Annotated in this window: 37 protein-coding genes and 3 pseudogenes (1 of these 40 running past the window's edge); 10 read left to right on the top strand and 30 right to left on the bottom strand. The window is 60.4% G+C overall.

Translation table 11 applies throughout. The features are described from left to right. Positions 1 to 2344, bottom strand: the 5' portion of a protein-coding gene (locus ABID19_RS32570; RefSeq protein ID WP_263806784.1) for a Ulp1 family isopeptidase. It extends 1799 nt beyond the left edge of the window; the window shows 2344 of its 4143 coding nt (coding positions 1–2344); its start codon is at positions 2342 to 2344; its stop codon lies off the left edge, out of view. 144 nt (positions 2345 to 2488) lie between these two features. On the opposite strand from ABID19_RS32570, the pseudogene ABID19_RS32565 reads away from it, so the two are divergent. Beyond that, positions 2489 to 2680, top strand: a pseudogene (locus tag ABID19_RS32565) (transposase domain-containing protein); the annotation flags it as partial. Between the two features lie 510 nt (positions 2681 to 3190). Here the strand turns inward: ABID19_RS32565 and ABID19_RS32560 are convergent. Together ABID19_RS32560 and ABID19_RS32555 are read right to left on the bottom strand one after the other, a co-directional pair. After that, the gene (locus ABID19_RS32560; RefSeq protein ID WP_263806812.1) at positions 3191 to 4351 is read right to left on the bottom strand and encodes a porin; all 1161 of its coding nucleotides are present in this window, start codon (positions 4349 to 4351) and stop codon (positions 3191 to 3193) included. Between the two features lie 556 nt (positions 4352 to 4907). Then, a complete protein-coding gene (locus tag ABID19_RS32555) occupies positions 4908 to 5804 on the bottom strand; it encodes a transposase (RefSeq protein ID WP_354494700.1) in 897 nt (298 codons plus the stop codon). A 380-nt stretch (positions 5805 to 6184) separates the two neighbouring features. Here ABID19_RS32555 and ABID19_RS32550 point away from each other — a divergent pair. Together ABID19_RS32550 and hemN are read left to right on the top strand one after the other, a co-directional pair. Then, positions 6185 to 6458, top strand: a pseudogene (locus tag ABID19_RS32550) (TauD/TfdA dioxygenase family protein); the annotation flags it as partial. 1633 nt (positions 6459 to 8091) lie between these two features. After that, entirely contained in the window at positions 8092 to 9423 is a 1332-nt protein-coding gene (gene hemN / locus ABID19_RS32545; RefSeq protein WP_065518348.1) for an oxygen-independent coproporphyrinogen III oxidase, read from the top strand. A gap of 487 nt (positions 9424 to 9910) precedes the next feature. Here hemN and ABID19_RS32540 read toward each other — a convergent pair whose 3' ends face one another. Then, entirely contained in the window at positions 9911 to 10189 is a 279-nt protein-coding gene (locus ABID19_RS32540; protein WP_263806786.1) for a hypothetical protein, read from the bottom strand. A 278-nt stretch (positions 10190 to 10467) separates the two neighbouring features. Here ABID19_RS32540 and ABID19_RS32535 point away from each other — a divergent pair. After that, a pseudogene (locus ABID19_RS32535) lies at positions 10468 to 10683 on the top strand (ATP-binding cassette domain-containing protein); the annotation flags it as partial. 200 nt (positions 10684 to 10883) lie between these two features. Continuing rightward, on the top strand, positions 10884 to 12314 hold the full coding sequence (locus ABID19_RS32530; protein ID WP_263806787.1) for a gluzincin family metallopeptidase: 1431 nt from the start codon (positions 10884 to 10886) through the stop codon (positions 12312 to 12314). Between the two features lie 471 nt (positions 12315 to 12785). Here ABID19_RS32530 and ssuD read toward each other — a convergent pair whose 3' ends face one another. From ssuD to ABID19_RS32495, 7 genes are all read right to left on the bottom strand, one after another. Next, positions 12786 to 13937, bottom strand: a complete 1152-nt coding sequence (gene ssuD / locus ABID19_RS32525; RefSeq protein WP_263806788.1) for an FMNH2-dependent alkanesulfonate monooxygenase — start codon at positions 13935 to 13937, stop codon at positions 12786 to 12788. A gap of 44 nt (positions 13938 to 13981) precedes the next feature. Beyond that, positions 13982 to 14830: an ABC transporter permease subunit gene (locus ABID19_RS32520; protein WP_263806789.1), complete on the bottom strand. Its 849-nt coding sequence runs from the start codon at positions 14828 to 14830 to the stop codon at positions 13982 to 13984. Further along, the gene (locus ABID19_RS32515; RefSeq protein ID WP_263806790.1) at positions 14827 to 15621 is read right to left on the bottom strand and encodes a taurine ABC transporter ATP-binding protein; all 795 of its coding nucleotides are present in this window, start codon (positions 15619 to 15621) and stop codon (positions 14827 to 14829) included. The genes ABID19_RS32520 and ABID19_RS32515 overlap by 4 nt, the downstream gene beginning before the upstream one ends. 67 nt (positions 15622 to 15688) lie before the next feature. Continuing rightward, positions 15689 to 16696 carry a taurine ABC transporter substrate-binding protein gene (gene tauA, locus ABID19_RS32510; RefSeq protein ID WP_263806791.1) on the bottom strand — a complete coding sequence of 336 codons (1008 nt, stop codon included), beginning with the start codon at positions 16694 to 16696 and terminating at the stop codon, positions 15689 to 15691. Positions 16697 to 17239: 543 nt separating this feature from the next. Continuing rightward, a complete protein-coding gene (locus ABID19_RS32505) occupies positions 17240 to 19396 on the bottom strand; it encodes a peptidase domain-containing ABC transporter (protein WP_263806792.1) in 2157 nt (718 codons plus the stop codon). 33 nt (positions 19397 to 19429) lie between these two features. Beyond that, positions 19430 to 20515, bottom strand: a complete 1086-nt coding sequence (locus ABID19_RS32500; RefSeq protein ID WP_263806793.1) for an HlyD family secretion protein — start codon at positions 20513 to 20515, stop codon at positions 19430 to 19432. Positions 20516 to 20839: 324 nt separating this feature from the next. Further along, positions 20840 to 21001 (bottom strand): hypothetical protein, encoded by a 162-nt coding sequence (locus ABID19_RS32495; protein ID WP_156788635.1) that lies wholly within the window; start codon positions 20999 to 21001, stop codon positions 20840 to 20842. Between the two features lie 216 nt (positions 21002 to 21217). On the opposite strand from ABID19_RS32495, the gene ABID19_RS32490 reads away from it, so the two are divergent. Continuing rightward, positions 21218 to 21394 carry a hypothetical protein gene (locus tag ABID19_RS32490; RefSeq protein WP_263806794.1) on the top strand — a complete coding sequence of 59 codons (177 nt, stop codon included), beginning with the start codon at positions 21218 to 21220 and terminating at the stop codon, positions 21392 to 21394. A gap of 265 nt (positions 21395 to 21659) precedes the next feature. Here the strand turns inward: ABID19_RS32490 and ABID19_RS32485 are convergent, their stop codons facing one another. The 6 genes from ABID19_RS32485 to ABID19_RS32460 all read right to left on the bottom strand — a co-directional run bounded on the left by ABID19_RS32485 (position 21660) and on the right by ABID19_RS32460 (position 28248). After that, positions 21660 to 22787: an aminotransferase-like domain-containing protein gene (locus ABID19_RS32485; RefSeq protein WP_263806795.1), complete on the bottom strand. Its 1128-nt coding sequence runs from the start codon at positions 22785 to 22787 to the stop codon at positions 21660 to 21662. 19 nt (positions 22788 to 22806) lie between these two features. Continuing rightward, positions 22807 to 24396 (bottom strand): class I tRNA ligase family protein, encoded by a 1590-nt coding sequence (locus ABID19_RS32480; RefSeq protein ID WP_263806796.1) that lies wholly within the window; start codon positions 24394 to 24396, stop codon positions 22807 to 22809. Between the two features lies 1 nt (position 24397). Beyond that, complete coding sequence (locus ABID19_RS32475; protein ID WP_263806797.1) at positions 24398 to 24721, bottom strand: cupin domain-containing protein; 324 nt, start codon at positions 24719 to 24721, stop codon at positions 24398 to 24400. Positions 24722 to 24750: 29 nt separating this feature from the next. Further along, complete coding sequence (locus ABID19_RS32470; protein WP_263806798.1) at positions 24751 to 25530, bottom strand: phytanoyl-CoA dioxygenase family protein; 780 nt, start codon at positions 25528 to 25530, stop codon at positions 24751 to 24753. Positions 25531 to 25593: 63 nt separating this feature from the next. After that, a complete protein-coding gene (locus ABID19_RS32465; protein ID WP_263806799.1) occupies positions 25594 to 26973 on the bottom strand; it encodes a lysine N(6)-hydroxylase/L-ornithine N(5)-oxygenase family protein in 1380 nt (459 codons plus the stop codon). Positions 26974 to 27054: 81 nt separating this feature from the next. After that, on the bottom strand, positions 27055 to 28248 hold the full coding sequence (locus tag ABID19_RS32460; RefSeq protein ID WP_263806800.1) for an MFS transporter: 1194 nt from the start codon (positions 28246 to 28248) through the stop codon (positions 27055 to 27057). Between ABID19_RS32460 and ABID19_RS32455 the strand changes: the two genes are divergently transcribed. After that, on the top strand, positions 28238 to 29746 hold the full coding sequence (locus ABID19_RS32455) for an aminotransferase-like domain-containing protein (protein ID WP_263806801.1): 1509 nt from the start codon (positions 28238 to 28240) through the stop codon (positions 29744 to 29746). The genes ABID19_RS32460 and ABID19_RS32455 overlap by 11 nt on opposite strands. Positions 29747 to 30554: 808 nt before the next feature. Here ABID19_RS32455 and ABID19_RS32450 read toward each other — a convergent pair. Both ABID19_RS32450 and ABID19_RS32445 read right to left on the bottom strand, forming a co-directional pair. After that, on the bottom strand, positions 30555 to 33197 hold the full coding sequence (locus ABID19_RS32450; RefSeq protein ID WP_263806802.1) for an AAA family ATPase: 2643 nt from the start codon (positions 33195 to 33197) through the stop codon (positions 30555 to 30557). 33 nt (positions 33198 to 33230) lie between these two features. Then, positions 33231 to 39212: a DUF3320 domain-containing protein gene (locus ABID19_RS32445; protein ID WP_263806803.1), complete on the bottom strand. Its 5982-nt coding sequence runs from the start codon at positions 39210 to 39212 to the stop codon at positions 33231 to 33233. A gap of 362 nt (positions 39213 to 39574) precedes the next feature. Between ABID19_RS32445 and ABID19_RS32440 the strand changes: the two genes are divergently transcribed. Both ABID19_RS32440 and ABID19_RS32435 read left to right on the top strand, forming a co-directional pair. Continuing rightward, positions 39575 to 40834, top strand: coding sequence for a metallophosphoesterase family protein (locus ABID19_RS32440; protein ID WP_006205502.1), 1260 nt, complete (start codon positions 39575 to 39577; stop codon positions 40832 to 40834). Next, positions 40831 to 44295, top strand: a complete 3465-nt coding sequence (locus tag ABID19_RS32435) for an AAA family ATPase (RefSeq protein WP_006205503.1) — start codon at positions 40831 to 40833, stop codon at positions 44293 to 44295. The genes ABID19_RS32440 and ABID19_RS32435 overlap by 4 nt, the downstream gene beginning before the upstream one ends. Positions 44296 to 44417: 122 nt before the next feature. On the opposite strand, the gene ABID19_RS32430 is transcribed toward ABID19_RS32435, so the two are convergent. The 8 genes from ABID19_RS32430 to ABID19_RS32395 form a co-directional block, all read right to left on the bottom strand. Beyond that, positions 44418 to 45494, bottom strand: coding sequence for an ABC transporter ATP-binding protein (locus ABID19_RS32430; RefSeq protein WP_263806804.1), 1077 nt, complete (start codon positions 45492 to 45494; stop codon positions 44418 to 44420). Beyond that, a complete protein-coding gene (locus tag ABID19_RS32425) occupies positions 45491 to 46291 on the bottom strand; it encodes an ABC transporter permease (RefSeq protein WP_263806805.1) in 801 nt (266 codons plus the stop codon). Before ABID19_RS32425 ends, ABID19_RS32430 begins: the two co-directional genes overlap by 4 nt. 1 nt (position 46292) lies before the next feature. After that, positions 46293 to 47153 carry an ABC transporter permease gene (locus ABID19_RS32420; protein ID WP_263791420.1) on the bottom strand — a complete coding sequence of 287 codons (861 nt, stop codon included), beginning with the start codon at positions 47151 to 47153 and terminating at the stop codon, positions 46293 to 46295. 68 nt (positions 47154 to 47221) lie between these two features. Further along, on the bottom strand, positions 47222 to 48256 hold the full coding sequence (locus tag ABID19_RS32415) for an ABC transporter substrate-binding protein (RefSeq protein WP_263806806.1): 1035 nt from the start codon (positions 48254 to 48256) through the stop codon (positions 47222 to 47224). An 82-nt stretch (positions 48257 to 48338) separates the two neighbouring features. Continuing rightward, positions 48339 to 49817, bottom strand: coding sequence for an aldehyde dehydrogenase (locus ABID19_RS32410; RefSeq protein WP_263806807.1), 1479 nt, complete (start codon positions 49815 to 49817; stop codon positions 48339 to 48341). Continuing rightward, positions 49814 to 50866: an LLM class flavin-dependent oxidoreductase gene (locus ABID19_RS32405; protein ID WP_263806808.1), complete on the bottom strand. Its 1053-nt coding sequence runs from the start codon at positions 50864 to 50866 to the stop codon at positions 49814 to 49816. The genes ABID19_RS32410 and ABID19_RS32405 overlap by 4 nt, the downstream gene beginning before the upstream one ends. 5 nt (positions 50867 to 50871) lie before the next feature. Next, positions 50872 to 52656, bottom strand: a complete 1785-nt coding sequence (locus ABID19_RS32400) for an alpha/beta fold hydrolase (RefSeq protein ID WP_263791414.1) — start codon at positions 52654 to 52656, stop codon at positions 50872 to 50874. After that, complete coding sequence (locus ABID19_RS32395; RefSeq protein WP_263791413.1) at positions 52649 to 53236, bottom strand: amino acid synthesis family protein; 588 nt, start codon at positions 53234 to 53236, stop codon at positions 52649 to 52651. Before ABID19_RS32395 ends, ABID19_RS32400 begins: the two co-directional genes overlap by 8 nt. A 141-nt stretch (positions 53237 to 53377) precedes the next feature. Between ABID19_RS32395 and ABID19_RS32390 the strand changes: the two genes are divergently transcribed. Continuing rightward, entirely contained in the window at positions 53378 to 54055 is a 678-nt protein-coding gene (locus ABID19_RS32390; protein WP_263791411.1) for a GntR family transcriptional regulator, read from the top strand. Between the two features lie 230 nt (positions 54056 to 54285). On the opposite strand, the gene ABID19_RS32385 is transcribed toward ABID19_RS32390, so the two are convergent. From ABID19_RS32385 to ABID19_RS32375, 3 genes are all read right to left on the bottom strand, one after another. After that, on the bottom strand, positions 54286 to 55929 hold the full coding sequence (locus ABID19_RS32385; RefSeq protein ID WP_263806809.1) for an MFS transporter: 1644 nt from the start codon (positions 55927 to 55929) through the stop codon (positions 54286 to 54288). Positions 55930 to 56998: 1069 nt separating this feature from the next. Next, positions 56999 to 57451 (bottom strand): aspartate 1-decarboxylase, encoded by a 453-nt coding sequence (gene panD / locus ABID19_RS32380; RefSeq protein WP_006205530.1) that lies wholly within the window; start codon positions 57449 to 57451, stop codon positions 56999 to 57001. Positions 57452 to 57506: 55 nt separating this feature from the next. Continuing rightward, positions 57507 to 57671: 3-oxoacyl-[acyl-carrier-protein] synthase III C-terminal domain-containing protein (locus tag ABID19_RS32375; RefSeq protein WP_354494717.1), on the bottom strand; the 165-nt coding region annotated here is incomplete at its 5' end.

The following is a 57671-nucleotide window of genomic DNA, read 5'->3' as shown; positions in this document are numbered from 1 at the left end:
TCAACTCGTCTGGCGCGCGCTGGTGGGCGTGGCGCCAGTTCAAGTGACGAACGGCCTCTCCGAAATCCGGGGCCTGGGAATGGCGCGCGGTTGGCGCGAGGGAAGACGGTGGGCCAGCTTCTTCCAGCATCTCCCAAAGTTGATCCTGATCGTAACCTTCCCCGGGGAGGGCCACTGGAGATCCGGCAGCGCGCGGCACGGGGGCAATCTGGCGCTCAGGTTCCAACGCTTCGCTGCGCGGCAGTGACTTGCGAAGGTGAGCCAGTGCGATTCTGGCCCGTTTGTCGGTACTGGGATAGCGATTGACATCTTCATCCAGCGACTTGTCATGAAGCCGAGCAGCAATGCCCGGCATGTTGTTTTGACGCAGGTAGTGACCGAAACTGCTAAGGGCACTTGCGTAGTTCATGGCGGTATATGGACTGAGCCCGCTCGCAGGCGCTGCTGATTTGTACTCTTTGATGAGGGCCGCGTCGTCGGGATAAGGAGTCGGGACAGTACGTCCTATCGTTGGCGCGGGTGCGCCCGCCTGGTATGTCTTCAGATACTTGAGAGCCGGAACGATGGACGACGACCCCCCGTTTCTTTCGAGCTCCTTGACGTCGTCGTCCAGCGACTTGTCGTGAAGCCGAGGAGCAATGCCCTGCTTGTCGTTTTCAACGAGCCAACGACTGAAGTTGAGAAGACAATTCACATGGAGCGTGACGGTGCCGTCCTTGGCCCCACGGGCGATGAGTGCCGCCCTGAGACCCTCCATGAGGGACGCATCTTCGGAATAAAGAGGACGCTTGTCGCCACCTACGCAAACCGTTGTTGAACGATCCGGCTGCAGCGCCGAGGCGCCTAAGATCGCCCCACCACCTCCGGCGTGCGGCGCTGGTATGTAATCTTGCCCGCTCCCCTGCATTATGGGCTGCGCTTCCCTTGACGACGAAGCCAGTTGATGGATGGGGGCCTGCAGCACGCGACCGCCTGAATTGCCGATCGCGCTCAGTTGCCGCTCAATGGCATCCCCTTGGGGATTGCTCAGCGTCCTCTGCCTCTTCGCTGGTCTCAACTGCTCCGGCTGATCCGCCCCTCGCAGAACCTCCTCTGGATTGACAGCCAGCCCCGGCGAGGGGAGGGCTGGGCTTGGCTGATCAACAGCGCCTGCCGGCGAATAGGGAGGTGAGGGCACACCTTGCCAAAAGTTCGCCGTGCCCCAACTGTCGGCTGGCAGCTGACCAGCTTGATCCACCCCCTCCCAAAGCTCCGCTGAATTGAAACTTGACCGCGAGCGGTCGGGTTGATCGTCCAACAGTCGCCGAAGCTCCTCTGGATTGACAGACAGCACTGGCGACTGGACGGCCTGTTCCTCCGCCTGCCGAGAGCCGTCCGCCCCGAAAGGACCCTTCCAGATGCTGCTGCGGCAATCACGAATGATATTCAACCCGGTGGCGGGTGTCGTCTCTGGGCGTCCGCCGACACGAGCCACATCATCGATGAGGCGCCCGCCTTCCATGGAGGGACCATTATGGGGAGGCCTGCGATCAGCTAAAGTACCGGGCTCACGATATTCACGAAGCACCGTCAGCGCGGCTCTCATTGCCTCCTTATCCCGGTCCCCGAATGACTTGACATGTGCGACCAAGGAATTGTGATCGAGTGCAGTAATCGTTTGGCCAGGGCCGAGAGATTTCGCCAATCTGCGAAGAGTCCTATCACACTGCCGGGCCGTGCTCGGTAGCCATCCCCGGCGCGCCGCCGCCGCCTTTACAGCCCCCTCGATGAGGTTCTTGTCTTCCACAGGGGGTTCATTGCGCAGACGTCCGCCAGCAGGAGCGCTGGGATCGCGGTGCTTACGAAGCACCGTCAACGCGGCCACCATTGTCCCGTCATGGGCAAAGAAACTTTTAGCGTAAGCAATCAAGGATTGGTGATCGAGCGCAGAAAGCGTCTTGCCTTGCGACCCGAGATCATCCGCTAATCTGCGAAGGGTCGCTGCATAACTCTTGGCCGTTTGCCCTTTCAGATCCCGGCGCGCAACCCCGGCTTTGACCGCCGCGTCGATGAGGCTCCGGTCTTTATCAGACAGACGAGGATAACAGCGGTCCCGAGGCGCATGGACCCCTGCGACGGGCGCGGCATCGGCTCGGCGCGCCTCGCGCAGCAAGTGCTGCTCAAAGCCATTGTGCCCGGCGTGTGCCGCCTGCTGCCGTTGCATGGCGTCGAACGTCTCCCGCCAAGCCGGATCCGTTGGATTGAAGTTAGGTAGGTCCAAGCTGGTCTCACGTTTATAGGTCACCGGAGGCTCAAAACTACTCGGGCAAGCTGTCGAGAAGCTGACAATCCTCGCCGTCTGCAAAGCGTCTCACGAACGCTCGAAGAGAACAGTCTGCGATCCGGTGTGGGCTGCTCACCCGAGGCCATGGGGATTCTACAACCAGGTTGCCGTTCGGCATCGCGTTGCAGATGCAGGCGCTGTCCATGCTGCTTGATGCGCTCGAACACCCTCATCACCACGGCAGGCCTCAACGACGTCGACCCGAAAGCCTGGCTTGCCGACGTCCTGGCCCGCATAGCCGATCTTCCCGCCTCGCGTCTGCACGAACTACTGCCCTGGGAATGGAAGCGTAGGCTGCCGAACGCGCCTGTCAGTGTGGAACGATGGGCACGATGGGTCACGTCGAGTGCCTTCTGACACCGCTGTCGCGCGATTGCGGAAATGGTCACCGTGATCGACGGTCACCGCGCGACCAAAGCCCGGATCGACGGTTTGAACGCCCATCCCGTCAAGGCGCTCGGCGCCACTTTGTCTGGGCAGTCGCTCATGGCAACCCGGTGCCGATCATCCTGGACGAGTCTCCGAGTTTGAGCACTGCCAGCGAAACGAAATAGGCTAATCGTCCGCGGCATAGGAGTGCGGCTAGATTGGCAACGATGCCGCAGCTTTGCCTGCGTGCAATGTCATTGTCTCTGAGCCGACGGGGACCTTGATGCTTCCTTGCACGACCGAAACAAGCTCACGCGTGCCCTGGCTATGAACGTCCGAGCGATGAATGTGGCCTGCACAATCGTCGAGGACCAGATCTCGAACATGGAGCGGCCTGAGGTCGAGGCTTCCAGTCTCGCCGCGCTTCCATGCGTTGTTCTCTTAGAGTGTTGCGGGATTGGTCCGCTCAATTGCCACCGCGATGCAAGGTCAATCCCGTCAGAATGAGCGTTCGAAACGGAGGATGCCGCCGACGCTGTTCTTTTTGTCGGCGTTAGTCCAGTTCACGTTGGAAGGGTCGACCATCGCAAGGGGGAAGTCGCCGTAGTGGTCAAAGTCGACTTCGGCTGTGATCGTGAAACCTGGAACGACCGTATAGGCGACGTTCGTAGCGAAACCATAGTTCTTGAGTTGGTCGCCCGAGAGCTGAACGTTGAACGAAGTTGTCTCGTTGTATTTGTATTTGGCGCCAGCCCAGAATGCCCAGTTGCCGCCCCAATGTTTGTAGAAGCCGCGACCATGAGCGTCGCTTGCGTTAGTGGAGTCATCGTTGAGCTTGCCATTGGAGCCGTAGCCGAACATTCCGAAAAGCGACAGTTCGTGGGTGACATTGACGTCGACACGGACCTTGCTGGCCACAGAGTCGTAGTTGCTATCGTAAGCGACAACGCCGGTGATCGCGCCCCAGTGTTGTGTGTTTTTCACGCCGCCGACTACGTGCGGAACGTAGCCGTCGATGGTGCCGACCGCGTCCGAGCCTTCTTCGAGGGAAATCACGGCCGAAAAGCCATTGCCCGCGTCAAAATAGTACTGAACCACATTGGTATCGAAGGCGCCGTACGGAACAAGCATCTGATCGAACACGTCGCCCGCGCAGCCAATAAACATGTCGAAGGCCGACCAGTCCTTGCCAACTCGGAGGCCACCGAGCTGAATCCAGGCGTAAGTCAAGGTGATGCCTCCGTTGAAGGCATGATCATGAGGATTGTCCGGACCCGAAGGGTTGTGGTTACCGAAGTTCATGCGGGTTTCGGTATAGGTCTTCAACGTGCCGAGTTCGGTCTCCTGGCCGGTCCAAGTTTGGAATGTGAAGCGCGTGTTGTTTTGCCATGTGCCCTGATCCTCGCCGGCCCCGACGGCCGAGGTTCTTGCGTGGTCATAGGATCCGACATCGCCGAGGCCGATGTCGTAACGGACATAGCCGCCGGTGCGCAGGCAGGTCTCGGTGCCGGGGATGTAGAAGTAGCCCGAGCCGTAGACGTCGCAGATCTTGATGTATTCAGCGACCTCTGGCTCGGCGACGACGATGGCGTCGGCGCGAGCGTCGGAAACGGCGATCATGGCCCCAACCGAGCCGAGGAGAAGGCTCCTAATGTTCATTCTTGATCTCCGTTCAAAGATTAAAAAGGGAAGGACGTCGAACACGAATCCTTCCCTGTCCCACGATCCCAGGATCGATAACGGTGCGGATCGAGCTGCGCTTTTCGCCGTGTTCCCCACCTGTCACGATGGTGGTTCAAGAAAAAATGTGATGAATCGAAGCCATATACTTGCGCAATAGGCTGTTATTTCATGTTGTTTTCTCCGCTGGTTGTGAGCAGACCGTCACGGTTTCTAGATTTGACCGTGCAAGTGACGTGCCATCCTGACAACGTAGCTGCGCGCTGACACTCAAGTTTGCCGGCGGACCTTGGATAGCGCTTGCTTCTTTTTTGCCTTGAGGGTCAGGGCTGAGAACGAAAGCAAACGTCTCGAATATGGTTCGTCCGTTCGATAAGCGACAGTTTCGTTCAATGACGACAGCTTCTGTTTGTTGGAGCCTCGACATTGAGACATCATTCAGTGGCGCCTCTGGTGCGTCAGGCGAGATGCCCCACTGATGCGACATGATGGTCACGAGCGAGGCCGGCATGCATGGCCCGGTCAGTAAGCGTCATCAACTCTGAGAAATGGCGGCGTCCCTTAGTCTTGCATTTAGGGTAACGATGATCTTTCGCATGACGGCAGCGATTGCCAGCATTGGCTTTTTGCCGTTGGTGACGAGGCGTTTGTAGAAGGGGGCGAATTCGCCCTTTCCAGCTGCGGCGCGCAGGGCCGGCATAAACAGCGCGGTTCTGACATCAGGGCGTCCGCCGCGGATTTTTCGGTAGCCTTGCTTTTGTCCGCTGTCGTTTGGGTGTGGTGCAAGGCCAGCAAGGGCTGCAGCTTTACGGCGTGTCATGGAGCCGAGTTCGGGCAGGATAGCCAAGAGCTTAGCCGCCACGATCGGGCCGAGACTGTCCATGGCTGTGCAGATGGCGGCTCGATGCTTAAGGGCGCTGCTGTTGGCGATCAGTTCGCGGATCTCGACATCGATGATTTGGAGCTGGCGCTCGACGACTTTGACCACGGCCTCGAAAGAGGTCGCGAGCTTGCGGCCGCCAGGTGCCTTGGCACGATTCTTCTCTGCGATTTTGATGGCAATGAGTTCCTGGCGGCGGCGAACCAGGGCGCGCAAGCGGGTCTCGTCGGGGTCCGGAGCTTGCCAAAGGGACAGTTTTGCCCAGCGTTCACGGCCGTAGGCTCTCAACATCGCGGCATCGATGGCATCGCTCTTGCCGTGCGTGCCGAAGGAGCGGATGTAGCTCTTGACCTTGAGCGTGTCGGCGCGATGGCAGGCAATGCCGGCGCGCAGGCACTCTTCGAGCAGCAGGCTTTCATGGCCGCCTGTCGGCTCGCACACGACAAGGTCGATGTGTTTGTAGCTCTTCAGGAAAGCACGGACAGCTCTGCGCTGATTGAGGATGGTGCCGGTGGTAGTCCCGTCGGCGACGGTGACACCCGACGTCATCATGGTCCCTGCCGTCTTTGTCCGCCATCGCTTGGAGAGTTGATTGGCCGCTGGCTCGCGCCACGCCCGCAAACAATCCGAAGCCTTATCTTTCGGATCCCGAAAGATAGCGCTGCCGGCCTCAATGCTGTGGTCATTCCCGGGTAGAGCAGAATCCGGGTACTTCGAACGGCCCCTAAGGCAGCAACTAAATTGGTCCTTCTTCAGGTTTACCTTCGAACGGCGTTCCAGGGATGTAGTGGCGTTTGCTACCTAACCCGAAAAATTCAAGGTGGTTGGCGGGTGTGGTCTCCGGGAAATGATTCGGATCGGCTTTAGCAACCAAATCCTACGTCATTTCAACGGCTTGCGCCACATCCGCCAACCACCCTGAATTTTTCGGGCTAGTAGGCTTTTCCAAGAGCGATTCCGCCAAACTCTACGAGGTGTTCCAGTCCTACGTCACTGCCCCGGAAAATACCGTGCGGTGGCGCTGGCAAGTAGGCGACGTCGCTATCTGGGACAACCGTGCTACCCAGCATCATGCGGTTAACACTATGGCGACCAGCACCGGGTCGTGCGTCGCGCCACGGTTGACGGTGACGTTCCGGTCGGCGTCGAGGTCGCCGCAGTATAACCCATGTCAAGGCAGCCAAGCCGGCGGCGAAGGCAGCCTGACCGTCTGAACAGGGGAAAAGATCATGAAGCTTCGTGATCGCTGCGGCCATATCGCGCTGCTTATCCGCCCCACAACGCCTTATGCTTTCCGAGAAGCAAGGCGAGTTGCTGACTTGAGGCTTGGTCCGAAATCGAGGTCCTGCAGCGTGGCGCAGGGCTCGGGTCGCTGCTCATGGCCACGCTGCTGCGGTACAGGTCCATCGCCGCCCCACCATGTCGCCCGCCTGCAACTCGGCGCCAGAAACATGGGATTGTTTATGTATTTGAGCGACGCGAACGGCGTCTTGTGCCGCTCTGCCCATTTCCCCTGCGACAGCGATCATTTCACCTGTGGATCGCTAATGCAAAGGAGCCGAAGTATACAACTCCAGCTTTTCCAGCTTTCAACACCCCAGCTTTGGTCGGAGTAGTGCTTGTCAACGTCTAGGGTGACGGCTGGAGCTGGAGCGGTCATTACAATGGCCAACGCCGTGGCAGCAAGGATCGTTCGTGGCCAGCGAGACCGCAATTTCTGGAGCCTCGAGCGCCCCACAGCGTCTTTTTCTGAGGTAGGCATGTTTCGTTTTCCTTTTGGATCATCACGGATTTGAAGAGGATCTGGTGTTATGTCCCGTTGGGACAGCCGGCGAAGCGGCCGATATTCATGTGGTCGAGTCATAAGTTCTCCTGAATGTTTGTTTTACGAGAACCCTTATGGCAGCCCCAGCTGACAACAGGCTGAAAGCGGTCTTCGGGATGGCAATCCTGTCTGCCGATCGCAGCGAGATCCAACCGAGCTGGGGGGTCCCATGGGATGCGCAGCCTGTATTGCGTTCGGGCGAATGTCATGTGAACTCCTGGGCTAAAGACTGCGCGACGAGCCATGTCGGAACACGTATCATGGCTATGAATATGCAATTGGCGTGCCACCAAACGGGTTGTGAGCAGCGACCACAAATCGGAGGAGTCGCCCTCTGGCCGGCTTGATCCTAACCCCTAGGATGTCTGGATCTGAACACAGATTGTCGTCAATCGGACTCGGACAAAATGCTGTGACCGGCTTCGGCACCGGCTGACGCTAGAGTCCTCGGTTGAGAATTGCGCGTCTGAGGGCGGATTGGGCAACAGGCGATCGCCGGGGCCGGTCGATTTGCGCAGCCGTGTGTTGCGGTTAGCGTGGCGGCATAGGGCCGTACGTGCGAGCCCGCCTCGTAGCAGAGGTGGATCCGATCGAACTTGGCGGCGATCCGTTAGATAACGCGGCGCATGCTTGTGTCCGATGCATCGACCTCACCGAAGTAGAGAACCTCTCCTTCCCGGCCGGCTTCCGCAATCGTCGGGACGCACAGGCTCCGCCGTCAAAATCTCGAATGTTCGATGATGGCTCATACTGTCGCTCATAGGATTCTCCGCATGATTCATGCTGAAAATGAGCGATCAACCGCCTTCACACTACGTGGGGACGCGGGGCGGTGTCTTTGGGAAGGTGATGGTGCGCTTGTCGCTGACGGCGAGGTGCTCATACCATCACCATCCAGCCAAAAGATTGCTGCGAAATACAGGTTTTGTGAAGACGGAACGGACTGACATAGCGCAAAGACACAGGCGAGCGCGGTGGTAGGGATGACAGTTATCAGCATAGGAACGGTACCTGTTGCAAACCTCACTGACAAAATATCGCGAGGCCCGCCTGCCTTGGTACACCATCTATCCGACTGTGTCGGAGTTCTCTGGGGCGGTTGGAGCCGAGGCTTATGAGGAATGGCTCAGGAACCTGCCGGCTGACGATCCGGTGTCACTCTATTTCCATGTTCCGTTCTGCCGATCAATGTGCTGGTATTGCGGCTTCCCCACCACCATCACCCGCCATAATGCACCGATCCACAACTATCTGGCGGTGCTGCTTGACGAGATCCGTTTGGTCTCAGAACGAGCGCCGCAGGCGCTGCCTGTGAGCGACGTTCATTTCGGCGGCGGAACGCCGACTCTCATCGGGCCAGCTGATTTCCTCGCTCTGATGGGATTCCTGCGCCACCGCTTTGCGCTCACGAAAACAGCTACGGTCGCCGTCGAGATTGACCCACGCACGCTCACGGCCGAGATGGCCGATGCCTTAGGAGCAGCCGGCGTCAGCCGCGCGAGCCTCGGCGTGCAGAGCTTCGACCCCATTGTTCAAAAAGCGATCAACCGGGTCCAGAGTGAAGCACAAACGGTGGCCGCCGTCGAAATGCTGCGTCGCAACGGAATAAGCCGCATCAACTTCGACCTCATCTTCGGTCTCCCGCATCAAACGGTGCAGTCTTGCGTCGAGACCGCGAGGACGGCGGTCGCCATGCGCCCCAGCCGGCTCGCGGTGTTCGGTTACTCGCACATTCCGTCCTTCATAAAGAATCAGCGCCTCATCGAGGACGCATCTCTTCCGGGCAGCGCTGCCCGCGCCGAACAGGAGGCGGCCGTGGCCGTGACGCTGATTGCCGCCGGCTACCGAGAGATCGGGCTTGACCATTTCGCCTTGCCGGATGACGAGCTCGCGCTGGCCCAGAAAACCGGTCGCCTGCGGCGCAACTCGCTGGGCTACTCGGGCGACACCTGCAAAACCCTGATCGGTTTCGGCGCGTCGGCTATCGGCCGTGTCGGCGAGGGGTACGTCCAGAATGAGGTTACACGGGAGTCCTATATCGGACACGTCGCAGCTGGCCGTCTGGCGACGTCAAAGGGCTGCCGCCTTAGCGACGACGACCGCGTGCGAGCTGCAATCATCGAGCGACTAATGTGCGATCTCGAGGCCGATGTGCCTGCAATCTGTGCCGCCCACGGATCTGATACGATCCGTTTGCTCGATTCAGCTAAAGGCTTGGCTATGCTGGCCGAGGACGGGATAGTGGACATCGAAAAGGGTTTTATCCGCGTGCGGCCGGAGCATCGATTTGTGGTTCGCTCTGTTGCTGCTGCATTCGATTCTTTTCTCGACCGGATTGTCCCGTAACGGCGCGCCCTATGGGCGGACAGGTCTCCGGGCCGTTCTGCAGGGCGACGATACCTCGGCGTTGGCCGTTGCAGAAGGTAAGACCAGGGCGACTTCAACTAAACGGGGCGTTCCGCCTCCCGCCGATTTCGCGCGCGCGAATCTGGAAATCAAGCCCATACAGCGCCGGTGGCAGCCATTCAGTCGGACCGTGAGGGCGAGCGCACCCCGTGCGACCGCGATAGGCCGAGACCGCTGCTCCGCCCACGCCCCGAACAGTTCCATCTGCGCAGGGAATGGCAGCCGCTTCGGGACCGCGTGCTAGACCTCCTCCGTCCAACTACGGTGATTGCGCTTTAAGGGCGTACGCCTCGTGTGCGAGCTGCCGCAGCTGCCGTCCCCATTCGCGAGCCTCAGCCGTCTTGGTGCAGTTGAGGAGAGTGTGAGCATGCGGCTTCTCACAACACTGTGGATTGTCCAACGGCAACTTGGTGCTGGCGGTGCTTTCTCAGTTGAACTTGAGGCCTGCCTGCACGAACACGCCATACCGCTCAGCCTCCCAATGCAGTTCCTTCGGCCTCCCCCCGAGCGGCGTCTCCTCGAAATGCGCGGTGCCAGTAGATGCCGCGCATTGGCAGCGGCCGATCTTGAACAAATTCGTGACCTTGTAGTTCAACACCGCCTCGAGCTGGACGCCATGCCCGTCGCCGTCGTCGGGAAGCGGGTTGATCCCGGGGCGCAGATGGTGGCGATCCTTGCCGTCAAGCCGCGTGAACCGAAACGCCACGTCGCCAGAGAGGCTGAGTCGTTCGGTGAGTTGCGTCTGCCGGCCAGGCCGAGTCGCAGCGATGCCAATCGTTGTCCTGGCTGATGATACCGACGTTGGTTGGGATGGCTGGTACGCAAATCCGCTGCGCGCAACCGACGGCGTCGTAGCTCTTGCTCCAGAAATTGTAGCCCGACAAGAGCAGCGATGCGGTAGCGCGGCGTGTTCCAGAAATTGTAGCCGAGCCGCGAGACCAGCACCGTGCCGCTAGTGTAGAAAAGTCCTTCGATGCTTCGCCGCTATCCCTCGACGTCCGGTCGGGCGAATGCCTGGTCATCACGGCGCCGGCGGCTCGTGCAAGACCATGCTGTCGCGCATTCTTGTCGGACTGGAGACCGCCGACAGCGGCCGTTGCGCCATCGACGGCAAACCGGTGCATGGGGTCTGCCGAACGCGCGCTGATCTTCCAGGAACCACGCCTGCTGCTCTGGCTGACAGTGCTCCGCAACGTCGCCGTCGCCGCGGTTGAGGCGGCGCGGCACGGTTGATGCTCCATCGCGTCTTGTGGCCAAATTGCTGCCAGAACGTGTCCGCTTTGCCTCCTAATTGCGACGTGGAACGCTCTCCGACACACGTAGGCGGACAGCACCAATTTGGCACCGCTGCGGCGAGCAGTTCGAAGTTCCATTCAATCGAAACCAAAGAGGAGGAGGCAGTGGCGAAGGCGAAAGGTTCGATGAAGACGGCCAAGACGGAGGGAAGCAATTCGGTTTCCGTATGGGAGGACGATCCTGGAACGGGGGTACTGGTTAGCCGACCCATTCCAGACCTTTCCAGGAAGCCTCTTGCCTTTGGGTTTCCCAAGCCTGCTCCAAAGCCAAGCGTATATCCTCCCGGAGCGGCCGATTTCAGGTATTGGACTGCAGCCGAAGCGTTGCGACGGGGCGCAGACTTCTGGTCGGCGCGCGTTCCGCTGACGAAGTGGCAGGTCGGTGCGACGCTGAAGGTCATCCTCGACGAAGGAGTCGATCTCAACGCCTATTATGATCGCACGGCGCTTAACTTCTTCCACGGCCACTCTCCAACGGGCACCGTCTATTCGGGAGAGAGCCCCGATGTGGTTTGCCACGAGATGGGACACGCGGTGTTGGACTCCTTCAAGCCGGAGTTGTGGGACGTAGGCAGCCAGGAAGTCGCGGCATTCCATGAATCTTTCGCGGACATCAGCGCCATCTTGTCGGCCATCCAGCTACCGTCGCTCCGCACCAGCATACTGGAGGATACATGCGGCCGCCTGTACAGGAACTCACGGCTTTCTCGCCTCGCTGAGCAGCTCGGAGCGGCCATCCGCGCGCGGCATCCGGACACTGTAGATGCGGACTGCCTGCGCAACGCAGTGAATTCCTTTGCGTACCAAGATCCGAGCACGCTCCCCAATTCCGCTCCGGCAGCACACCTTTCCTCCGAGCCGCACTCGTTCTCGCGAGTTTTTACAGGCGCGTTCTTCGAGTCGCTCGGTACGGCTCTTTCCGCCAAGGCGCAAAATCCGGCGATGCCGACGGAGGCTGAATTGCTATCAGTTGCAAGCGATCTGGCTGGCATTCTCATAACTGCGATCAAAGCTTCGCCGGTGGTGCCCAACTGGTACGCCCAAGTGGCCGCGAATATGGTGATCGCAGCTGGCTCGGTGGATGCCAGATACCCGCCGATCATCAAGGCAATCTACGTGCGTCGTTTGATCCTCTCTCTGCACTCCGCAGCGAGTATTGCCCATGTGCCGCCGGCGCGAGCTGCCGTGGCTGCCCCCACTACCGCACAGGAAGACCTGGCCGAGACAGCGTTGCCCGCAGACGACTACGGCATCAGCGGGGTGCTCTTCGTCAAGACGCCATCTCAGAGTTGCCATTTCGTCGCATTAAGCGCGGCCGGCGACTTGTCTTCGGTACAGCCTCTGGGCGCAGCGACCGCGGCTCAGATGTTCGTCGACGATCTGTTTTGCCGAGGTCGCGTGGACTATGGCAAGGTGGTCTTGCCTGAGGCTCGGCTGGATCACGGACATAACCTAAAGTCACATCGGCTGGTGATGGCCCCCGGCGGCGCGCGCTTGGATAGGCTGCTATTCGATTGCGGCTGTAGATGCCAATGATAAGTTGGGCAATATGATAGTGGAACTTGATTGAGAGAGCGAAGGTGCCATCTAAAAGGGAGGCCGATCTAATCGTCCCGGACGACGCCGAGAAAGCGGCGTTCGTACGAGGTTTGATCGAACGGGGCGAAGCCGTAGAGGCCAATCCCGACGGCTCTTTGCCTCCTGGGGCCACGCATCTAATTGTCGGCAAGACAGAGAATGGGCTGCCGATCGTAATGCGTGCCAGGTTCAGCGCATTCTAGACCCACCCACCACATCGTCCTGGAAGACTATGTCAAAGATCGGCAAAGCTGACCTCAACGACCGACTGCTGCGCAGAGCAGCTATTAGGTGAGAGCCTCAGGAAGTTCACCTATGAATCAGAGGCCGACAATCGGCTGGTGGGCCGCTGGTACGGCGCGCGCTAAGTTGCCGAAACTTCCGTTTGTCGCTTGAAGCCAACCTTGGCGAATTAACAAATGGCGTGCCCTACGATGCGGATGCTGCGACCTTGGAAGGCACACCGCGTCCGAACTCGACGTCCCAGCTTCGCTCCACGGGTGCGGCTTCGCCACTCAACCCGAGTTTGGGGAAAAGCAGTTCGGCGACGTTGAACGCCTCTTCCAGGTGCGGGTAGCCGGACGCGATGATCGTTTCGATGCCGATGTCCTGATACTCACGTATGCGCGCTGCAACATTGTCGGGATTGCCGACCAGCGCCGTTCCCGCGCCGCCACGCACCAGCCCAGGTCCAGCCCACAGATGCGGACCGACAACCAGCCGGTCGCGCCGGCCCTGATGAAGTGCCGACATTCGCTTCTGCCCAACGGATTCCGAGATGTGGACAAATCCGTTCTGGGCTTCGGCGATCAGGTCGTCGGTGACGTGGCTGATCAGCCGGTCAGCGGCAGCCCAGGCCTCATCCTCCGTTTCGCGTACGATCAGATGAATGCGAAGGCCGAAACGGATCGTGCGGCCTTGTGCAGCCGTTGCTTTCCTCACGCGATCGATCTTCTCAGCAAGCTGGTCCACCGGTTCGCCCCAGCTCAGATAGGCGTCCACATGCTTGGCGGCGATTGCAATGCCGGCGTCGGAAGAGCCTCCGAACCAGAGTGGCGGATGGGGTTGCTGAACCGGCGGGAAGGAAATGTCGGTGCCGTGGGCGGACAGGTACTTGCCCTCGAAATCCGCTGGCTCACCCGAAAGGATCCGCCGCCAGATGGTCAGGAACTCGTCGGTTTGCGCATAGCGCTCGTCATGGCCGAGCTTGTTGCCGTCGCCGGCGAGGTCGGCTGGATCTGCACCGGTGACGACATTGAGCAGGACGCGGCCGCCGGAGATGCGGTCCAAGGTGGCGGCATGACGGGCAAACAGGGCCGGTGTTCCGCTGCCCGGCCGAAGCGCCACGAGGAACTTCAGCCGTTCGGTGAGCGGGATCAGCCCGGCCGCTACGATCCAGGCGTCCTCACACCGCGTCCCCGTGGGCAGCAGCACGCCCTTGAAGCCAAGCCGGTCGGCGGCCTGGGCGATCTCCTTGAGATAGCCGAAGGTTGCCGGGCGGTGGCGCTCGTCGGTGCCGAGATACGGTCCATCGCCATGCGTCGGCAGGTACCAGTAGAGGTCGAGCGGCTTGCTGGGCATCGGATTGTTCCTTCAGCGATTTGGAATGTGTGGGCAGGCAAGCTTCAGAGCTTGCCCTTCCAGGGGATGAGATGGTGCTCCAGCCAGCGCATGCCGCTGGTGAAGGCAAAGGCAAGGATGGCGATGACGATGAGGCCGACGAAGACGACGTCGGTGGCGAGGAAATTGGCGGCCGACATGATCATGTAGCCAAGGCCCGACTGGGCCGCGATAAGCTCGGCCGCGACCAGCGTCGACAATCCGGCACCGATGGCAATCTTCAGGCCGGTCATGATTTCCGGCAATGCGGACGGCAGGATGATGGTGGTGAACAGTTGCAGCCGGCTGGCGCCGAGCGACAGCGCGGCATTGATGCGTTCAACCGGCACTGACCGGACACCGGCCTGTGCGGCAAAGCAGATTGGGGCAAAGGTTGACAGCGACAGGAGCACGATCTTGGAAGTCTCGCCGATGCCCAGCCAGATGATCAGCAGCGGCAGGTAGGCCAGCGGCGGCAAGCCCCAGTAGAGATCGATCGGCACGCTGAAGATGCCTTTGACCCAGCGATTGAGGCCCATCAGCAGGCCAAGCGGAATGCCAAGGAAAATGCCGACGCCGAGCGCCGCCGCGATACGGCCCAGGCTTGCCAGTGTGTGGTCGAGAAGCGTGCCGTTGGCATAACCGTCGGCCCAGACGGCACTGAACTGGGTCAGCACCTCGGCCGGAGACGGCAGGAACAGCGGCGACGCCCAGCCAAAGCGCGCGGCGATGAACCACAACGCAATCAGCGCAGCCAGCGTGACCAAGCTGATGCCGAGCGTGCTTGTCGACGCGGATCGGCGTGGCCGGAGGGACGGCCTGCGCTGGGTCGTCGAAGGTGGGAACGAAGTCGGAGAATTGGCGGCAAGCGTCATTGCAAGGTTCCTGTGCGGGCGCCTTCCGGCTGGTGGATCAGCGAGCGGATTTCCTGACGCAGTTCAATGAAACGAGGGTGGGACTGGATCGGCCCGATGTCGCCACTCCTGGCAAACTCGCGGACGAAATCGGCCTCGAACCTGGCAACGATACGGCCAGGTCGTGGAGACATCACAACGATGGTCGTGCCGAGCGTGAGGGCTTCCTCGATGGAATGGGTGATGAACAGGATCTGCTTGCCGGTCTTGGCCCAGACCGAGGCCAGAAGCTGCTGCATTGTCTCGCGCGTCAGACTGTCGAGGGCGCCGAACGGCTCATCCATCAGCAGGATCTTCGGATCGGTGGCCAGGGCTCGCGCGATGCCGACGCGCTGGCGCATGCCGCCGGACAGTTCATAGGGCGGCTTTTCGGCGAAATCGGCGAGCCCGACCAGTTCCAGCAGACGCCTTGATCGCTCATGGCGTTCGCTGCGCCGCACGCCCCGGTATTTCAGGCCGAGAGCAACATTTTCCAGCACATTGGCCCAGGGCAACAAGGTATCCTTCTGGAAGACGACACCACGATCGCCGCCGGGCGCGACAATCTCCTTTCCATCCAGAGTGATCGTGCCCTCGGTGAGCGGCAAGAAGCCGGCGATTGCGTTGAGCAATGTCGACTTGCCGCATCCGGAAGCACCGACGGCGACGACAATGGAATCAGGTGCAATGTCGAGCGAGACGTGATCGAGCGCGTGAACGTCCTGGCCGTCGGAAGCTGGAAAGGTGACGCTGGCGTCGCGAATTCGAAGCATGGTGGCCTCCAGGCAGTCTGGCTGGCGAGATTGCCGCCAGCCAGAACCGAATGTCGTTCAGGGATGTCTAGTTGGAGGCCTTGGCGGCCTGCACATATTGCGGGTCGGCGGCTGCGGCGTAGCTGTCCTTGATGGCGGTGATCTTCTTCTGGTCCTTCAGGAAGCCCGCAGTGTCCTTGAGGATTTTCGCGACGGCGCTCTTGTCACCACCGCCCAGCCATTTATCGGAAACCTGCTCATCGAGTGGCGGAACAACCGTCGTCTTCAGCTGCTCCGAATTCTCGGCCGCCGTGCCGCCCTGCAATTTGGCGATCGCCTTGGCGCTCTCGGAGTCCGGTCCCCAGGAAGCTGGGTTGGTCAGGTATGACGTTGTGTAGCCATCGATCAGCCGGACATACTGGCCGAGGAAGTCGGGATTGGCCTTGGCGAATTCACCGGTCACGACAAGTGCGCTGAAGGTCGGAGCGCCACGATCGGCGACCTGGCCGGCTGTGAGCAGGACCTTTCCGTTCTTCTTGAGTTCGGAGAGTGCCGGATCCCAGACGAAGGCGCCATCGATGTCACCGCGCTTCCAGGCAGCGACGATTTCGGGCTGCGGAATGGCGATGACCTGGGTTTCCTTCTCCGTGATACCTTCCTGCTTGAGTACGGCGAGAAGCTGGTAATGGTCAGTCGAGACGGGTGCTGCGGCGAGCTTCTTGCCCCGCAAGTCGGCCGGCGACTTGATCTCGGGCCGCACCACCAGGGCTTCGCCGTCACGAGAGACCGAGGAGATGTAGAACGCCTTCACGTCGATGCCCCTGCTGACAGCAGCGGCGAACGGGCTCGATCCGACATCGCCAATCTGGACGTCGCCGGATGCAATGGCGGCGAAAATGTCGGCGCCCGAATTGAAGCGGCGGAATTCGATGTCCCAGCCGGTCTTCTTGGCAAGATCGCCATTGGCAATGCCGAGATTGTATGGATTGGCACCCGTCTGGTAGGCGATGACGACTTTCTTGTCGGCGGCAAGCGCTGCGGCGGAGCTGGCAGCCAGGGCAAGCCCGACAAGGGCAGCGGAAATCAGTTTTCGCATGGGCGTAATCCTTTGAAGGAGGTCATGGCCTCGATTGCCAGCCCCATCGTGGGGACCACGCATTATAGTCCACTAATTTTATAGACTTAACAGAAATGAAATCCTGAAAACGCGTCTTGGGTTGAAAAATTGACCAGCTTAAAGGCCACGAAGCCGTTCTAGAAATGATGCCCGCCCCAAAACGCGGCGTTCTCAATTACTCGGGTTTATGGGCTCAGTGGCGTGCGCGCTGGTTGTTAAGACCAATAGCGTTCGCAGCATCATAGCAATTTATCGTCCGGGACTAACACGAGGCGACCTACTGCGTGGTTCTCGGTTATGTCCCGCTATAAGGAATTGACAAAGCTAACTTCCATCCGGTTTCGCCACCAGTCTCGAACGCTGGCTCGCCTCCTACAATGGTAATCGTGAGAATTCGCTGCGTTGCGCCGGAGTTCAGGAGATTGTCGAGGTGGCCCGCCCAGGCGGCGCCCAATCGCCTGCCTGGAATGGTCGTCGTGCCTAGGATCCCGGAAATTCTGCGATAACCCCCACCTGAACCCGTCAACTGGATCCGGTTTGCGCCCGCCACAGGCGAGCGTAAGCGCCTTCAGCTGTCAGCAGATCAGCATGCCTTCCCTCCGCAACAACCCGCCCCTTTTCCAAGACCACGATCTTGTCGGCCCCACGAATGGTGCTGAGTCGATGAGCGATGACCACGATGGTCTTACCAGCCCGACGCAGATCTTCAACGACCCCCAGGACAAACGCTTCGGCGATCGAGTCAAGAGAGGAGGTCGCCTCGTCGAGGATCAGGATCTCTGGATCCCGGTAGAGAGCCCGAGCCAATGCAAGGCGTTGCTTCTCGCCGCCGGAGAGGCGTAGGCCGTTCTCGCCAAGATAGGCCTGGAAGCCACCGGGCCAGCGCTCAGCTAACTCCCGTAGCCCTATTTGATCGCAGATTTGCAGGATCTTCTCCATGTCCGGCTCGAACTCGCCAAGGGCGATGTTCTCGATCACCGAGCCCGAGAACACGTCGATCGATTGCGGTACCGCTGCGACAACCTTGAGCAGCGATTCGGTCGAGAGGTCCTGGAGGGCATAGGGGCCGATCCGGATGCGTCCACCCTCAAGCGGGTAGACATTCTGCAGCAGCGCCGCAAGGGTACTCTTGCCGGAGCCACTTTCCCCTACCACGGCCGTCATCTCGCCCCGACGGAAGGTGACGCTGAGATCCTCGAAAAGATGCGGCTGCGCGCCATGGCGGAACGTCACGTTTTCCAAACAGACATTGCCAAGGTCGGACTTGGTGGCATCGATGCCCCCGCCGCTTGCCGACTCCAGGTCCAATATCTCGAACAGGCGATCCGCCGCGATAAAGGCATCCTGAACGATCCGGTTGGTTTGGATCAGGCTGGCAACCGGTCGGGTGACATAGCCAAGCAACGTATAGCAGGACAGCAATTCGCCGGGCGTTACGGTCTGATCGAGGACAAGCGTCGTTCCGAACCACATCAGCACGATGGTGAATATGGTCGAGACGAAAGTCGAGGCATTATCTCCGAAGATCGAGATGAGGCCGGAGCTGTAGACGGAGTGCAGCATCTTGACGAAGCGGGTCTCCATCTTGAAGTTGGCGAAGCTCTCCATGCCGGAGGTCTTGATCGTGGAGACAGCTCCAAGTGATTCCACCAGTTGCGCCTCCAGATCGGCGGCATTCTCCATAATGGCGCGCTGGCGCTTCCTATTCAGCCGGTTGATGGTCCAATAGACGAAGAGGTACAACGGGATGGAGATCGCCACGACCAAGGCGATCTTCCACGAGTAGATGCACATCAGCCCGAACGAAAACAGTATCACCAGCACGTCGACGAACATGTTGATCGACACGTCGTTCAGGAAGCTCCTGATCTTCACCGCGTCGTTCATGCGGGAGACGATTTCGCCCATGCGCATGCTGTCGAAGAATTTCTGGGGCAGGCTTAGGATGTGATTGTAGTAGCCGAGGATCAAGTAGACATCGATCTTCTGCCCCGTTTGCAGGACGAGCCGGTTTCTGAGGAGATTGATCAGGATCTGCGCCACCAGGATCAGCACCATAGCGACGCTCATCAGGTTGAGGAGGTTGCGGTTGCCCGCTGTGATCACATGATCAACGACCTTCTGGACGTAGATAGCCGTCGAGAGGCCGAGGATTGTCGTCACCAGTGCCCCGACGAGAGCCTGCGCCATCACCGCCCTGTGTGGCGCAAGCACACTGGCGAGGCGGGCGAGGGGCGAGGTGGTCTCTTCGCCGCGCTTGAAGGTGTCTGCCGGAACCAAGAGCACCAGGACGCCAGTCCATTGCGTCTTGAATTCCTCGTGTGGCATCTTGCGGATTTCGCCATAGGCTGGGTCCATGACGGTGATCCACCTCGCGTCGATCGACTGGATGACGACGAAGTGGTGAAGGACCTCCTTGACGACGACGTGCGCGATAGCGGGTTTGGGGATTTTGTATAGGCTGTCGAAGCCGCCCTTCACCCCCTTGGCAACGAACCCCAGCTTCCGGGCCGCTTCCGTGAGGCCCAGCACGGTGGTCCCGGAGCGGTCGGTCGAGGCATACTGGCGGATGCGCGACAATGGCTGCTTGTGGCCATAGAAGGCAGCGACAGAGGCAAGGCTGGCGGCCCCGCAATCGGTGATGTCGCGCTGCTTGAACTTGATGACCTTGCTCGACATGGCGGCTCGCTGGCGTTTTGGAAAAATGAAGGATCAGCGGCCCGCCAGAAGCGGATCGAGCCAATCGTCGATCTCATTGTAGAGGAGTTGCAGGAGGGTGCGGTCGGCCACGAGGAAGCGGGCCCGCACGGTCATGCCTTTCTTCAGGTGACCGGTGACGCCGTTCTTGAGAACGAGATAGTTGCGAGAGAGCGCGCAGCGGACCTTGAAGACCGGGCTCCTGTCATGGAGGGTGAAGTCCTGCGCCACGTCGAGTACTGTCGCATCAATGACACCCCATTGATTGTAGTTGAAGGCATCCACTTGGAGCCGCACCGACTGGCCCGGCCGCACGAAGCCGATGTCGTTGGGGGAAACGTAGATTTCCGCCACCAGTCCGCCGTCCGGCGAGACCCAAGCGACGGTTTGCCCCGCCTGGATGTAGCTACCGGGGGTGAGGCCGGAGAATTCCTCAATAGCGCCTGACACGGGGGCTCGAATGCGGGTCAGATCCCGTTCGTTCTCGAGCTGATGCAAGGTGGCCGTGAGTTCCTTGAGGCGTAGGCAAATATCGAAGAGCTGCTGGTTCCATTCAGCGGATTTGCGCCGGGCGAGGATCTCGCCCTGAATCTCAATGCTCTGGAGGGCGAAAGCCTTCTCGTCAACCACCTTTGCGGGCGTTGCGGCAGCGGAGAGCAGTTGCTTAGCGCGGTCGAGTTCCGCTGCCGCATTACTGCGGGCATATTGGTTCTCCCGCAGCAGGTTGAGAAAATGTGCCCGCTCCGCCGTGGCGAACTCGGTCAGGAGGCGGATCGGGTCCTTGGCCTGTGTGCCGGAGGAGATCAGGGTTTCGAGGTCACGGGCAAGATCGCTTTTAGCGCGGATGTCGCCAGTAAGCGCCAGGAGCTTTTCCTCGACCACCTCATCATCGAGGCTGAGGATCTCCTGCCCCTGAGCAACGGGATCGTTCTCAACGGCAAGGATACGGGAAATTCGTCCGGAGACAGGTGCGATCAGGGGCGTCTTCTCGATCGTGGGGCGAATGATACCGGCACTTTGGGCAGAGACCGTTACGGTGATGAGTGGTAGCGACCCCAATGTCGCAACCACAGAGAGCACAATCATCCAATAGATGATCAAAGATCGTCCTGATCGTCGGGAGAGAATGCTCTCTACAGTGTAGCGGGCAATTTCAGGAGGAAGGGGAACTGCCGATCTGTGTTCAGTATGAAGAAAAGCTAGCTTGCGCACTCATTTTCTAACCGCGGTTCCTCCCGCGTACTGCCCCTTCCGCTATAGTTGCAGCTGCAAAAGCGAGTAGCGCAGAAGCTGACCAAACTATCTGCCAGAATAGCCCTCCCGAAATTGCAGATGCTTCTTCAGGTGCCAGTTCGTTCACGCCATAAGCTGACATATCGGTTTTCATTGTGGTCTCCTTTCCAACAGATCAAATACGAGGAATAATCAGCGACGCCCACCGACCGCGTTTGCCGCTATACTTACAGCTGCAAGGCCCACGACCCCGAAAACCACGAAAGCGAGTGCCCAGAATACCCCTCCCGAAATTGCAGATGCTTCTTCAGGTGCCAGTTCGTTCACGCCATAGGCTGACATGTCCGTCTTCATTGTGGTCTCCTTTCCTAGAGATCAAATACGAGGATCAATCAGTGCTTCCGGTCGGCGCGTGTGCCGCCGCACAACGAGAACATCAAGAGTCGTGCCAACCGCGCAGGAAGCGCCTCAGGCAAACTGTTTCGCATTCTATTCAGCAGCTTAGCTGGGAGTGCGGCAGGGCACCGGATGAACACACCGTGTCGAGGATGCGACAAACCCGACAGCACTGTGTCAACGCAAGCATATGCACGCACCTGGTTGCGCCGCCAGGTGGCGAATGACGTTGCTGTCGTAGGCGCGATCTACGAGCAGGATCGCGGCGGGCTGAAGTATGTCGAGCATGGCGACTGCGCACTTGCAGGCATGGTGAGCCTTACACTGCTGCGCGGCTGGTGGGTGCAGTAGCTGGTGAGTAGAATGTCGCGAGCCAGCGCTGCTTGAGTTTGGCGAACGCGAGTCGAGTCGGAACACCCCGCGGCCACGACACGCCGGCGGTCGTCTACAAGGGCGGCGAGTACACTTTCTCCAAGGCCGATATCGGCCCATGATCTGTCGTTATGGCCGCCCGGCATTCGTGAACCCTCCCGACCCGCCGGGGACGCCGCCTTGTTTTTCCCAGACTACAATTCGCAAGCGCGGGCACGATTATCGCTCAATTGGCTACACGGGCCTACAAGAGGCCTTTATAGGCTGCCTCAATGTCGCGCAGGCCAGACTGCACTTTTTCCATCGGCATATAGCTGAAGCAGAGTCTGACGTGCTGCCGGGAAGTAGGACCATGACGGTATCCTTCTACCAAATGCACGTCATACTTCTTCCTGACGGACTCCAACAAAGCTGCAGGGGCTACAGCGCCAGCTAGCCGTACCCAGAACGAAAATCCCCCCAGAGGCACCTCGTATGATGGTTCGCAGAACGTGCAGCTCTGCAGGAGGGCGTGCATGCTGTCTCGCTTGTGACGGTAATGTTGCCGAAGTCCAGCAATATGTGCCTTTAATTCCGGTGTCCCCAACAACGCAAGAGCGACATTGCTCGCTACGGGGCTGACGCCGCCGTCACATTTCAGGCGCGTCAACTGCGCTATCATCTGCGCTTCCGCCACAACCCAGCCCACCCGCAGCCCGGGTCCGGCGATCTTTGAGATACTGTATACATTGATCACATGCTCTCCCGATGCAATGATTGCAGGTGGTGGGTCGTCATATGGTAGATCTGCATAGACGAGATCCTGCACCATGAGCACGCCATACCTTGCCAGCAGGGCTGCTACTTGGCCCATACGGTGCACTGAAAAACGGCGTCCGGTCGGATTGTGGAAAACTGGCGCGGTGTAGAACAGCCTGACCCGCCCAGTCGTGCGCAAAGCCTCTTCCAGTTGACCGAGATCAACACCATCCTTATCCATACCTAATTGAACCATCGTGGCACCAGCAATCGAAAATATCCGTAGTGCGCCAAGATAAGACGGGTCTTCGGTCAGCACTACATCGCCAGGGTCGAGCACTGCATCGGCGATCAGCTGTAGTGCCTGCGATGCGCCATTGGTGATAAGGACGTTGTCGCACGCGACTGCATGCTGGTGGGCCAATTTCTCCCGCAATTGCGGGAGGCCGCTGCCATCGGTGTATTGCAGCAGATCGGAGAAGCTGACACCGGTGTGTGTCGAGATTGCCTCTGGCCATCGCAGTTTCCCGAACATTTCCGGATCGGGAAGCCCGTACGCAAAATTGATCGATTGCTTGGTCGATGAATAATCGAAAGCGCTATATGCAGTGGAAATCCGGCTGCGTATCGACATCTTTGCTCCAGGGAAGAGGCTAGGTGGTGGCAGGAGCCGCTCTGAAGCGCTGTTCATAAGCAGCAATGAACGCGTCAGGAATGGGTTCGCCGAACAGGGGGGCATCCATCACTGACAACGTGTCTGCACTTGGCCAGACTGCACAGTTATCGAGCCCAGGTCGCCATCCGGCGCCAAAAAAGAACGCGCCGTAACGCGCCGCGAGCACCGGCACCACGGGGTGTAGCATGCTCAGGAAGACCGAAATTTCCGTGGCGCTAGCCCCGGCCTCGTCCCTTGCAAGGCCTCCGCCTTCAAAGAAAGCATCTATAGCATCGAGTGCAGCCCACACGCGCGCCTCATGCATGGCTTGGCAATAGCGTTCAACATCAAGCACTCGCTCAGGCTTCAGGGTGTCCACCGTCAGCTTTGCGTTGGATCCAGCATGTTTGCGCAAAGCGGTCTCGAAGAGATGGATCCGAGCTGCCGCCCGCACCAGCCCTTCGATTTGAAAATCGTTGTCGTCGCTGCCAAATGCTTTGGCAATGCGCGCTAAATAGTAGCGCAGCACGCTCGGATCGATATCTCTCGCCACCTCGTCGGCCCATATGGCGTGGTCACGACCTGTGGAAAACTTTGCTCCTTCGAGCTTATAATAATCTTGAATCGCATGATTGTGTGGAATTGCATATCCTCTTGCGAGCAAGCTGGCGGTAACACCGATTGTGTAATAAAAGCGGTTGTCCTGCCCCATGAAGAACAGGAGTTTCGTGTCAGGGCTGCGCATGGTGTCATCATAGTCGGCGCCATTCTGCTTGCAGATGCGTTCTATGCCCGTATCGAAGCACCATAATCCTTCAAACCAAGTCAGTAAGGTCTGGCCTGCCACTTCTGCCGGGGCGACCAGGGTCACTCCGCGGTCGAAATGGCGCGACATAGGCAAGGCCCGCAATTCGGTCCGAAGCCACTCGATTTCCTTGTGTTTGATGGTGTCTGGCCATCCACTGCCTTCGATAGCGCGATCCAGCGTCGGGGCAAGCCGCTCGAAGTTGAAATGCGCCTGGCGGATCGGACGTAGCGTCAGGGCATGGCCGCACGGTGTGTGGACCGGATCGCGGAGCAGACTGTGCTGGATTGCAAGGCCGCAGTTTTCACAAAGGTTGCTGTCGGCCGCGGCGTTGCAGGCCGGGCACTTGCCGACGGCAAGCGAGTCCGCTGCAAACTCATCACACGACTCGCAATAGAGTTGCTCGGCGTCCCGCAGCTCGATATAGCCTGCCGCATCGAGCTGCTTGTAGATCGCAAGGCTACGTCGTTTGTGCTCTTCACTTGAAGTCCGGACAAATACGTCCGGAGCAATATGCACTGCCCTCAGACATTGCAGGATTTCGTCGATGTGCATTTGTGCGACATCATCGACCGACCTGCCAAGCTTGCGAGCCTTCACCAGCGTGTAGGTGCCATGCTCGTCCGCGCCGGTTACATGATAGGCCACATGGCCGATCATGCGCTGGTAACGCACGAAAATGTCGGCAAGAAGGTACACGCCGCCAATATGGCCAAGATGTAATTTACCGTTTGGGCACGGCGGGGCGGGGCATACGAAATAGGTTTGTCGATTCTCGCTCACTTCAATCCCACCACATCGAAAGGAAGTTCAGGCTGATTTCGGGGTCGGTATTTCTGATGGCATGCATCTGATGCGGCGCTATGTAGAACAGCGTGGTCCCCGTGACTGGCGTGGTTTGTCCATCCGCTTCGAAGAGGCCGCTGCCCGAAATCAGTACCCACAGTTCATGCTCGTGGTGCGAATGAAGGTCTACCGCCCCGCCCGGCACTACCTCCACAATCGACGTCCCGAAGCCCGTCGCAACGGGCTTCGGGAGATGCTCCAGTAAGCGGCACACCAGAACGCCATATTCTGGGCGCATTACTGAGCGATCAATTTTTTTCATGTACAATGTCTCGCCTCCGCTCTGCGAGTTCACTCACGATAAAAAATGCCGTTTGGAAGCTTAAGGTTATCGAGGTCCGACACTTTGTTCTCGGGCGGATTATAGGCGCGCTTAAGTGCGTTATATTCAGCGCGCGTCGGTCCACCTGTTGATGCTCGCTGGAATACCAGGTAGATTACTCGCCGGGAACGGTCACTCTTGTTCGGTAGCGAGTAGTGCGGCGCGTAGTCGTCGAAGATGAAGACGTCACCAGCCTTCCACGACACTGGTTCCCATGAGAACGTTTCGGCCACTTCAGGGTCGATCACACCACCGGCATCCATGGGGAATACCCCTTTCTTGTGGTTGCCAGGGCTGAAGAAAAGGCCGCCATTGTCCGGGCCAGAATCGTCGATACCGATCGCAGCTATTGCATGAACCATCCGATCAGGCAGCTTGTGCGGGATGTGGTAAATGTCCTGATGGGGGCGATAGCCACCGCTGTCGGGATACTTGAAGATCAGCAACTCTTTGAGCCTGCGTGCATTTTCCTCCAACAGCGTCTCGACGACCGACTTGATACGCTGATCTGCAAGGAGCAAATCGCGTAGCTGATCGTTGAAATCGAGAAAGTTCTCGACCTTAGAAACAATCTTTCTATTGTCTGTCGTCTTCTCAAACCACATAAGCCATTTGTCGTCGCTGACATCCCATTGGGAGACATCTTCCACAAGACTAGCGATACGCTCCAGAGCAATAGGATCAAAGAATCTCTCGATCGTGACATATCCATCGTCCTGCCACTTTGTTTTTTTTGCTTCACTTATCATACGAAGAACCTCCTATTTGAAAGAACCATATTCTTGAATAATCTAATTCCAGCGCCGGTCAGGTTATGGGTCCTCTGAAATGGCAACGCTGGCACGGGGAGCGACGCTGTCGGGCGCAGATGAATTCCGTTGCGGTGGAATTGTGCGATTCTGTTGCGCTTCCTCGTCAGAAAGATCGCCCAGGCTCTTAAGGAGATGTCGATCCGGTGCGTATGTGTAGTATTCTTTGCCAATGATACTGTTAATGATGCGACTGTTTCGAAAGGCAACCAGCGATAAATTTACACTCTGCAAACCGTTCTGGAAGAGAGTCCTGTTCTGCAAGTAGACGCTGCCAGAGATATTATCCTTAAATTTAACGGCGTAGTCGTCTCTCACGACCGGCAGGCCTTCTTCCATGCAGGCAGAGGCCAGCAGCGTGTCGATAAAAGGCAAAGTGCGCGGCTGGAATCCGGTGGCGAGGATGATGCGATCAACCGCCACGGCGCGCCGCTGGCCTGTGTTGTGTGAAGCGAGCAGCGCATGCCAGCATTGCACATTGGGAGAGAGGTCTTCGGGAAAGAGGTCTTCCATAACGACAGCGGGCAGAAGTTGGATGATATCGTCGATATTGCCGCTTGCGCTGCGTTCATAGACCATCTTGTAGATGCAGTTGCTCAGCTCCGACGAGATGCCATCGCTGGTTAGCTTCTCGTTTTCGACGATGCTGCGGCGCTCTTTCAACGGCAACGCATGAAAGCGCAGGCTGTAGGACGGCATGTACGATTCGTTTACGAAGGCGCTATCATCCATCGTGAACAGATTCGCACGCGACGTTACCCACGTGATCTTGCCGATGGCTGGATTGCCGAGCAGATGTTCGATGATCTCCGCCCCGCTCTGACCGCCACCGACGACCATGACGCGTTCACCGATACCGATAGGTAACCGGTGCAGATAGTTCGCCACATGGTAGACATCCTTGCCGAGCCAGGGCCTGGCGCATTCTGGGATTTTTGGAACTATCCCGACGCCAATCGCAACTGCGCGTGCAAGATAACGGTCCTTGGTCGTCGTCACGCGGTAACCTTTCTCGATCTTGGCGATGTCAGTGACCTCTTCGCCAAACCTGAGATTGGGTAACTGCCGTGCCACCCACTGATAATACTGCGTGAACTCGCTGCGCGACGTAGTCGTTTGCCGCCGGTTAATAAAGCTGTAAAGCCGTCCGTGCACCGAAAGATAATTGAGAAACGAATATGGGCTGGTGGGATCTGCAAGCGTTACGCAGTCTTTCAGAGGAGATACCTGCAGACGGCTATTGGGAAGCAACAACCCGGGGTGCCACGTGAAGCCAGCTTCCTTCTCGAAGAACATAGTGCGTAGTGGCGTGGGCTGCGCCAGTGCGGCCAGACTGAGATTGAACGGACCGACGCCGATACCGATGAGATCGAGCATTTCCATGCATTACGCCTTTCAACGATCGAGTTTCTTCATCGCTCTTTAGTATCGTGCGTTTGTGCACTGCCGGGATGGCTGGAAAGCTCAGGGGAATCGCGAAATGGTCTCGGTTTCCATCCTTGGCCTCCACGGTATCCGGCTAGCAATTGCGATGTTGGTAACCACCAGCCCCGCCATCACCATCAGTGCGGCGTCGAAGCTATAGGCAGCGATCAAACTCCCCGCGAAGAACGGGAAGCCGAACGCGCCGACGAAGTGTCCGAGCGTGAACACCTGGGAGGCCACCGGAATCGATAGGCCCCGCTCGCCCGCCAGGTTCACGACCATCGCATTTAATGTCGAATAGGTGAGACCATAGCCTGTCGCAAAGAAAACGGTCGCAAGGACATACAAGACCGGGCTTCCCGCGTTCACCACCAGAAACCCAATCCCGATAAGCGTCGTGACAAACAAGGCAAGCGCGAGACGCTCGAGCGGGAGTTTCCCAATCATCGACGCGACCGAAAAACGCAAAGCCACCGTCGTTACGGTGAACGTCAGGAAGAAGATATCCGGGGTTAGTCCGCGCGATCCGGCATAAAGGCTCTGAAACGTGGATAGGCCGGCGAATGTGCAGGCGGCGAGGCTCATCATAATGACTGGCAAGACCGTTTTCGCGCGCAGAATGGACAGGGTCGCCCGAACGGATAACGCCACGGCTACCATCGGCAGTTGCGGCTGGTCCCTCAAGCGCCTCTGTATGAGAATGGCGAAGGCTGCAGCCATCGCGCAGAAGACGGCATAAAATGCATAAGCAGTGCTGGGGCCGCCAAGATGGTCGGCGATCAAGTGGCCAAGCGGCGCTGATCCGCCGACGCCGACCATCTGCGATCCCGACAAGAGGGTCAGTGCTTCCAGGCGTGCGGAAGGCTTGAGACAGTGGATGAGTTGGATCGGTGCCAGCATGTAGAAGATCGCCCAGCCGAGGCCGAGCAAGAGGCCGCCAGCATAGGCGAGCAGCAGGCCGCCTGTTCCGATCAGAGCGAAGCATCCCATGGCGGCCGCCATGACCAGGGCGGAGACGGCGACCAACGGCAATATGCCCGTACGTTCGGCCAACCGTCCCGCGAACAGGGAACCGATCAGGGTTGCTACGGTGCCTGTGCTGACTACGGCCCCAGCCGTCGATGCTTGAAACCCAGCCGAGCGCAGGCTATCCGCCAGCAGAAAGCTTGAGCCGTAGGCCATGGCAAGTGCGACGGCAGTGACGAGATAGGGGGCAAAGACGTTGGCCGGCAATCTGTCGAGCAGGCTTTGGGTCGTGTCGGCTGTGACGGGCTTTAATGTCGAAAGCGTTTCCGTCTTTTCACGAGTAGTGTTATCCATACATCTCATGAAAACAGATAACAGACTCCTTGCCGTTATTCAATCCCTACGTGATGCGGTGGCCTTGGCTCGCCCGGGTACGCGCCTGCCTTCCGTGCGAACGCTGATCAAGGAGCACCATGTCAGCCCGGCGACGGTCGAGCGGGCCTTCGCCCAACTCGTCGTTGAAGGCCTCATCGAGCCCCGCCCGGGCCAGGGAACCTTTGTTCGCGAAGCGCCGGAAAGTGCGTCCGAAGGGTCCGATTTTTCGTGGCAGTCGGCAGCGCTTGGGGCCGCCCGCGGAGATAGCGGCTTCCTGGGCAAGTTGTTGAGAGTGCCCCCGGCTGACAGCCTCATCCTCAGCATGGGCTATCTGCCGCCCGACCTTCAGGCGTCAGGGCTCCTGGCGACTGCGCTCCGCCAAGCTGCCGGACGGTCCGAGCTTTGGGACCGCTTGCCGATCGAGGGCTTGGAACCTTTGCGAACGTGGTTCGCGCGCGAGATCGGAAATGGCGCAGTGTTCTCCCCCCACGATGTCATCATATATGGCGGTGGGCAGGCCGCCATTGCCTCCATTTTTCGGGCGCTGGTGCCTCCCGGACGTCCGATTCTTGTCGAGACGCCGACCTACACGGGTGCCATTTCGGCTGCCCGTGCGGCGGGCCTTTTACTGGTCCCCGTGGCAATGGACGAACACGGGGTTCGGCCGGAATTGCTGGCGGACGCCTTCCGGCAAACGGGAGCGCGTGTTTTCTATAGTCAGCCGACCTTCTCCAATCCGCCCGGTATCGTCATGTCCACTGAGCGGCGCGCCGTTGTCCTCGACATTGCGGCAAAGGCGAGGGCCTTTATCGTAGAGGATGACTGGGCGCGCGATCTCCACCTCACAGGTATCGCGCCAGCGCCGCTGGCGGCGGGCGACCGGAATGGTCATGTTGTCTATGTCCGCTCTCTCGCCAAATCGGCTGCGCCTGGGTTGAGGGTCGCGGCCGTCATGGCGCGCGGGGCGGCGCTGGCACGGTTGAGATCCGCTCGCGGCAGCGACGACTTTTTCGTTTCTGGTCCATTGCAGGCAGCAGCTTTGGCCGTTGTCTCCGCGCCAGGCTGGAAACGTCATCTTAGTGCAATTCGCGCTGCTCTGATCGAGCGGCGTGACGCGCTTGTCGGCGCTTTGCACGTGGAACTGGGAAATTGCGTTGCGTTCCAGATACCCACTGGAGGCATGCATTTATGGCTGCGGCTGCCTGATCACATCTCGGATATTGAGCTCGCGACGGAAATGGCTCGGCAGGGCGTCGTCGTCAGCGCCGGTCGGGCATGGTTTCCTGCCGACCCTGAAGGTTCGTTCCTACGGCTGACATACGCAAGTGTCCCCGCCTCCCTTCGTGAGGGGATAAGACGGATAGGGCAGGTTATTAAGCCGCAAATCTAGTATGCCGACGATAGGGGGAATCGAGGGCTTCGCTGTTCTCGCACCAAACAGCCTTTCGCCCAGCTTCTCCACCGGCCGGAGTGCCGGCGCGCCGATCAGCCCGGCCTATCCCGGAAGGCACGGCGACCAATGCCGCCAAGCTACCCCGCAACCTGGGAGTACGTCAGGCAAAGAGCTGATATTGCTTCTGGGTGCAAGTCCCAGCCGGCCAAAGCGGTGAGGGCGTCGCGGCAACACGCGGTCTGAAGTGTAGACAGGAGCCATGCCGGGTGCGGGAATGAGCCTCGAAAGGTGGATGTTCGCGGAGGCCACCGTTGTGTTCCTTGGTCACGAAGGCATCGTTGGTACGCGAGACGATGCCGCTCCGCCAGGTCGATAGCCGGAATGCCAGAGCTGCGTCCGAGCTGAGGTCGGGAGTCGGACTGGTTCATCGCACCCGTGGAGGCGTCGAAGGAAACGAGGGAGTGGAGGGAAGGGACCTGCCTGAGCGGAGCCTGCGCGAGATCGCGTATGATCCTGTCTGGGGCTGAGCAGATGTTTGCGGCGCTGCAGGCGCTCGGCGGATTGAGGACACCGCCGTGCGTAACACCCAACGCTTGCTCTGCTTCGTCCGTCGAAAACACAACACGCCCGGCAGAGAGTAGGTTACCTTGATCGTGACCTATGTAATGATCTGTTCGGCGTGGATAAGTCGTGTCGAAAAATCCGCGCCCAGCGCGGAAAATTCAGCGCGCGGGCAGAAGTCTCCCCCAAGCATTGTCGCTGAGAAGTGACGGAGTCCAAGTTCGAACCCCGTCAGCGCAGGCCGTTACTTCTTAGGTTTCATCTGCGGACGATCTGCTTCTGCAGCCTCGCTCTCGGCCTTGAGATCAACAATCAGGGCTTCGAGCTCAGAAATATGCTCGGTGAATTCGTTGGGAAGCGGAACGGCTACCGTGTCGGCCGCTGGATTGTCATGGCTGTGAGTGTTTGCGCGGGTCATGCCCTCGTGGAATCGGATTGCCAATGCGTCAGGAAAGCGAACGTAGCGCAACAACTGGGTCTGGATGACATCAGTTCCACGTCGCACGATATCCCGGAAGATCACTTCCTCCACCACGCGCTCATAAGTGTCGCGCAGTCGGCCATAGAGGTTCTTCACCTGATATTCATATTCCGCCGGGCTCGCAGCATGCAGCTTGGGCAGTGGTGCGGCGTCATTTTTCAATCGGCTGATGCGCTTGGCGACGTTTTGCCCCTTCCACGGCATCCCTGCCGTGTCCACTTTGCCAGCGGCAGACTTGTCGCTGAACAGTGCCACCGTCACAGGCTCGATGCCCACTTCGTCAGCGGCGCGGGACAGCTCGTTAAAGAAGACAATATCGTGGGTAAACACGACTACCTGTCGCCGAGATGCCTCCTCCGCGATCCGCTCGGCCACCTTGGCGCTTCTGTCGCGATCGAGGGACGACACGGGATCGTCTATCACAATCGGTCCTGAACCGTCGGTCAAGGCGACTTCGGTGAGGAACCCAGCAAGAGCCAATGCACGCTGCTCACCCTCGCTCAGGATTTCCGACGTCACCTTGGTCAGCTTGGTCCTGGGATCAACCTCGAATTCCGCCTTGGTCTGACCGCTCTTGCGTGCCAAACCGACGTTGAGATGCATGATATCGAAGCGTGCGCGTTCGGCATCAAAGCGTGTGACAACCGCAGTGGTCAGATGAGCGTCCACAAGCTCATTCGCGCGCTGCGTAATCCCCCGGGTCTGAACGTTGGCGAGAGCCTTCGTGTAGCCATCATCAACGACGAGCAAGTTCCGCCGGGTGGTGAGCAGCAACTTATTGGCCGCCAAGAGTTTCCGATCCTCGAGCTCTGCTTTCTCGGCCACGAGCTTGGCCCGCTCTTCGCTATTGCCAGCCTGCGCCAGCCCATCCTTTTCGGCTTTCAGTCTGAGCGCGAAAACCTTCAGATCGTCGATCGGCACGACGAGGGGAGGAACCATCCCGTTTTCTTCGCCCCCCTGTTTCGCGAGCGCTTCTTCCCGCCGTATAACCGCTGATGTCCGGAGGTTCGCGAGCGCATCAGCCAGCGCCTCATCGCGCTTTCGGACCTGTTCGATGCGGTCGGCAAAGTCAGAGGCGCGAAGACATATCAGCTCGTGAACACCTCTCAGTGCATCTTCGACCGCTTGCTCCGCCTTCCTGGCCGCGGCATCAAGGATGTCGTCCATGTACTTCTGAAATCGCTGCATGCGAGCAGCACCTTCCGGCAAAAGCGACTGCTGGCACAACACGCATGCCGCGGCCCCACCATCTGCCATCAGAACCGGGAACGTCTTCTCTTTGTAGGCTTCCGTCACCGAGTAGTCACGCGCCGCAGCCCAAAGCGACCGCCAGGCATCACCACCGACACCTAACAGGGGCTCGTCGGTGAACAACGCGCCGGCGGCCACCGTGGCCGCCTGGCGTGCCGCAGCTGCTGTTGAGCGGAGTTTTCGAAGTTTTTCCAACGCGCCATCCGTGAATGCCGATCCAACGGCCTCGGATTCGAGCAGGAGGGCGTCTGTCCATTTCGAAAGCGCATTGACGTCAGCGGCGGCGGCAGCACCTGCGGAAAGGGCAGCGGTGAGTTCTTCGATACGCTGCTCATCGGCATTGCTGAACGACGTTGCTGACTCAATCTGGGCGTCGGTTGTCAACTTGTTCAGCTGCTTGTCAAAGAGCTGAGCCTTACAATTGCGCTGAGCGGCGAAAACGATCGAGGTCAGGCCTACCTTGTTGCCGACTGCTACCGCCCGTTCTGCCTCCAGTTTCTCCTTCAGGGTGATGCAGATGGCGTTCAGCCGATGCGGAAGGGCCAGTCCGAAGGGTAGAAAGCGGATTTGATTTCCGCCATCGACGTAAAGTTGTGCGGATGCCGTATCGAAGACCGCAACCTGCATGAGCTGCGGCGATGCCGCCTTACCGGGCGACCAAGGAATTACCACCTCACCATCGCCGGCATTGACCACGATTTCGGCCGTCTGCGGACCGGGCGTGCCGCCATAGACGTCAGCAAGAACCTTGAGCTTGACCGGATTCTCAACGCGCGTACGACAAGCTGTGCGCAGGATCCTTACGAAACCGCTCTTGCCGCTTCCGTTTCGGCCATAGACGATCGTCAGAGCCTTGGGGCAGAAGGCGAGAGATGCCTTGGGCACCAGCCGATTCACGTTCTCGACATTGGCGATGCGCGTCAAGACGATCGGCTGATGCTCCCCGTTTCCAAAATGAGCTTTCGTGAACGGTATGGCAGGTTGCGGCCCAGCCGCGAGTTTGAAGCCGGCCGCGGACTTGACCATAGCCAGCAGAGCGTCAATGTCAGCATCTATAAGCTCATTGCTGATCGCCAGTCGGCGAAGGGCATCCTGCTTCCAAGATGAGAGCGTCTGCGACCATTCCATAACGTCATCAATCGGCGCCCCCGCCATCATACTTCCCCCGATAACATCGTTTGCTCATTCCTATTCGCTCTGAACGATATGCTGCTTGGCCCTGGCGATTGCCTCGTCCAAGCGTGCACGTGAGATCGCCGCAAGACGTTCTACCCCAAGCAGACGAGCTAGATCGCGTGCGGGATCGTGCATGTCCAGAAGATCGGGGTTGCCAATCACCATCGAGGCAAGTTCAGCCAGCGGTATATCGGCAATCGAACGTCGCGCTTCCTCATCGACCGGTTGACGATATGGCAGGAGGTCCAAGACCTTGCCCTTTTTCCAGATGAACTCGCCGCTCGACTCTTGTGTCCTGTCCAGATCCCGCAAATGAAGGTCGATCCTCTCGCGGATGCGTCCACCGGTGCGGAGCCAACCATGGACCCGAGCAATCCGTTGGGCGAGGACATCTGTTCGCAATGGACTTTCAGTTTCGATGACGGTTTCTATCATGCCATGCAGCGTGGCTCGGTAGCCAAATTTGAAGAACTGTTCGGGGTCTGCGCGGAAACCGGTGAGATCGGCCACTGCGTAACGCCCTTCCGCGGCGCCGATGGCATGCTGGCCGGTCGTCGTTGATGGTGGGGTTCCCTCAGAGTGGCTGGAAGCCGCGGGAATGTTCACCGATACGAGTTCGGTTTCGGCAACCGTCCACGGCAGTGGAGGCTCTTCGATCGGCCTCGCGTGGTCTTGCGCACTCTCGTCGATCGGGTTGACCTGGCGCCCCATGTCCCAGTGAGACTCAGTCTTCGGTTCTTCGGTCGCGCGTTTCGCCCGGCCCTCCTCCAGCAGGGTTTCCAGGCTGGTGTGCAACCGTTCGGCGCATCCGTTGGCGTCGAACCACCAATCCGTTGACCAGACGCGCAGGATGTTCCAGCCCAGCCCCTTCAGCACTTGTTCGCGAATCTTGTCGCGATCTCTTGCCGTTGACGACCGGTGATAGGTCGCACCATCGCATTCCACCCCAGCAAGGTAGGCGCCAGCCAAATCCGGGTTCTGGATCGCGAGATCGATGCGGAAGCCGGAAATCCCGACTTGCGGGACGACAACCCATCCTCTTCGTTCCAACTGCGTGGCCACGGCTTCCTCGAAGGGAGAATCGAAACCTCCGACAGAGCCAATGTCCTGGGCCGGCAGCGCGATAGCGCCTCTCTCGGCATAATCAAGGTACGTCTTGAGATGCTGAACGCCGAGCGCCTTGCTTCTGGCCGGGTCGATCTGGTCTGCCGTGAAACCGGAGAAGACGATGAGTTCCTGACGCGCGCGCGTCACGGCGACGTTGAGGCGACGCTCACCCCCATCGCGGTTCAGTGCCCCGAAATCCATTGGTGGGGGCTTTCCGGAGGCATCTTTCCAGAATGTGATCGAGAACAGGATGATATCCCTCTCGTCGCCTTGCACGTTCTCGAGATTCTTGACGATCGTTGGCTCGACGCGATCTTCGGCGAAGAACCATTCGAGCTCCGGGTGATCACGACGCGCTGCGTCAAGCAGATCCAGGATCAAGGACTGTTGCTGGGCATTGAAGGTAATCACGCCAAGCGTCGGCCGGCCGATTTCGGGGAGTTTTAGCCAGCTCTTCAGCCGCGCGACCGCTTCAGCCGTCACAGCTTCCGCCTCGATCCGGTTCGTACGGCTCTTGCCACGGTCATAGATGCCATTCGGCACCTTTCGCAGGCGCACCGCGCGATCCTCGACCGCTGGCGACGGAAATGTCACCAGCCGGTTCTGATAGTAGTGATGGTTCGAGAAAGCGATCAGGGATTCGCTTCGGCTGCGGTAATGCCACCTCAGGTCGCGCACCGGAATGCCGGACGCCCTTGCCTCGTCCAGGATGCTTTCCAGGTCCTTCTCGTGGTCGGCGACCTCCTGCTCATCCTCGTTGCGTCCGAAGAAATTGGTCGGTGGCAGCTGCTTGGGATCGCCCACGATGATTGTCTGACGCGCCCTGGCAATGGCGCCGACCGCGTCCCAAGTGGTAATCTGCGAAGCCTCGTCGAAGATCACCACGTCAAACAGAGCCTGGTTCGAAGGAAGATACTGGGCAATGGAGAGCGGCGACATCAACATGCAGGGCGCAAGCTTGGAAAAGCACTCCGGCATCTTGCCGATCATGTCTCGGATCGACTGGCTCGGCCGCTGAAGCTCCATCTGGTGACGCAGCAGGCCCAGTTCCGAGTTGCGAGAGACACCCTGGACTGCCGGCAGGCCATGCGCGATCGAACTGATGACACGCTGCGTGGCGTGCGACCGCACCAGATCGTCGATCTCACGGAACTCCTTGATGGCGTTCTCGTGTTGAAACCTGCGGAAGTTTCGCAAGACAAGGTCTTCATCAAGGACCTTCGGGAGCCACCATCGCGCATAGCCTACCCGAAACGCCGAACGCGCATGCTCGGGGCGGATTGCTCCCGTCTCGATCTGCTCGACCAGAGGGGCAAGGTTGTGGCGGATTGCCCTGCTCCGGGCCCCACACCATGCCGACCAGTCGCGCAACAGATTTCGCGCGCCTATCAGAGCACCGAGCTTCGTCTTGAGTGCAGCAAGACTGGCGCCGTCACCGCTGTCGGGAGTGTCGCGCCCGGCAATCTCACCGAACACCCGACGCGCGACCTCGAGACTTTTCGTGGCAGCGAGAAGCCGGTCTCCTGCCTGGCGTACCCTGTCATTTTCCAGCGTGCCGCGAAGGCTCGGCGCAACAGAACGCAACACGGATCGTATTTCCTCTTGTGAGCACCCGGGAATACGCAGGGCACCGCGAAGGCGTTGGGCGAGTTCCAGGATGTCCGTCACTGCCTTGACATCCGTGGCCAGGCCCTCGAGCCGTAGCGGCTTCCCAGCCAACAGGTTTTGGTCGATGGCGAAGAGAGCCTGCTTCATGCGCTGCAGCGGCGACAGGTCGCGGCCGGGGTCTGCGGTGCCAAGGTCGGCATAACCCTGCAGAAGCTTCTGGACCTTGCGCCTGCCAAGCATGGAGTTCGGCCAGAACGATGCCTTCGCTTCGCGCCATTGGCGGTCCAGACCGTCGGGATCCAGCTCGCGAACCCGATCAACGCCATAGGTAGCGGCAAGGCCGCGCTCAGCGTCGCGATAGGTTTCGATCGAACGTCCCAGATCCACGAGGGCGGTCCTGCACTGAGCGAAGTCCCGGTCGAAGGCAATTGAGATGTCGCGACCTCGGCTTTGGCTCAGGACCTCCGCCAGGCTTGCAAGGCAATTGAGTACTGCGTGCGACACCGGCTCTTTGGCGCCGAGGCCCAGACTGGCGAGGTAGTCCCTGATCGAGCTCATCAAAAGTTCGATTGCAGTCTGAAGCGATTTCGCCGCGGAAAGCAGGTTTTCTTGCCAACCGATGCTCCACTCGCCAACATCGATCAGGTCGAGTGCCGGCTCGCGGTCGACCGAAGCAAAGACAAGGCCGACTTCTGCGGCAAGCTCTTCCAGATCAAAGAGTGTTTGCGCGTCGTGCGTATCGCGCGCCTGCCATGTGAGCACAGGCGCAGGCTCATCTGCCGATCTAAGGGCGATCCCCAATGCCAGATAGGGTGTCCAGCCATTTGCGTAGCGTTGGTGAAGCGCCTCGACATAGGCATTCAATTCGTCGCGCCTCACCCGCAGCCGCTCATTGATGGCGACCCATTCGGACGCGTCCGCCCGCCCACCATGCTCCCAGGACGATTTCAACTGCGCGAGAAAATGCCTGCGGTCGGCCTTGTTCGAATGCAGCTCGATACAGTGATTTCCCAGGCCATGTTCCCGCAGCCGGCGATAGACGACGTCGAGAGCGGCCGTCTTCTCGGCCACGAAAAGGACGGTCTTGCCCACACCCAGGCAGTTGGCGATCATGTTTGCGATGGTCTGGCTCTTGCCCGTTCCCGGGGGGCCCACGATGACGAAGTCATGGCCCTCGGCAGCCGCGAGACTTGCGGCCGTCTGCGATGAATCCAACGGCAGAAGGCTTATGATGCTTGAGGGCGCATAGGCGCGATCCAAGTCACTTTCTTCTCGAAACGGCGACTGTCCATCTGCTGCCTGAAAGGCCTGCTCCGGTGTGTCGATGAGGTGGCGCACGACCCTGTTTTGGCGCAGCGCCTCGGTACGCTCGACCAGATCCTTCCACATGAGGAATTTTGCGAAGGAAAAGGTTGATAGCGCGGTTTCGTCGATCACCTCCATCCCGGGAACGTCACGCACCGCCTGGCGCATCATGGTGAGGACCCGCGGCACATCAATGCCATTGTCGTCCAGCGGCAGATCGCCGCCAAACTGCGGAAGGCGCAGATCAAAGTCCCGCTCCAGAAATTGAAGAAGCGTTGCGTTGAAACGGGGCTCGTCCTCATGGAAGCGGATCGTGAAGCGCGAAGTCGCACTGCGGCGCTCAAGCCGTGCCGGCACAAGAAGCAGTGGTGCCCGATAGCTGCGTTCATCGTCCGGCTTCTTTTTCCAGCGCAGGAAGCCCACGGCGAGGAATAAGGTATTTGCCCCTCCCTCGGCGAAATCGTTACGGACCTGTCGATGCAGGTCGATCAGCCTGGCGTCCAACTGACGGGCGTCCAGCGTCGAGGGCAGCTCGTCCCTGAGCAGAGCCTCCGCCGCGAAACCGCGCTGAAGGTCGCGTCCGTGAACGTCGCGGTAAAGCACCTCGTCGCGCTCACCCAACGGATTCTGTTCGGGCAGGGATATGAGACGGATAGCGACACCGTTTGCCAGCCGATCCTCCAGATAGGCCACATCGGTGCACAGAAACGGGATCGTCTTCTTCGAATCCGGGAGATTGAGGAGCCGGTTTCGCAGCGTCAGGTCGAGCAGCTTTTTCTGCCAGCGCTCGATACGGCCAGCGGCACTGGTCGGCTTTACCTCGATAGTCTCGGCTGGCAGTTCGCCAATGGCCGGGGCAGGGGGAAGTGGTAGAACGGCGGCGACCTCGGCCTCATCCTCGACGACATTGCGACGGATCGGCTCGTGTGAAGCGAGCGGCGTTATGCCGCCGCTGCGAGAGCGGCGTACGTCTATAGCCGCCACGAAGACGTGTGCCTGGTCCTCCGCCAGACGGTTGCTCAACGCACTTTGCGCGCCGTCGAGCGTGAGCGCAGGTCGATGGGTGACGCCAGTTGTCTCGAAAGCGATGAATTCGCGGGACGCCAATGCCTTGCGGACCTCCATCTGATCCGTCTCGATGGCATTGCCGAAGGTTCTCTTGGCCAGCCAGACGCCGACCGCTGCATGCCCATCGAACATCAAGACGACCGGGTGCAAGCCGGCGGCCTCCAGGGCAGCGGCAAACAGGAGGGTGGTGTCGAGGCAAGTCGCGAGGCACTCCTGCGCGATCGTCGTCGGACGCCTGATCTTCTGGCCGCGACTCTCAAAGCTGGCCGGCGGCTCCGCATAGTGCAATCCCATGCCGGCGATCGCCGAATAGATGGCCGCCGTCAGCATGTATGTCCGCTGGGGACTTTGGGACTGATATCCGTCCAAGCTACTCGGGTGACCATGTGCGGCAAGACGTTCCGCTGCGGCCCGCAGAATCTGCGCCACGCCCGGATCATTCGGCATGGCGAATGCCGGCAGCAGTTGAGCCATGTCCGCGACGCCACCCCACTCGTCGCGAGCGAGCAGTCTGACTGTCAGACGTCTTTCATCGAGAATCTTTCCCCCCGAGCTGAGGCGAAGCGTGATCTCACCGCGTTCGGCCTCGTTCAAGCCGGCGAGATAACCGGCATCGAGCTCAACCTTGCGGTCGCTTAACTGAAGGCTGTCACCAGGGATGAGCCGATCGACCGTCCATGTCTTCGGCCGCAGGAACGACGGTGACGATGTCAACTCAACGCGGCAGTTTTCAAAATGAAAGGTCGAGTTGTTCTCAATTCGTATCGAGCGGATGACCGGTATCGCATTCTGATAGGACCCATACGTAAAGCTGGGAGCGACATCGGCAACGATGCAGGGCGCAGCAGAAATATCGGATGCGGCACTGTCAATTGTTGCGTACTGAGAACTATCGTGTGATTCCATTGATGCAGCACCCCCCTTGAGAGAATAGCGGCTTTTTGTCCTTTGAAGAAGGCTCTTGTCGTGTTTTTGGATGTCTTATCAGAACAAGAAGCTCTCAGTCCGATAGTTTAGAGTACAGATAATTTTTGGAGTGAGCTGACCGCAGCATTTCCCGGCGAAACTCATCAAGGCCCGATCACGCCGTTCCAGGGCCATAAAGAGAGTTGCCGAATGCCGTTGAGCTTTGCTAACCGGGTATGAGGGGTAGCGAAGCCGGGCCAGCAACGCCTGAATGAAGAGTCGCCTGAACTCAGCCCGCTGAGACCGGGTGCCGAAGAATTCTCGTCGAACCACATCCCTTGTTCGGGACCGGAGATCGCCCAGTGGCATTTCGCTTCATCCATACGGCCGATATCCATCTCGACTCGCCGCTGCGCTCGCTGGCGATGCGAAACCCCGATCTTGCCGAACTGGTGGGAGACGCCAGTCGTCAGGCGTTTGTCTCCATCGTCGACCTTTGCCTTGCCGAGCGTGTCGATGCCCTCGTCATTGCCGGCGATCTTTACGACGGCGATCAGACGTCGATGAAAACGGCACGCTTTCTGGCGTTGCAGATTACCCGGCTCCACCAGGCCGGTGTCAGGGTCTTCATGATCCGAGGAAATCACGACGCCATGTCGCGGATTACGAAACAGCTCGTGTTTCCCGATACCGTGACGATCTTCGGTGGCCGTGCCCAACCGGTGCTGCAATCAGCCGGAGGTCTGGACGTCATGGTCCATGGCTTGAGCTTCGCAAACCCAAAGGCGCCAGAGTGCCTGCTGCCCAAATATACGGCTCCCCGCGAAGGGGCGGTCAATGTCGGGATCATGCACACCAGTCTGGCAGGATCCCCCGGTCATGACGTCTACGCCCCCTGCAGCGTTGCCGACTTGCACGGCCACGGTTTCGACTATTGGGCGCTGGGGCACATTCATGTTCGGAAAGTCCATCCCGGCGCGAGCACGGTGGTGATGCCGGGAATGCCACAAGGCAGGGACATCAATGAGGCTGGAGAGAAATCCGTCAGCCTGGTAACGATAAGCGATGACCGGACCGTCACGATTGAAGAGAGGCTGACCAGTGTCGCGCAATTCGAGCGGATGAATGTTGATCTAACCGGGACGCTGGAATGGCCCGAGGCCGTCGGACGGATCCGGTCCGCGCTGGAGCAAACCCGGGCCGCCGTTCGATCCCGCCATGCTGTGGTCCGCCTCGGCCTGACCGGTACGTCGCCGCTGTCCTGGAAAATAATCCGCGACAGGGATCTGCTGCTCGGGGAGGCTGAACAGGCTGCCGACCAGGTGGGTGATGCGTGGATCGAGAAGCTCGAGCTGGACCTGTCAACGCCTAACAGTGAGGCATCCGACGGCGTCGCCGATCCGGTTCTGGAGCTCGCGCAATCCATGCACACCGTTGCCAGGTCGGAAGCTTTCCGAGCGGAAGCCAAAGCCCTGGTTTTGAAAACCATCGCGGATCTTCCGCCGGACGCGCGCGACTTTGCCGGAAAGGACGAAGCCGCGCTGGACGTGTTCCTCGACGGGGCTCTCGCCCGTGGTGCCGGTCTGGTCACGGCCCGCCTCAAGGCAGGCGGGCAGCAATGAGACTACGGCGCCTCGACCTCATTCGCTACGGGAAGTTTACCGACAGGGCGCTCGACTTCGGGCCAAAGCCGGAGTCCGGACCCGATCTGCACATTGTGTTCGGCTTGAACGAGGCTGGAAAATCGACGGCACTTTCCGGTTATCTGGACCTGCTGTTTGGCATTGAGGAACGCAGCCGCTACAATTTCCTGCATGAGTATAGCGCCATGCGCGTCGGCGGCGTGCTCGAACTCGCCGGCGAAGAACGGACCTTCTCGCGTACGAAACAACGCAGCAACTCGCTGCACGATGCGGCCGGCCAGCCGGCAAGTGAAGTGGCGATATCGGCACATCTGGCAGGCCTGTCGCGCGAGGCCTACAGCACCATGTTCTCACTGGACGACGAGACGCTGGAAGCAGGCGGAAAATCGATCCTGGAATCGCGCGGAGACCTCGGCAAGCTGCTTTTTGCGGCCAGCGCCGGACTGGGGCACGCAAGTGACATCCTGAGCGCGCTCGAGGCGGAAGCAGACAGCCTCTATCGCAAGCAGGCACACGGAACCGAACTTGCGCTGCTCAAAAAGCGGTTTGCCGAACTGAAATCCCGCAAGGATGAAATCGACACGTTGGCCTCCACTTTCGAAACCTTGGAGGCGGAACGTGTCGAGGCCGCGGAAAAATACGATCGAAGCGTAGCCGAACGATCGGTGCTGTTGGCTCGACTGGAGACAATCGCGAAGTATCTGCGCGCGGCTCCCCTCGCGGCCGATACGCAGCGGAGGGCCGCTCGGCTTGCCGAATTGCCTGACCTGGCTTCGCCGCCCCGGACCTGGACGGGGAGTGTCGCCGAAATGATCGATCAGGACGCCAGCCTGCGAACGCGCCAATTGGCAAACGACGACGAAATGGAGAGACTAAGGGCGAGGATCGCGGCGATCGCCGTGGATGAGGCGATCCTCGCAATCTCCGAACAGGTTCGCGCACTGGCCGATCGCAAGGCACGATATGTGTCTGCTGGCCTGGACCTGCCTACCCGCAGGATGGAGCTTCAAATCCTCGACAACGCCGTGGCGAATTGCCTTGCCGCTCTGGGGAAATCCACGGAACAGGAGCCGGCCTCGCTTCTCCTGCCCGCTGCCATTGTCGGGTCTGTTCGCAATATGCTCGAACAGCGATCAGGAATAACCACCAGCGTCCGCGTCGCCCGCGATGAATCCGCGGCAGCCCTGGATGCGCTTCACACGGCAAGGCAACGGGTCGGTGAAGAACGGGCTGTGCCTGAGCCTGCCCGGGCAAGGCTGACGTCGGCGCTGTCCAAGGCGAGAGGAAGCGGGCATCTGAGCGAGATTAAGGCGGCTTGTGAGGCGGAAGACGCAAGTCAAAATCGTTGGCAGGCGGCGATCCGGCGACTGAAGCCGTGGGAGGGGAACGCCGAGACGCTCTGTGCGATGTCAGTTCCGAGCGCCAGCAAGATCGCGGCCTGGAAGACACTTTCGGCAGAGCACCAGAGGAACAAAGCCATCCTTTCCCAACGTCTGGCGGAGCAGGAACAAACGCATGCTTCGCTGCTGGCACGATTGGAAACCATCCGGTCCTCGGTCGATGTGGCGGATGATGAAGCGGCAATGGCTGTCCGACGCAAGAGGGACGAGGCTTGGAAAGGACATCGAGAAAAGCTGCTCGCCGAGACGGCAGACATTTTCGAGGCGGCGTTGGCTCGTGACGACGGTGTTGCAGCGATACGTCTGGTCCATGCGCGCGAACTCGCTGAAATCCGAACAACACAACGTAGCCTTGCTGAGAGCGCCGCTGTCATCACGCGCACGGCTGATCAACTAGGGCAGTTCGCCTCCAGTGGGGAAGCGGCAGTCTCGGAAATCATCGCCGCAGCGACAGACTTGCTTGGCGCATGCCAGGAACCCTCGCTTGAGCTTTTGATCGGGCTGATCGAGGAGCGTAGTTCCGCCCGCGCCGATGCACTCTCGGCCTGGGACGAGATCCTGGTCGCGCGCAAGAAGCTTGAGCGGGCAACTGACGACGGGAATCTCATACGCCTTGAGGTGAGCGCGGCCCTCGAAAGCGTCGGGATACAGCCGAACGAGAGGCTGGAAGTCATGGTGGCCGTCGCGGAACGGTTTCTCGACAGGCAAGCCAAGGTGGACGCCGAACGCGCGGAGGCGGTGAGGACCGTAAGCGCGAGGGAGGAAGAACTGGCAGTCAGGCGACGCGCCCTGGAGGTGGCGGAAAGGCGCGAGGAGGAATGGGTGGCCGACGTCACCGAAGCACTCAAGGGAACCTGGCTGGAAAGAGGGATTTCCGTGCCTGGCGTCGGCGGCGTACTCGATCAGTTGGCTGAGCTGTCAAAGGCTATTCAGGACCGGGACGCCATGCGGCTGCGTATTGCGAAGATGGAGGCAGACAGAAGCATTTTCATCGAGGAGATTACCGCTGCCGCGGCACTAATGGCTGAACCGGCGAACGACGAGGACCCGGAACAGTTGGCCATCAGGCTTGCCGAGCGCCTGGAGCGCGCCGATCGCGCCCGTGAGGCAAAGCTGAGTCTCCTCAATGACCTGCAGCGCCTGCAAGATGTTCGTGACGCTCTCGATCTGGAAGTCGCGGTTCATGAACGACGCAAGCGAGATGTTTTGGGCGCCTTCGGCGTGGCCACCTTGGCGCAAGTCGTTGAGCGCGACGAGCTGCTCAAGGAAAGGGACCGCTTGCGTGCCACCGTCACCGATCTCGAGGAACAGCTGTTGGCTGAACTCACGGTGGACACGATCGAGCAGGCCCATTCGATCCTGGATGGCCTCGATTCGCATATCCTTGCGATCGAGAAGGCCGACAGCGAGCGGCGGCTTGGCGATCTTGACGAACTGATACAGCACCAGCTCATCCGGCGGACCCGCGCGGCCGACAAGCTGGATGCCATTGGCGGCGACAGCGCGGTTGCCCGAATAGACGCGGAGCGTCGCACCGTGCTTCTGGAAATCGAGGAGAAGGCGGTTCGGTATATCGAGTTGAAGTTGGGAGCAATGTCGGCCTCAAACGCCCTGAGGGTCTATCGTGAGCAACATCGTTCCGGGATGATGGTGCGGGCATCGGATGCCTTCGCGCTCATCACACGCTGTCAATACACGGGCTTGGCGACCCAACCGGCAAAAGGTGGTGAAGTCCTCATCGCCATGCAACGCGACGGGCAGTCCAAGGTCGCAGACGCCCTGTCGAAGGGCGCTCGGTTTCAGCTCTACCTCGCCCTGAGGCTCGCAGGCTACTACGAGTTTGCGCGGCTTAGACCTTCTGTGCCCTTTATCGCCGATGATATCATGGAGACCTTCGACCACGTCCGATCCGAGGAGGTTTTCAAGCTGTTTGGTCAGATGGCATGTGCGGGCCAGGTGATCTACCTCACGCATCACCAACACCTGTGCGAGATCGCCAAGGCCGTTATTCCCAGCGTGACGATCCATGAGCTCGGATAGGTGTGCACGCTTTGCGTTGGTGCAAACGATCGCCTTGGACTCGATCCAAGCGTCCACGCCCATGTCATGGGCAATTTGAATCAGACACCTGCGGGGAATGTTCCTCAACTCGCTCGGAAAACTCAGGCGGGAAACAGAAACGCCGCCGCCGGGTCGAAAAACACCTGCCGGCTGCAGGGCGACACATCCTGCGACGGCATGGCGGCCGAGGTCGGCCTGATGTCGACCCCCTCGCCGGCGGCGGTGCGCGCGACGATGCGCCGCCGTTCGCCATAGAAGGCGACATCGACAATCTCGACGTTGAGCTCTGCGCTCGCCGGGCTCCGTTCCATGCCAAACGCCTCCGGCCGGATCATCAGCCTGGTTTTCTGGCCGTTGCCAAACGTGCCGTTGGCTCTGACGCCGGAGATGACAGAGCCGTCGGCCAGCCGGATCGTTGCCGTGCCGTCGGTGGTGTCGAGATGTTCGGCGGCAAGAAAATTCGAATTGCCGATGAAGCCGGCGACGAAATCGGTCGCCGGCCTCAGATAAAGGTCTTCGCCGCTGCCGGTCTGCTCAATGCGACCGTCCCGGAACAGGGCGATCCGGTCCGACAGATGCAGCGCTTCCTCCTGGTCGTGGGTGACGTAGAGGATGGTGACGCCGGTCTCGCGATGGATGCGGCGGATCTCGCCCTGGATTTCCTCGCGCAACTTCTTGTCGAGCGCCGACAGTGGTTCGTCCATCAAAAGGATCGGCGGATCGTAGGCCAGCGCCCTGGCCAGTGCGACGCGCTGCTGCTGGCCGCCCGACAGCGCGCCCGGCAAGCGCGTGGCGAAGCTTTCGAGCCGCACCAGCGCCAGCATGTCGGCGACCTTCTTCTTCACCTCGGCTTCCGGCCGGCGGCGAACCCGAAGCGGAAAGGCGACGTTCTCGGCCACCGTCAGATGCGGAAAGAGCGTGTAGCGCTGGAAGACCATGCCGATGTTGCGCTTGTGCGAGGGCACGGCGAGCAGCGACTTTCCTTCCAGCTGCACATCGCCGGAACTCGGATCCTGGAAGCCGGCAATCGCGTAGAGCGTCGTCGATTTTCCCGAACCCGAAGGCCCGAGGAAGGTCAGGAACTCGCCTTTGGGGATCTCGAGGGTGACGTCGTGCACGGCGGTGATCGCCCCGAACGCCTTGCGCAGATTGCGGATGGAGAGGAAGGGCTGGGTCATGTGCGGACCTTTCGCTGCAGCAGCGCCGTCACCACCATCAGGGCAAGCGTCAGCCCGACGAGCAGACTGGAGGCGGCGGCGATCACCGGGCTCAAATCCGACCGCAAACTGCCCCAGATCTTGACGGGCAAGGTCTGCAAGCTGGGGCTGGCCATGAAGATCGCCACCACGACTTCGTCCCACGAGGCGAGGAAGGAAAAGATCGCGGCGGAGAAGATGCCGATCCGGATCGACGGCAAGGTGATCCTGAGCCTGGCCTCGAGCGGGCTGGCGCCGCAGACGATCGCCGCGTCCTCGATCGACTTGTCGAAGCCTTCGAGCGCGGTGGCGATCGGGATGATGGCGAAGGGCAGCGCCAAAACGGTGTGGGCGATGACGAAGCCGATGCTGGTGCCGCCGAGGCCAAGGCGAAGGAAGAAGGCATAGATGGCGATGGCGAAGACGACAACGGGCAGCACCATCGGCGTCAGCAGCAGGCCGCGCAGGATCTCACGCCCGGCAAACTGTCCGCGAACCAGGGCAAAGGAGGCGAGCAGGCCGATCGCGACCGCCAGCATCGCCGTCATGGTGGCGATCTTGGCGCTGGTCAGCGCCGCATCGAGCCAGGCCGGATCGGCAAAAAGCTCCTGGTACCATTTGAGCGTCCAGCCGGGCGGCGGGAAGGCCAGCCAGCGCGACGAGCCGAACGAGAGCAGGACGATGAAGACGACCGGCAACAGGAGAAAGCCGGCGACCAGAGCGGTGAAGCCGAGCAGGGCAATCTTCAGCCATCCCATGCGGTCATAGTCGAGCAGCATCTCAGATGCCTCCGCTCATGCGCCTGGCGCCGACGAGGCGCAGCTGCAGCGCGTAGAGCGCCATGGTGACGACAAGCAGGATGAAGGCCGCGGCGCTGCCGAGCCCCCAGTTGAGCAGCGACTGGATCATCTGCGCGATCATTTCGGCGAGCATCATGTTCGACGTACCGCCGAGCAGTGCCGGGGTGACGAAGTAGCCGAGCGACATGACGAAGACCATCAGGCCGCCGGCCGCCACGCCAGGCAGCGACAGCGGCAAAAGGATGCGGCGGAATGCCTGGAAGGGGCTGGCGCCGCACAGTGCCGCCGCGCGCAGCGTCATCGGATCGATCGCCCGCAGCGTGCCGACCAGCGGCAGGATCATGAAGGGCAGCATGATGTAGACCATGCCGATGGTGACGCCGGTGAGATTGTTAATGAGCGGCAGCGGCTGGTCGATGATCCCGGCGGCCATCAGCGTCCGGTTGATGACGCCGGTGCGCTGCAGCAGCACCATCCAGGCATAGGTGCGGGTCAAGAGATTGGTCCACATCGACAGGATGATGACGCCGAAGACGATCGAGGCCAGCGCCGAGGGCATGATCGCCAGCATCCAGGCAACCGGAAAGGCGACGAGGACGGTGACGATCGTGACCACCGACGCGACCAGGAAGGTGTTGAAGAAGACCCGCGCATAGGTGCCGTCGCCAAGCAGGGCCGCGTAGTTCTGCAGGCCGGGCTCGGGCTCCGTGACGCTGCGCAAAAGCAGGGCCAGGACCGGGACGACGAAGAACAGCACGATCAGGATCAGCGCCGGCAGCAGGCCGTTGAAGCCTGCCGGCATGCGGAATGTTGGTGGGCTCTGGCGTGTTTCGACCGACATGGCAGCGACCTGGGCTACGGGACGAGACGACGCAGACCGTCCCGTCCCTTGCTGTTCAAGGGGCAGGCTTATTTCGCCTGCCAAGCATACCAGCGCGTGGCGATCTCGTCGCGGTGCTCGGCCCAGTAGTTCATGTCGAGGTTGATCTGTCCGTCGACATGGGCGTCCGGCAGCGCCTTCACCGCATCGGCCGGCATCTCGGCCTTGGCCTTGGTGTTGATGGGCGCATAGCCACTGGCTTCGGCGAACTTCGCCTGGCCGGCCGGGCTGCTTGCCGCGGCGAGGAACTTCATCGCGGCGTCCTTGTTCTTGGCGCCCTTCGGCACCACCAGGACGTCGGCGGCGGTCAGGTTCTGGTTCCAGGAGACGCCGACATCGGCGCCATCCTTCTCCAGCGCGAAGACACGACCGTTCCACAGCTGGCCGAAGGTTGCTTCGCCGGACGCGATCAATTGCTGCGACTCCGCGCCGCCGCCCCACCAGACGATGTCCGACTTGATGGTGTCGAGCTTCTTGAAGGCGCGATCGAGATCGAGCGGATAGAGCTTGTCGGCGGGAACGCCATCGGCCAGCAAGGCGATCTCGATGACACCGGGCGCCGACCATTTGTAGAAGGTCCGCTTGCCCGGGAATTTCTTCAGGTCGAACATGTCGGCCCAGCCGGCCGGTTCGCCCGAAACGGCGCCCTTGTTCCAGGCGAGCACGAAGGAATAATAGAAACTGCCGACGGCATGATCGGTGGTGAAGCGCGGATCGAGGTCGGCCTTCGGCACAGCAGTGAAGTCGATCGGCTCGAGCAGGCCGTCCTTGGCCGCCTTGATGGCGAAATCCATCTCGACGTCGACGACATCCCAGTTGACGCTGCCGCTGTCGACCATCGCCTTCAGCTTGCCGTAGTCGGTCGGGCCGTCCTGCATGACCTTGATGCCGGAGGCGGCGGTGAACGGTTCGGCCCAGGACTTGGTCTGCGCTTCCTGGGTCGTCCCGCCCCAGCTGGTGAACACCATGTCCTCGGCCTTTGCGGCCGTCGTTGCCAGAAGTGTTGTTGCGAGCAGTGTCGTTGCAAGAAGGCGGGCAAGGGCGCCGGTGATGATCAGTTTCATGTCGTTCTCCTCTGTTTGTTTTCGTTGTTGGCTGTTCGCGACCGGCGTTTTCGCCTTGATCGCGAATCCCCGTCCGCGGCGGCTACCGCATGACAAAAGGATCGGGAATCGGGTCGTCCGAGATGCGTATCCACACCGACTTCGAACGCGTGTAGTCGCGGATCGCATCGAGGCCGCCTTCGCGGCCGAGGCCCGACTGGCCATAGCCGCCGAACGGAACCAGCGGCGAGACGGCGCGATAGGTGTTGATCCAGACCACGCCGGCATGGATGCCGCGCGCCATGCGATGGGCTTTCGCGAGATTGGTGGTGAACACGCCGGACGCCAGGCCGAACGGCGTGTCGTTGGCCAGCGCCAGGGCTTCGGCTTCCGCGTCGAAGGCGATCACGGAGAGCACGGGACCGAACAGCTCCTCGCGCACGCAGGGCAAGCCGGTGTTGTCGTTGGCATCGATGATCGTCGGCGCGTAGTAGAGGCCGCCGGCGTGACCGGCGGGCCTTTCGCCGCCGGTGACCAGCCGTCCACCTGCGGCAAGGCTTGCCGCCACGATCTTCTCGATCCATTCGCGCTGCCGCGACGTGGCCAGCGGCCCCATTTCGGTTGCCGGATCCTGCGGATCGCCGATCCGGATCGCCTCGGCCTTGTGCTTGAGCCGGGCGAGGAATTCGTCCTTCACCGAACGCTCGACCAGCAGGCGCGAGCCGGCGACGCAGCTCTGGCCGGTGGCGGCGAAGATGCCGGCGACGACCGCGTTGGCGGCGCTGTCGAGATCGGCATCGGCAAACACCACGACCGGGCTCTTGCCGCCGAGTTCGAGCGTCGTGTAGGCAAGGTTTTCCGCGGTGTTCCTGACGATCTGCTGGGCGGTTGCCGGACCACCGGTGAAGGCGACACGGGCGACGAGCGGATGGCTGGTCAGGCGGTGACCGCAATCATGGCCGAAGCCGGTCAGGATGTTCACGCTGCCGGCGGGAAAGCCCGCCTCATGGACGAGCTCGGCGAAGGCCAGCAACGGGGCAGGGCCGTCCTCGGACGCCTTGAGGACGACGGTGCAGCCGGCCGCCAGCGCCGGCCCGAGCTTGACGGCGGACAGGAAGAGTTGCGAATTCCACGGCACGACCGCGGCGACGACGCCGATCGGCTCGGGCCGGATCGTCACTTCCATGTCCGCCTTGTCGATGGGGACAAACGAGCCTTCGTGCTTGTCGGCCAGCCCGCCATAGTAGCGGTAGTAGTCGCCGACATAGGCGATCTGGGCGCGGGTCTCGCGGATGATCTTGCCGGTGTCGCGCGTCTCGAGTTCCGCCAGCCGGTCGGCATTGGCGACCACCAGGTCGCCGAGCCGCACCAGCAGCTTGCCGCGCGCTGTTGCCGTCATCGCCGCCCATGGGCCGGAGCGCAGCGCCCGGTGAGCGGCCTCGACGGCGCGGTCGACATCGGCCGATGATGCAGCGGGCATCCTGGCCCATGCCGTGCCGGTCGACGGGTCGATGCTGTCGAAAGTCGCGGGCGCGTCCTCGAAGCTGCCGTCGACATAGTTCCTGAATTGAGCGGTGCTCATCGCGTATGCGGTCCCTGGAAGGCCGGCATCACCCTATCGATGAAGAGCTGCAGCGATTTCTTCTTGCGCTGGTGGGAGAGGCCGCTGTCGATCCAGATCGAATACTGGTCGTAGCCGAGCGCCTCATAGGCCTTCAGCCTGGCGATCACCTCGTCGGCTTCGCCGATAACAAGGTTCTGCCGGATCTTGTCGGGCGCATATTGCGGCATGGCCGCGATCTCGGCCTCGGTTAGCGCCTCCAGAACGCCCTGGCGCACCGGCTTCTTGTTCTGGAACCAGGCCCCGAACTGGCAGTAGAACTGCGACAGGTCCTGCGCCAGGCGATCAGCATCGGCTGCGTCCTCGGCAACGAATGTGTGCATCAGCAGCATGATTTCCGGCCGCGCTATGTCGGGGTGAGCAGCGCAGGCGGTGTTGAAGCGCTCCATCAGGCTGGTCACCTCGCCATCGCCGGAGGCCAGCGGCGTCACCTGCACATTGCATTTGCTGGCGACGGCAAAGTCATGCGAGTTCGGATCACGCGCCGCCACCCAGATCGGCGGATAAGGCTTTTGCAGCGGCTTGGGTGACGAGGTGGTCGACGGGAACGACCAGAACTCGCCAGTGAGTTCGAAATCGCCATCCCACAGGCCGCGGATCGCCGGCACCATCTCGCGCATGCGCTGGCCGGCGCCCCAGGCTTCAAGCCCAGGAAAAAGCCGCTGGTATTCGTAGGCGTAGGCGCCGCGCGCAATGCCGATGTCGAGGCGGCCGCCGGAGATGACGTCGGCCATTGCCGCTTCGCCGGCAAGCTTGATCGGGTGCCAGAACGGCGCGACGATGGTTCCGGTGCCGAGCCTTATGCGCCTGGTCTTGGCGGCGAGCCAGGCGATGTTGATGAACGGGTTCGGCGAGATGGTGAATTCCATACCGTGATGCTCGCCGATCCAGGCGGTCTCGAAACCTGCCTCTTCGGCCTGCACGACCAGCTCTTCCAATTCACCGACAAGCTCGGAATGCGGCTTGGCCAGATCCGAGCGCTCCATGTGGACGAACAGCGAGAATTTCATCAGCGTCACCCGCGACCGGAAAGAAGAACTGGCGAAGGCTTGGCGAGCGGCCGGACTTCGCCTTCGACCTCGTTGCCTACATAGACGCCGAACGCATCTTCCATGCGCTCGCGTGCATAGCGGGCAAGCATCGACCGCACCGCAGGGTCGGCAATCCTCAGATCGGCGATCTTCTCGATGTCGACAAGCCGCACATGGCGATCGTCGGAATGAGGGCCGTCGACCGTGCCGCGATAGTAGACATGCGTGCGCGAGGGGTCGGCGGCATCGTCCCAGACGGCGAACAGGAAGCCGAGCTGGGCGTCGATGGTCCTGGCGGCAAGGCTCCCCTTGAGGCTGCGCGCATCTTTCGGTGTGCCCAGTCCGCGCCCAGCCGGCAATTCATGGAAGCCGTCAGATGTCTCGAAGAACAGCACCCGGCCATCGTTCTCGAGAATGGCGCCGACTTCCGTATCGGGCGGTGCAGCCGCCAGCGCCTCCTGGCTGAGGCCGGGCGTCACATAGGTGCCCCGGCAATAGCCGAGCGGCTGTGCTCCGTTGTGGCTGAAATCGCGGACGCGGCCGATGAGGATCGAATGATCGCCGGCATCGACCAGCTGCTGCATGGCGCAATCGAACACCGCGACGGAACCGTCGATCAGCGGATTACCGGTCTGGCCCGGTTGCCAGGCCACGCTCGCGAACTTGTCGGCGGCCTTGGAGGCAAAGATGCCGGAGTGGGCTTTCTGGCTCTCCGACAGGATGTTGATGGCGAAGCCCTTCGATGTCGAGAAGGCGCTGTGTCCCAGCGCCTTCTTGGCGATGCAGACAAGCACCAGCGGCGGTTCGAGCGAGACCGAGGTGAAGGAGTTGGCGGTGAAGCCGCGCGGCTCGCCTTCCGCACTGATCGTGGTGACGATGGTGACGCCGGTCAGGAAGGAGCCGAGCGCGCGCCGGAATTCGCCGCTGTCGAAGGCGAGATCGGCCTGCGGCGTCGCGGCTTCGGCGTCGACAAAGGCGCTGATGTGGTGAGTCACTTTTTCGGGCGAAGCCATTGCCATCATGTGCCTTTCTCCGCCGAGCACAAGGCATTGCCCGTGCGGCGCGAGCCTCGCCATCGCCGCCGACATGGCCGGGGTCGAATTGCTGTCGTCGGACCCGGTCATGAACAAGGCTGGCGCCGCCAGCCCGGCCAGGGCATAGGCATGCTCGGCATCGGCATGGGCAAAAAGGCGATAGGTGCGCGCGTAGCCTTCCGGGTCGACGCCTTCAAGAGCCGCGCGTGCGGTGGCGGCCGCACCCGCTAGGCTCTCCGGCAGCGGGTCGCCGAACCAGCGGGCAAGCGTTGCCGCGATGGCGGAAGGATCGCCATGCGTGCCGAGTGCCGCCGCTCGTTCGCGCACGGCCTGCGCCAGGGCTTCGGGGCGGCGGAAGACCGCGTTGAGGCAGACGATGGAGCGGACGCGCGACGGCGCGCGAAGGGCGATTTCCAAGGCGACCAGCGCGCCCATCGAATGGCCGACGATCGATACCGAGGCGAGACCGAGATGATCGAGCAGACGCAGCGCCTGCTCGGCGAAATCCGACAGGGCGGCATTTTCCGGCGGCAGGGGCGAGGTGCCGTGGCCGAGCATATCGACGGCGATCAGGTCGTGGCGATCTTTCATCGAGGCTATCTGATCCTGCCAGATCGTTGCGTTCATGCCGACGCCGTGGATGAGCAGAACCGGCGTGCCGGAACCGGCACGGATGAAGCCGGTGCCGTCGGGAGCTATGCCCCGGACCCATGCGGAGGCGGCGACGTCAGCCATGCAGATCCCCGACCTCTTTCAGATCCTGATAGCGGTCGCCTATGCGATGGTGCGGGCGGCCGCCGATCGAAGCGCCAAGCGCCACCACCAGCTCGTCGGGCCCGGGCGCGTCGCCGATCTGGAAATGCACGGTGAGATAGTGGGAGCGACGGCCGTCGTCGTTTTTGTCCATCAGCGGGATCATGATCGGCGTGTTCGGTCCGCCGCGCAGATTGGTGAAGGCCAGATAGGTTTTGGCGCCGACAGCACGGCGATAGTGATTGCCGAAATGCAGTGTGTGGATCAGCGCCGAGGCGTGCTCGATCTCGCCTGAGGTGCCGCAGATGGCCGCCTTGCCGTAGCCTTCAATCGCCTCGCCCGAACCGGCGACGGCGATGATCTCGCGGGTCAGCATCTCGCCGAGAACGGGGGCAAGGGCGCGGATTTCCGGCGACAGGTCGTCAGTGAAACCACGGCCGGCCCAGGGGTTGGTCAGCACCGCGGCAACGCCGATCAGGCGCAAGGGCTTAGGCGCCGCCTTGCCGCCCTCGATAAGCGTGTTCTCGATGTAGGTGACGGTCTTCCGAATGGCAGGTCTCATGAAGGTCCTCGGTCGCGACGGCGTTGCCCAACGCCGCAATCTTTGATATCATCTTATGGTATACCATACTATGGAGCGCCGAGAGCCTTGTCAATCGCCCTTGGAATCTGTTTTGTGGCAGCACGAGGACGCGGAGAAAAAATGTCAGACGATACGCTGCGGATCGACCGCTCTGCCAAGACGTTGAGGACGCTGGCGCTGGAGCGCATGCGCGAGGCGATCATGGGCTTCCATTTCCAGCCTGGTGAAAGGCTGGTCGAGCGGCCGCTTTGCGATCAGCTCGGGGTCAGCCGGTCGGTCGTGCGCGAGGTCCTGCGGCAACTGGAGGCGGAAGGCCTGGTGCAGATGATACCGGGCCATGGGCCCGCCGTCGCCAAGCCGGATCTCGGCCGCACCGACGAAATCTACGAATTGCGGGCCCTTCTGGAGGGCATCGCGGCGCGGGCTTGCGCCTTAGCGGCCACCGACGCGCAGATCGCGGCGCTCGATGCCGCCTTGACGAACCTGCTTGACGCGTGGGCGTCAGGCGCGCCGGTCGAGGTGATGCGGGCCACGACCAAGTTCTACGAAGCGCTGTTCGAAGCGGCCGACAAGCGCATTGCCTGGGAAATCGTGACGGGTCTGAATGTCCGCATCAACCAGCTCCGCTCGATGACCATCGCGTCGGAGAACCGGCGCGAGCCGGCGATCGCCGAAATGACCGAAATCATGGATGCCATCCGCTCGCGCAAGCCGGACGAGGCGGCGGCGGCAGCCCGGCGGCATGTCGAATCCGCCTGGCAGATCGCACGTAACACGCTGCGCCTTGGTCCCCCTTAGCGACAGCCGCAGTCTTTACAGCGCTCCACCCCGTAACTGGCCAGCGCGGCATCCTATCGTCCATCCTGGCCTTGCGATAGGGCTCGGTATCGTGTCGGGCGTGTAGATCAGGCGGCCTTGTGCTGGGGTTTGAAGTGCCGCATCTACACGGTCCGTGGCGTGCGAACCCTGTGCTCTTGAAAGCCCAGGGGTGATCGCGGCTTTCCATCGACCAACAGCTCATCATGACGTCACCTCGGAGGACGAGAAAAGACTGTTAAGGCACGGGTGCGAGCTGCCTCCGTCGTTCGCTCGATCGAAAGCACCGTGCGTGGAGGAAGTTCGCCATCATGCAGCGCGAGAAGATGTTCGTCTGCTTCCTTATCCGCCGCCGTAAGCCGGTGATTTAGACGAAGAAAGTCCATCCAGGTGGGCGTGCGGAATGTCTCTGTCCAAAGTGAAGGCGTTTGAAGATTTCGCTGGAGCGTCCAGTTTCGTGCACCGGCGCGGCTAAGAGCGTGCCGCTTTGTCCGCATGCAGCCGAGAAAGGCGTCGATATTCTTCTCTGATATGGAATAGTCGACCTTGGCAACGATCGGGCCACTTCTGGGCTTCAGATCGAGTGCCAGCTCCGGTGCGCGAAAATCCGAACTTTCTTGATCCGTTTCTTCCCATGGACGGACCGGCAGCACTATTCCCGCTGCTGCAACCAGCAACAGAGCCCCCGCAGCGCCTTCCAAAGCCCAGGGCAAGGAGTAGTTCTGCGCGACAGAACCCCAAATCCAGCTGCCTGCTGCCATGCCCCCGGCGCTCAGGGCGTAGTAGATCGAGAGCGTCCGGCCGACTACCCACCTTGGGCTTGCCAGCTGCACCGACACGTCAATGCCCGTCCAGGTGAGAAGCCAACCGGCGCCACCGAATGCCAGCGAAATGGCGGCCACAGCGACCGACGATGTAAGCGCAAGGGAGAGGCAACATGCTGCACAAGCGACAGAGGCGCACGCCACCAGTCTGTTTTGAGACGTGATCCGCCTCAAGAAGCCGTTGCTCATGCCCGCAATGAACGCCCCCATTCCGAATCCGGCCAACAAGATGCCGTACACGATTGGCCCGCTCCTCAATTGATCCCGCACGACAAGAGGCAGAAGCGCGAGGATGGAGATGCTTGCCAAGCCGAAAAGGGTTGCACGGGCGATTGCAACTCTGATCTCCGACGATAACGCCGTAAAGCGCACTCCATCATGAATCGCCATCGTCATTCTCTCACGAGGGAGAGGCGAAGAGCGGACTTGCCATTTGGTGCGCCATATTGCGCCCAGCGGCGCCAGATCACTCAGCGCGGCCAAGGCGAAAGCGGCAAGCGGCCCAAAGAACGCCAGAATGACGCCTCCCAAAGCCGGACCAACGCTGCGCACAATGTTGTATCCGACAGACATAAGCGTCACCGCAGCCGGAATTTCGCGCTTGTGAAGAATATCGCCCACGGACGCATGCCAGGCCGGATCGGTTAGCGCGAAGCCGCAGCCAGCCAGGAAACCCAATCCGAGTATGAGCCAGGGACTAACAAATCCAAGGCCGACAGAAATCATCAGCGTTGTTGATGCCGATGCTATCAGGCAGTGCCCCGCAAACATGACCCATCGGCGACTGAAGTTGTCGGCGATGGCTCCGGCGAGAACTGAGAGGAAGAACACCGGCAATGTGGATGCGGCCTGCACGAGTGCAACCATCAGGTCTGAGGCAGAAATAGTGACCATGAGCCAACTGATGGCTACTGTTTGCACGAGCCATCCCAGGCTGGATATCTGTGTAGATACCCAGATCGAACGAAAAACCTGGTTCCGAAGCGGGGCAAGCGTCGTTGGAACGGACGGATGAGGATTTTCGTGCGGCATGCGTTTCTTACCTTCGACGAGCCGATTGTTTAATTCACGGCTGCCACTTCCTTTTTGCCTCTATGATGTTGAGCAATGGGTCAGTGCTTCCAAGGCGTAACCAAGCACCTGCTTCCGCATGCTTTTGCGTTCATCCTAGGAACCGGCATACCGGTTTGGGATCCCCCGCTCAATCCGGAGGTCTTAGCAGAGAGTCGGAAGTGTAGCATTGAGCCACATAGCGGAATGCGCGGGGCAAGTATCCGTTTTGGTGAGCGCGAATTTCCTGCCCATTGCCGCACGCCTCGGCTGCGGCGTGTCCGGCGATTGTGCGTTCCATGGTCAGAGCTCGCTCGAATGCAGCCAGCGTGGGATGACACGATCGAAGGTAACGATAGAGTAGATGTTATTCTTGATAACGTGGAAACAATACCATTTCGGCAATGCGGCAACGACTCGCGTGCCCGGCCGCGAGACCCGCGAACCTTCCGAGCTCTTGTTCGTCGCAGGCAAGTTCGCCGAATACCAACGCTTGGGCGATACCGCGATCGCGATTCTTGGCGACGAGATCCGCCCAATAGTCGATAGGTCGGTAATCGCAACCATCTCAATCTTTTGTCCCAGACTGAGAAACCGGTATTTTGCCTCTGGCTTGGAAAACCGCAGCCCCGCGAATATGCAGCAGATTGACGCCGCAGCCATCAGTGCAGCGATCGCCCGGAGCTCAGGGCAGACCAGATCCCGCCCCGTAAGCTGGTCCCATGTGCCATCGGCAAGGTATTCTTGGTGCCTGTGAGCATGAAGGTGATGGCAATCTGGTCGAGCGCACTGCCAACGATGGCAGTCGTCAGGTTCGTTAGCACGACGCGAAAAAGGTCTCGCTGGTTCCAGCGCCTAAGTCCTGGCTTGCTTCCTCTAGGCGCGGATCCAGTCGCCGCAAGCGGTCGTTGGCACGCCATCCTCACCGTCCCAGCGCCAGTATGAGCTGGATCAGGTTCAACGGGTCTCTGCGTCAAGCGTATTCGGCCCGCGGCGACGACAGGCGCTCGATTATTGCGGTGCAAAAGCTCGCACACGTGTCGGATACAAGTCACGCGCCGGAGAGCAGGGCAGGGGTGGCCAAAGCCTCCCCCGCCTCGTCAAGGATGGAGAAACAGTAACGGCCATGGGCGTCGAGATCGACGGAGTAGCTCAGGCGGTCGAGTATGTGGTTGTCCTGATCGAACGTGACGACCCGCGGCTTCAGCGAGGTGATATGCGCTTCATCCAGGTAGATGGAGCTGCAGACAATGATCTGGTCGTCTGGCTGGCAGGTGCGGGCGGCCGCTCCGTTGAGGATACAGCAGCGTGACCCGCGTTCGCCGAGAATGACGTAGGTCGAAATCCGCGCGCCGGAGTTCTTGTTCCATATCTCGACAAACTCCATCGGCAGGATCCCGGCTTCTTCGCAGTGGTCAGGGTCGAGCGTTATCGAACCGTGGTAGTTGAGGTTTGCTTCGGTGACGTGGATGCCGTGCAGCTTGCCGGCGACTAGTTTTCGCATGGTCTGTTTCCTATCCATCATGAATGACCAGTCCGTTGGGCGGCCGGTTGCTCGGCTAAGTTCCGACGACGAGGGCGCCGCCGCTGAGACCCGCACCCGCTGCAGCGAGAAGGATTTTCTCCCCCGGCCGAAACGGTTCCATCTGATGGGCTAGCGAAAGCGATAGCGGGATCGTCGCGGCGGAAGAGTTGCCGTAGTCGGCGATTGTCTTGACGATTGC

The sequence above is a fragment of the Mesorhizobium robiniae genome, from assembly GCF_040545535.1.
Classification (GTDB): Bacteria; Pseudomonadota; Alphaproteobacteria; order Rhizobiales; family Rhizobiaceae; genus Mesorhizobium; species Mesorhizobium robiniae.
Note: the sequence above shows the minus strand (reverse complement) of the source record. Positions and strands in the feature narration are given on the sequence as shown.

Coding starts and splice junctions, on each gene's coding strand:
- ABID19_RS32430 (WP_263806804.1), bottom strand. CDS start 45,494: ATGACCCAGCCCTTCCTCTCCATCCGCAATCTGCGCAAGGCGTTCGGG.
- ABID19_RS32410 (WP_263806807.1), bottom strand. CDS start 49,817: ATGAGCACCGCTCAATTCAGGAACTATGTCGACGGCAGCTTCGAGGAC.
- ABID19_RS32450 (WP_263806802.1), bottom strand. CDS start 33,197: ATGGCGGGGGCGCCGATTGATGACGTTATGGAATGGTCGCAGACGCTC.
- ABID19_RS32435 (WP_006205503.1), top strand. CDS start 40,831: ATGAGACTACGGCGCCTCGACCTCATTCGCTACGGGAAGTTTACCGAC.
- ABID19_RS32425 (WP_263806805.1), bottom strand. CDS start 46,291: ATGCTGCTCGACTATGACCGCATGGGATGGCTGAAGATTGCCCTGCTC.
- ABID19_RS32415 (WP_263806806.1), bottom strand. CDS start 48,256: ATGAAACTGATCATCACCGGCGCCCTTGCCCGCCTTCTTGCAACGACA.
- ABID19_RS32515 (WP_263806790.1), bottom strand. CDS start 15,621: ATGCTTCGAATTCGCGACGCCAGCGTCACCTTTCCAGCTTCCGACGGC.
- ABID19_RS32505 (WP_263806792.1), bottom strand. CDS start 19,396: ATGTCGAGCAAGGTCATCAAGTTCAAGCAGCGCGACATCACCGATTGC.
- ABID19_RS32520 (WP_263806789.1), bottom strand. CDS start 14,830: ATGACGCTTGCCGCCAATTCTCCGACTTCGTTCCCACCTTCGACGACC.
- ABID19_RS32395 (WP_263791413.1), bottom strand. CDS start 53,236: ATGAGACCTGCCATTCGGAAGACCGTCACCTACATCGAGAACACGCTT.
- ABID19_RS32420 (WP_263791420.1), bottom strand. CDS start 47,153: ATGTCGGTCGAAACACGCCAGAGCCCACCAACATTCCGCATGCCGGCA.
- ABID19_RS32475 (WP_263806797.1), bottom strand. CDS start 24,721: ATGAAAAAAATTGATCGCTCAGTAATGCGCCCAGAATATGGCGTTCTG.
- ABID19_RS32555 (WP_354494700.1), bottom strand. CDS start 5,804: ATGATGACGTCGGGTGTCACCGTCGCCGACGGGACTACCACCGGCACC.
- panD (WP_006205530.1), bottom strand. CDS start 57,451: ATGCGAAAACTAGTCGCCGGCAAGCTGCACGGCATCCACGTCACCGAA.
- ABID19_RS32470 (WP_263806798.1), bottom strand. CDS start 25,530: ATGATAAGTGAAGCAAAAAAAACAAAGTGGCAGGACGATGGATATGTC.
- ABID19_RS32485 (WP_263806795.1), bottom strand. CDS start 22,787: ATGTCGATACGCAGCCGGATTTCCACTGCATATAGCGCTTTCGATTAT.
- ABID19_RS32495 (WP_156788635.1), bottom strand. CDS start 21,001: ATGAAGACGGACATGTCAGCCTATGGCGTGAACGAACTGGCACCTGAA.
- ABID19_RS32445 (WP_263806803.1), bottom strand. CDS start 39,212: ATGGAATCACACGATAGTTCTCAGTACGCAACAATTGACAGTGCCGCA.
- ABID19_RS32400 (WP_263791414.1), bottom strand. CDS start 52,656: ATGGCTGACGTCGCCGCCTCCGCATGGGTCCGGGGCATAGCTCCCGAC.
- ABID19_RS32560 (WP_263806812.1), bottom strand. CDS start 4,351: ATGAACATTAGGAGCCTTCTCCTCGGCTCGGTTGGGGCCATGATCGCC.
- ABID19_RS32385 (WP_263806809.1), bottom strand. CDS start 55,929: ATGCCGCACGAAAATCCTCATCCGTCCGTTCCAACGACGCTTGCCCCG.
- ABID19_RS32390 (WP_263791411.1), top strand. CDS start 53,378: ATGTCAGACGATACGCTGCGGATCGACCGCTCTGCCAAGACGTTGAGG.
- ABID19_RS32465 (WP_263806799.1), bottom strand. CDS start 26,973: ATGGAAATGCTCGATCTCATCGGTATCGGCGTCGGTCCGTTCAATCTC.
- ssuD (WP_263806788.1), bottom strand. CDS start 13,937: ATGCCCAGCAAGCCGCTCGACCTCTACTGGTACCTGCCGACGCATGGC.
- tauA (WP_263806791.1), bottom strand. CDS start 16,696: ATGCGAAAACTGATTTCCGCTGCCCTTGTCGGGCTTGCCCTGGCTGCC.
- ABID19_RS32405 (WP_263806808.1), bottom strand. CDS start 50,866: ATGAAATTCTCGCTGTTCGTCCACATGGAGCGCTCGGATCTGGCCAAG.